49 protein-coding genes, 1 tRNA gene and 1 pseudogene (1 of these 51 running past the window's edge) are annotated in these 57,671 nt (G+C 57.8%); 47 read left to right on the top strand and 4 right to left on the bottom strand.

Features of this window, described 5'->3' with window-relative positions; translation table 11 throughout:
• On the top strand, positions 1–199 hold the 3' portion of the coding sequence (gene bshB1, locus RBT76_12785) for a bacillithiol biosynthesis deacetylase BshB1 (protein ID MDX9858660.1). Its footprint begins 581 nt before the window's first position; the window shows 199 of its 780 coding nt (coding positions 582–780); its start codon lies beyond the left edge, outside the window; it ends in the stop codon at positions 197–199.
• Positions 200–324: 125 nt separating this feature from the next.
• A complete protein-coding gene (locus tag RBT76_12780) occupies positions 325–1,563 on the top strand; it encodes an AAA family ATPase (GenBank protein MDX9858659.1) in 1,239 nt (412 codons plus the stop codon).
• Between the two features lie 114 nt (positions 1,564–1,677).
• Here the strand turns inward: RBT76_12780 and RBT76_12775 are convergent, their stop codons facing one another.
• From RBT76_12775 to RBT76_12765, 3 genes are all read right to left on the bottom strand, one after another.
• Complete coding sequence (locus RBT76_12775; protein ID MDX9858658.1) at positions 1,678–2,457, bottom strand: GNAT family N-acetyltransferase; 780 nt, start codon at positions 2,455–2,457, stop codon at positions 1,678–1,680.
• A 128-nt stretch (positions 2,458–2,585) separates the two neighbouring features.
• Entirely contained in the window at positions 2,586–3,059 is a 474-nt protein-coding gene (locus RBT76_12770; GenBank protein MDX9858657.1) for a YbaK/EbsC family protein, read from the bottom strand.
• Between the two features lie 258 nt (positions 3,060–3,317).
• Positions 3,318–3,414 (bottom strand) — tRNA-Sec (locus tag RBT76_12765).
• A gap of 96 nt (positions 3,415–3,510) precedes the next feature.
• Here RBT76_12765 and recG point away from each other — a divergent pair.
• From recG to tgt, 31 genes are all read left to right on the top strand, one after another.
• Positions 3,511–5,598, top strand: coding sequence for an ATP-dependent DNA helicase RecG (recG, locus tag RBT76_12760; GenBank protein MDX9858656.1), 2,088 nt, complete (start codon positions 3,511–3,513; stop codon positions 5,596–5,598).
• 6 nt (positions 5,599–5,604) lie between these two features.
• Positions 5,605–5,970: a DUF1844 domain-containing protein gene (locus tag RBT76_12755; GenBank protein ID MDX9858655.1), complete on the top strand. Its 366-nt coding sequence runs from the start codon at positions 5,605–5,607 to the stop codon at positions 5,968–5,970.
• 137 nt (positions 5,971–6,107) lie between these two features.
• On the top strand, positions 6,108–7,055 hold the full coding sequence (gene murB / locus RBT76_12750) for a UDP-N-acetylmuramate dehydrogenase (protein MDX9858654.1): 948 nt from the start codon (positions 6,108–6,110) through the stop codon (positions 7,053–7,055).
• A 77-nt stretch (positions 7,056–7,132) separates the two neighbouring features.
• Positions 7,133–13,132: a cell surface protein SprA gene (sprA, locus tag RBT76_12745; GenBank protein MDX9858653.1), complete on the top strand. Its 6,000-nt coding sequence runs from the start codon at positions 7,133–7,135 to the stop codon at positions 13,130–13,132.
• A gap of 44 nt (positions 13,133–13,176) precedes the next feature.
• Entirely contained in the window at positions 13,177–14,112 is a 936-nt protein-coding gene (locus tag RBT76_12740) for a M28 family peptidase (protein MDX9858652.1), read from the top strand.
• Entirely contained in the window at positions 14,085–15,461 is a 1,377-nt protein-coding gene (gene selA, locus RBT76_12735) for an L-seryl-tRNA(Sec) selenium transferase (protein MDX9858651.1), read from the top strand. Before RBT76_12740 ends, selA begins: the two co-directional genes overlap by 28 nt.
• 14 nt (positions 15,462–15,475) lie before the next feature.
• Positions 15,476–17,380: a selenocysteine-specific translation elongation factor gene (gene selB / locus RBT76_12730; GenBank protein MDX9858650.1), complete on the top strand. Its 1,905-nt coding sequence runs from the start codon at positions 15,476–15,478 to the stop codon at positions 17,378–17,380.
• Complete coding sequence (locus RBT76_12725; GenBank protein ID MDX9858649.1) at positions 17,355–18,941, top strand: amidohydrolase; 1,587 nt, start codon at positions 17,355–17,357, stop codon at positions 18,939–18,941. The genes selB and RBT76_12725 overlap by 26 nt, the downstream gene beginning before the upstream one ends.
• 138 nt (positions 18,942–19,079) lie before the next feature.
• Positions 19,080–20,426, top strand: a complete 1,347-nt coding sequence (locus RBT76_12720) for a nodulation protein NfeD (protein ID MDX9858648.1) — start codon at positions 19,080–19,082, stop codon at positions 20,424–20,426.
• A gap of 22 nt (positions 20,427–20,448) precedes the next feature.
• Complete coding sequence (locus tag RBT76_12715; protein MDX9858647.1) at positions 20,449–21,231, top strand: slipin family protein; 783 nt, start codon at positions 20,449–20,451, stop codon at positions 21,229–21,231.
• A gap of 142 nt (positions 21,232–21,373) precedes the next feature.
• A complete protein-coding gene (locus RBT76_12710; GenBank protein ID MDX9858646.1) occupies positions 21,374–21,883 on the top strand; it encodes a dCMP deaminase family protein in 510 nt (169 codons plus the stop codon).
• A 266-nt stretch (positions 21,884–22,149) separates the two neighbouring features.
• Positions 22,150–23,478 (top strand): glutamine synthetase family protein, encoded by a 1,329-nt coding sequence (locus RBT76_12705; protein ID MDX9858645.1) that lies wholly within the window; start codon positions 22,150–22,152, stop codon positions 23,476–23,478.
• A 127-nt stretch (positions 23,479–23,605) separates the two neighbouring features.
• Positions 23,606–25,039 (top strand): Asp-tRNA(Asn)/Glu-tRNA(Gln) amidotransferase subunit GatA, encoded by a 1,434-nt coding sequence (gene gatA / locus RBT76_12700; protein MDX9858644.1) that lies wholly within the window; start codon positions 23,606–23,608, stop codon positions 25,037–25,039.
• Between the two features lie 3 nt (positions 25,040–25,042).
• On the top strand, positions 25,043–25,834 hold the full coding sequence (locus RBT76_12695; GenBank protein MDX9858643.1) for an alpha/beta fold hydrolase: 792 nt from the start codon (positions 25,043–25,045) through the stop codon (positions 25,832–25,834).
• A complete protein-coding gene (locus tag RBT76_12690) occupies positions 25,831–26,406 on the top strand; it encodes a hypothetical protein (GenBank protein MDX9858642.1) in 576 nt (191 codons plus the stop codon). The genes RBT76_12695 and RBT76_12690 overlap by 4 nt, the downstream gene beginning before the upstream one ends.
• A 126-nt stretch (positions 26,407–26,532) precedes the next feature.
• On the top strand, positions 26,533–27,978 hold the full coding sequence (gene gatB, locus RBT76_12685) for an Asp-tRNA(Asn)/Glu-tRNA(Gln) amidotransferase subunit GatB (GenBank protein MDX9858641.1): 1,446 nt from the start codon (positions 26,533–26,535) through the stop codon (positions 27,976–27,978).
• A 4-nt stretch (positions 27,979–27,982) separates the two neighbouring features.
• Positions 27,983–28,597 (top strand): phosphoribosylglycinamide formyltransferase, encoded by a 615-nt coding sequence (gene purN / locus RBT76_12680; protein MDX9858640.1) that lies wholly within the window; start codon positions 27,983–27,985, stop codon positions 28,595–28,597.
• The gene (locus RBT76_12675) at positions 28,590–29,486 is read left to right on the top strand and encodes a phosphoribosylaminoimidazolesuccinocarboxamide synthase (protein MDX9858639.1); all 897 of its coding nucleotides are present in this window, start codon (positions 28,590–28,592) and stop codon (positions 29,484–29,486) included. The genes purN and RBT76_12675 overlap by 8 nt, the downstream gene beginning before the upstream one ends.
• Before the next feature lie 8 nt (positions 29,487–29,494).
• Positions 29,495–31,072: a bifunctional phosphoribosylaminoimidazolecarboxamide formyltransferase/IMP cyclohydrolase gene (gene purH / locus RBT76_12670; protein ID MDX9858638.1), complete on the top strand. Its 1,578-nt coding sequence runs from the start codon at positions 29,495–29,497 to the stop codon at positions 31,070–31,072.
• A 138-nt stretch (positions 31,073–31,210) separates the two neighbouring features.
• Positions 31,211–32,236: a hypothetical protein gene (locus RBT76_12665; GenBank protein MDX9858637.1), complete on the top strand. Its 1,026-nt coding sequence runs from the start codon at positions 31,211–31,213 to the stop codon at positions 32,234–32,236.
• A 48-nt stretch (positions 32,237–32,284) separates the two neighbouring features.
• On the top strand, positions 32,285–33,028 hold the full coding sequence (locus tag RBT76_12660) for a hypothetical protein (protein ID MDX9858636.1): 744 nt from the start codon (positions 32,285–32,287) through the stop codon (positions 33,026–33,028).
• 1 nt (position 33,029) lies between these two features.
• The gene (locus tag RBT76_12655) at positions 33,030–33,686 is read left to right on the top strand and encodes a YceI family protein (GenBank protein ID MDX9858635.1); all 657 of its coding nucleotides are present in this window, start codon (positions 33,030–33,032) and stop codon (positions 33,684–33,686) included.
• Positions 33,687–33,748: 62 nt separating this feature from the next.
• On the top strand, positions 33,749–34,243 hold the full coding sequence (locus RBT76_12650) for a DUF494 family protein (GenBank protein ID MDX9858634.1): 495 nt from the start codon (positions 33,749–33,751) through the stop codon (positions 34,241–34,243).
• 1 nt (position 34,244) lies between these two features.
• Positions 34,245–34,838 (top strand): flavoprotein, encoded by a 594-nt coding sequence (locus RBT76_12645; GenBank protein MDX9858633.1) that lies wholly within the window; start codon positions 34,245–34,247, stop codon positions 34,836–34,838.
• Positions 34,838–35,461 (top strand): phosphopantothenoylcysteine decarboxylase, encoded by a 624-nt coding sequence (locus tag RBT76_12640; protein ID MDX9858632.1) that lies wholly within the window; start codon positions 34,838–34,840, stop codon positions 35,459–35,461. The genes RBT76_12645 and RBT76_12640 overlap by 1 nt, the downstream gene beginning before the upstream one ends.
• 29 nt (positions 35,462–35,490) lie before the next feature.
• Positions 35,491–36,279 (top strand): uracil-DNA glycosylase, encoded by a 789-nt coding sequence (locus RBT76_12635; protein ID MDX9858631.1) that lies wholly within the window; start codon positions 35,491–35,493, stop codon positions 36,277–36,279.
• Positions 36,280–36,293: 14 nt separating this feature from the next.
• Positions 36,294–37,733: a replicative DNA helicase gene (gene dnaB, locus RBT76_12630; GenBank protein ID MDX9858630.1), complete on the top strand. Its 1,440-nt coding sequence runs from the start codon at positions 36,294–36,296 to the stop codon at positions 37,731–37,733.
• Between the two features lie 8 nt (positions 37,734–37,741).
• A complete protein-coding gene (locus RBT76_12625) occupies positions 37,742–38,521 on the top strand; it encodes an ABC transporter permease (protein ID MDX9858629.1) in 780 nt (259 codons plus the stop codon).
• 1 nt (position 38,522) lies between these two features.
• On the top strand, positions 38,523–39,293 hold the full coding sequence (locus RBT76_12620) for an ABC transporter ATP-binding protein (protein MDX9858628.1): 771 nt from the start codon (positions 38,523–38,525) through the stop codon (positions 39,291–39,293).
• On the top strand, positions 39,293–40,657 hold the full coding sequence (radA, locus tag RBT76_12615; protein ID MDX9858627.1) for a DNA repair protein RadA: 1,365 nt from the start codon (positions 39,293–39,295) through the stop codon (positions 40,655–40,657). Before RBT76_12620 ends, radA begins: the two co-directional genes overlap by 1 nt.
• The gene (gene tgt / locus RBT76_12610) at positions 40,650–41,792 is read left to right on the top strand and encodes a tRNA guanosine(34) transglycosylase Tgt (protein ID MDX9858626.1); all 1,143 of its coding nucleotides are present in this window, start codon (positions 40,650–40,652) and stop codon (positions 41,790–41,792) included. Before radA ends, tgt begins: the two co-directional genes overlap by 8 nt.
• Here the strand turns inward: tgt and RBT76_12605 are convergent.
• The gene (locus tag RBT76_12605) at positions 41,768–42,301 is read right to left on the bottom strand and encodes a hypothetical protein (GenBank protein MDX9858625.1); all 534 of its coding nucleotides are present in this window, start codon (positions 42,299–42,301) and stop codon (positions 41,768–41,770) included. The two genes, tgt and RBT76_12605, sit on opposite strands and share 25 nt — an antisense overlap.
• A gap of 419 nt (positions 42,302–42,720) precedes the next feature.
• On the opposite strand from RBT76_12605, the gene RBT76_12600 reads away from it, so the two are divergent.
• The 14 genes and pseudogenes from RBT76_12600 (at position 42,721) to icd (ending at position 57,346) form a co-directional block, all read left to right on the top strand.
• Positions 42,721–44,214, top strand: a complete 1,494-nt coding sequence (locus tag RBT76_12600; GenBank protein ID MDX9858624.1) for an aldehyde dehydrogenase family protein — start codon at positions 42,721–42,723, stop codon at positions 44,212–44,214.
• Between the two features lie 225 nt (positions 44,215–44,439).
• Positions 44,440–45,789: a cyclic 2,3-diphosphoglycerate synthase gene (locus RBT76_12595; GenBank protein ID MDX9858623.1), complete on the top strand. Its 1,350-nt coding sequence runs from the start codon at positions 44,440–44,442 to the stop codon at positions 45,787–45,789.
• A 46-nt stretch (positions 45,790–45,835) separates the two neighbouring features.
• On the top strand, positions 45,836–46,810 hold the full coding sequence (gene arcC / locus RBT76_12590; GenBank protein MDX9858622.1) for a carbamate kinase: 975 nt from the start codon (positions 45,836–45,838) through the stop codon (positions 46,808–46,810).
• A gap of 2 nt (positions 46,811–46,812) precedes the next feature.
• Entirely contained in the window at positions 46,813–48,201 is a 1,389-nt protein-coding gene (locus tag RBT76_12585; GenBank protein ID MDX9858621.1) for an HD domain-containing protein, read from the top strand.
• A complete protein-coding gene (gene sucC / locus RBT76_12580; protein ID MDX9858620.1) occupies positions 48,201–49,340 on the top strand; it encodes an ADP-forming succinate--CoA ligase subunit beta in 1,140 nt (379 codons plus the stop codon). The genes RBT76_12585 and sucC overlap by 1 nt, the downstream gene beginning before the upstream one ends.
• 25 nt (positions 49,341–49,365) lie before the next feature.
• Positions 49,366–50,235 (top strand): annotated as a pseudogene (gene sucD, locus RBT76_12575) (succinate--CoA ligase subunit alpha).
• Positions 50,236–50,500: 265 nt separating this feature from the next.
• Positions 50,501–50,761, top strand: coding sequence for a 4Fe-4S binding protein (locus tag RBT76_12570; GenBank protein ID MDX9858619.1), 261 nt, complete (start codon positions 50,501–50,503; stop codon positions 50,759–50,761).
• 13 nt (positions 50,762–50,774) lie between these two features.
• Complete coding sequence (locus RBT76_12565) at positions 50,775–51,914, top strand: 2-oxoacid:acceptor oxidoreductase subunit alpha (protein ID MDX9858618.1); 1,140 nt, start codon at positions 50,775–50,777, stop codon at positions 51,912–51,914.
• Entirely contained in the window at positions 51,914–52,762 is an 849-nt protein-coding gene (locus RBT76_12560) for a 2-oxoacid:ferredoxin oxidoreductase subunit beta (protein MDX9858617.1), read from the top strand. Before RBT76_12565 ends, RBT76_12560 begins: the two co-directional genes overlap by 1 nt.
• Before the next feature lie 2 nt (positions 52,763–52,764).
• Positions 52,765–53,340 carry a 2-oxoacid:acceptor oxidoreductase family protein gene (locus RBT76_12555; GenBank protein MDX9858616.1) on the top strand — a complete coding sequence of 192 codons (576 nt, stop codon included), beginning with the start codon at positions 52,765–52,767 and terminating at the stop codon, positions 53,338–53,340.
• A 20-nt stretch (positions 53,341–53,360) separates the two neighbouring features.
• Positions 53,361–53,771: a nucleoside-diphosphate kinase gene (ndk, locus tag RBT76_12550; GenBank protein MDX9858615.1), complete on the top strand. Its 411-nt coding sequence runs from the start codon at positions 53,361–53,363 to the stop codon at positions 53,769–53,771.
• A 115-nt stretch (positions 53,772–53,886) separates the two neighbouring features.
• Positions 53,887–55,119, top strand: a complete 1,233-nt coding sequence (locus RBT76_12545) for a lactate racemase domain-containing protein (protein MDX9858614.1) — start codon at positions 53,887–53,889, stop codon at positions 55,117–55,119.
• A gap of 33 nt (positions 55,120–55,152) precedes the next feature.
• Complete coding sequence (gene mdh, locus RBT76_12540; protein ID MDX9858613.1) at positions 55,153–56,079, top strand: malate dehydrogenase; 927 nt, start codon at positions 55,153–55,155, stop codon at positions 56,077–56,079.
• A 19-nt stretch (positions 56,080–56,098) separates the two neighbouring features.
• Positions 56,099–57,346, top strand: coding sequence for an isocitrate dehydrogenase (NADP(+)) (gene icd / locus RBT76_12535; protein ID MDX9858612.1), 1,248 nt, complete (start codon positions 56,099–56,101; stop codon positions 57,344–57,346).
• Positions 57,347–57,671 lie beyond the last annotated feature (325 nt).

Raw genomic sequence — 57,671 nt, 5'->3', positions numbered from 1 at the left:
GGGTGCCGACGAGCTCTACGAACGCTCCGACAGAACCCGGGCGGACATCTTCCACCCCGGCGTTGTCATTTACGACCTCATGTTGACCCGCTCTCGAGCGCTCGGCCAGATGGTCGGTGTACGCTTTGCGGAGGCGTACACGGTCAAGGAGCAGCTCCTCATCGATGATCCACTGACACTTTCCGTTCGGTCTATCTGACCTTGCTCCCCACAGATTCGATCCCTCCCGACGCACGGGCTATGCCGCCCGGTAAACTTTTTTCTGCGCCTGCCGATACCCCTGAGTAGGAGTGTATTGTTTTTAACCAGGGAAGGGGAAGTCTGATGACGGAGCAGACGACCACCAGAACCGATGTGAGTGACACACCGGTTATCGAGCGGGCCGCAAACACCGCGTCCGGCACGCGTGAACATGCCGAGGTGAGCCGCCCGAAATCCACCACAGAGAATCGGCCCCATCGGCTGACCAAGGATGGCGTTATGTACGACGATGAACATGTCACGGCGGCGCCCGACATGACCCGACCACTGCTGGAGGGTCGCCGCGGCAATGGCAGTGAACCGGCGGCTCGCGCCGGCGACCAGCAACGCGGCATCCCCTCGTCCCGATCACACGAAATGAGTTCGCTGATCGGACGAACGATCCGGCTCGAATTGAAGCGCCGACACGAAGTGAGATCGATCGCCTTCCTATCCAACAAAGGCGGCGTAGGCAAGACGCACATTTCGACAAACATGTCGTTTTACCTGGCACGTTCCGGGAAGCAGGCCCTGCTGATAGATCTCGATCTCGGGAACTCCGATGTAACCAACAAGCTCGGATTTTACTGCGACAACACGATCATGGATCTGCTCAACGGACGGCATGAACTCAATCAGTTGGTCTACAGCACGCCGCTGGGCTTTGACCTCATTGGCGGCGAAAGCGGCAACTACCGTCTGGCCAACCTCAACGCCGCCCAGCGCAAGCGCTTCATTCGCGCGCTCAAAGACATCGGCAGTGATTACGACTACGTCCTGTACGACTTGAGCGCCGGCATCCAGCAGACGACAATTGACTTCGCACTGGCACAGGACTTCCAGGTAGTCGTCACGACGCCTCAGGACATCGTGGCCGGTTACTCCTGTCTGAAAGCCATGTTCTATCGATTCCAGCAACTGGAACGAGGAATGAAAGAACGCGATCCGCACTACAAGATGCAGACCACGCTGAGGCCGTTCATCGTGCTGAATCAGGTGCCTGACTTCGACGCCGCCAAGGAGTTGTTTGACAAGGTGAATACCGTTGCCAAGGCCAACATCAGGGGCGACAAGGAATTCAACATGAATGTGCACTTTCTCGGCGTCATCACGCGCGATCCGGATCGCATCCGCGAGTCGGAATTGGAGCACTTCCTGTACAGCAGCAGGTACGGTGCGTCACGGACCGGCCAGTGTTTCAATTTCCTGGTGAAAAACCTGATGCAGTACCGTGAACCCAATGAATTCACGTTCACTCATCGCCTCAGACGTTTTGTGGATATCTTCATGCGCTCGGTGGAAGAGACCAAATACGCCGAGTGACAGGTAAGCACCCGGCGCACTTGATGAGGCCCGGCGGGAGTATTCCCGACCGGGCCTGTTCAATGGATTAGTGGAAAGGAAAGACAACCATCCTTCGCGAGCCCGCTTTGCCTCCTATGTACTCAGGGCCCGCTGGATGGCTTCGCGTATCTTGTTCCGTGGAGCCGCGTATCCCCATCCGATCTCCTCACCGTTTACAAACACTCCGCGCGGCCTTTGATGGTCGTTGAACACCGCCCGGTCATCAGCGCAATACTCGCGTACGACAACTCGCTCTCCGAAGTCTGCGGCGACCTCGCGAACGCGCTGCGCTTCGATATTGGATGTCCCGCAAAAGGTATGCCAGAACAAATCGACGATGACCCTGCCGAGCAGGGGCTTATGCTCATAAGCCGGCTGGAGGAATTGCGGAGGCTCGGCGGTCAAATCACGCGCTTTCCACAGCATTCCCGCCCTCCCGCGGCGGTTGATCGACGTAAATCCTAGTCGCTCAAAAAACGGGGCCGGCATGAACCAGGAATTCTCGTAGTACGCGACTGTCACGAGGCCTTTTTTTCCCTGTCGCTCGACCTCGAGTTCTGCTTCGTTTACGAGCGCGCGTCCGACACCGTGCGACTGCGCGTCGGGCTTGATGAACAGGCAAGGAATCGTCAACAGGTCGCGCCCGAGCGGCCCCCACGGACAGATCTCGATGGGCATGACGTACAAAAGGCCGGCCCGCTGTCCGTTCAGGAGTGACACTTTGACCCGCAATCCCTGCGACGTTTTGTCCGCCAGCCATCTCAGACGGCGACGAGAGCAAGCGGTCAGCTCTCCTTCATCGCCGATGTGCGAGCAGGTGCCGACAAACGCCTCGTCAGTCGATGTCATATCCCGAATTGTCAGAACCGACATACGCGTCCGCCTTCCGGCAAAGATATTTCGCCCGGCCGGCCGCCGAAGCGGCCGGACCGGCGTCGCCCCCACTTCGGGCGAAACCCCGTCGTGCAACAGGGATACACACTGAGATCTCGCGCCTGCTTCTAAAGCGCGAGTAATCGGGAAAAGCGAAGCACACGGGGTCGTACCAGCCGCTCAAAGTCGACATACGATATCTTGAGCAGTTCCCGATGCGTACCGGCGCTGAACGCGATCTCTTCGTCCTCCGTCAGGCGCTCGGCGACAAAGACGTCCATGCCGTACAAATTGCCGAAAGGCGGCATGGCCCCCACATCGCATTCGGGAAACAACGCCCGAAACTCTCGTTCGGAGGCCAGGCGCACCGACTCGGCGCCGATGGCCGCACGAAGCTTTTCAAACTCCACCTTGGTCGAGGCCGGAAGAACCGCCATGGCCATCTTGCCGTCGACTTTCACCATCACCGTTTTTGCCAGTTCGCGGCCCGGTATATGGGCCGATGCCGCCACCTTCTGCGCCGTATAAGCCGGCGGATGGCTTATCGTCACATACTTGATGCCGTGGCGGTCAAGATACTCCTTCAGTAGCCGCACCGGCATAATGACCTCCTTGTGTTGTGGGTCGGTCTGAACTCGTCAAACAGTTCTTCCAGTCAAACCCGCATGCGCGGTATCTTCTGGTTTGGCCAACTCGGCTCCTGCCGCGGCGAAAGAACTCGAACAGTCGGGGTGTCAGTCTTGTTGAGTGAGGGGGGATGCTCGAAGATGTGCTTCTACTTGTAATCAAGCCGAAACGGCAGTTATGTCAAGGGGATTCAGACAGCAGGCAGTCGACGGATTACAACGGGCCCCCATTTATGGCGGAAGGGGTGGGAATCGAACCCACCGAGGACGGGACTTCCGCCCCCCACACGGCTTTGAAGGCCGGGACCGCCACCAGACGGCATCCTCTTCCGATCTCATGATACGTCATCTGAGTACGCTTGTAAAGAGCGCCCCAAAATGTGATTAGTAATTGACGAACGAATTCCCCTCCCCGTTTCTTAACAGCATGTCAGAAATCTCGCTGTCATCGTCTCTGCAATTTCTCAAAGGCGTTGGCCCCCGCAAGGCGGCCGTGCTTCAGACGCACGGCATGGAGACAGTACGCGACCTCTTGTTCTATTTCCCGCGGCGATATCTTGATCGTACCAACGTATCACCCATCAATCGCCTCCAGGTGAACCAGACAACCACCATAATTGGCGAAGTGAAGGCCCATGGCATCCTTCGGGGCCGCAAAACGCGCTACGAGGTCATTCTCCAGGACGACACAGCGGCAGTCAGCCTCACGTTTTTTCAGGGGGTCCGTTACTGGCAGAAGCTGTTCAAGAAGGGCCAGGTATACGCTGCGACAGGGCGAGTGACGTTTTTTCAGGGACTTCAGATGATTCACCCCGATCTCGAGCGTCTCGATAGTGATTCCGATCAGATGGTTCACGCCGGGCGGATCATCCCTGTATACCCCCAGACAAGCGAGTTGTCGAAGGTGGGGTTGTCATCGAAAGGAATCCGCAGCCTCACTACGGCGGTTTTTGGCAAAATGCGTGAACGGCTGCCGGACGCTCTTCCGCCTGATCTGCGGCAGGGAATGTCTCTGATGCCGCTTCACGAGGCTGTCGCCATGACGCACTACCCGTCCGATCGGGAAGTCGTGGAGACCGCACGTCGTCGCCTCGCCTTCGATGAACTGCTGGCGCTTCAGTTCTTTGTCTACCGCAACAGAGGATTGAAAACCTCCGTCACCAAGCCGCACCGGTTTGCGCCGCCGGGCGCCGTGCTGGGTAGCTTCAAGGAGTCTCTACCTTTTTCTTTGACCGATGGACAGAAGTCGGCGGTGAAGGAGATATTCGCTGACTTGCAGAAGGCCCAGCCGATGTCGCGGCTGCTCCAGGGCGATGTCGGCTGCGGGAAAACGGCCGTGGCGGTTGCGGCGTCGGTTTATGCGGCGGAAAACAAGTTGCAGACGGCCTTTATGGCGCCTACCGAAATCCTCGCGGAGCAGCACTTCCGCAATTGGGCTCAACCACTCGCTCGACTCGGGATCACTGTCGACCTGATTACGTCAGCTTTGTCTTCAGCCGAGCGGAAGAAGCGAGCGCAGCGCGCCGCCAGCGGTGAGACCGATATTCTGCTCGGAACCCACGCCCTCATTTATGACTACGTCGCCTTTGAGCGTCTCGGGCTCGTGGTCATCGATGAGCAGCATCGTTTTGGCGTCCGCCAGCGGGGACTGCTCTATGCGAAAGGCAACAATCCCGACCTGTTGGTGATGACCGCGACACCGATTCCCCGAACACTGGCCCTGACGCTGTACGGCGACCTGGATATCTCGACAATCCGTGATTTGCCCCCCGGGCGAAAACCCGTAAGAACGGCCTGGAGGACCGAAAGCGCTCGTCTGAAAGTCATGCAATGGGTACGCGACGAAGTCCTCAAGGGCGGTCAGGCGTATGTCGTGTATCCGCTGATTGAGAAATCCGACCAGCTCGAATTGCGGAACGCGGAGGAGGCCTTTGAGGAATTGCGCGGCACAGTCTTCGCCGGCATTGAAGTCGGGCTGGTTCACGGCAGGGTGAAGCCCCGGGAACGGGACGAAATACTCGCCGCCTTTCGTGACGGCGATGTTCGAATCTTGATGGCCACGACGGTCATCGAAGTAGGCTTGGACAACCCTCGGGCTACCCTCCTGGTGATCGAGCAGGCCGAACGGTTCGGACTTGCCCAACTGCACCAGCTGAGAGGACGGGTCGGACGGGGCGCAGATCCGGCCACGGTCGTGGCGCTCGCTGGCGATGCACTCGGCGACATGGCCCGTCGGCGCCTCGAATACTTCGCCGGCCACGCTGACGGTTTCGAGATTGCCGAAGCGGATCTGGAGCTGCGGGGCCCCGGCGAGCTGTTCGGAACACGCCAGTCCGGCATGCCGGAGCTTCGTGTGGCCGACCTCTCCAAAGACCGTGATCTGCTCGAAGCCGCCAGACGTCTCGTGATGCGTCTGTTTGAGCACTACAATGATCTTGACAGCGACCACCGTGCGCTGTATTCGTTTCTGGAAAAAGCAGCCGGTCGCCGAGAGGTGAACCTGGGTGGAGGTTGATGTCCAATGAGTGATACCGACAACAAGCTGGATCCGCATTTGTACCAGTTGATTCTATCGCTGCACGCGGGGGCGATGCAGCATATGGGCAAGGTTGCATCACCGTTCACCGGCAAAGTCGAGCGCGACCTGAACGCCGCCCGCCATACGATCGACATGCTGGATATGCTGAAACGGAAGACGGACCGAAATCTGACCGCCGACGAACAAAAACTGCTCGACCATGTCCTCTATGAACTTCGGCTGAATTTTGTCGATGAATCGAAAAAGGGAGGCTCGCCCGGCCCGGAGGACGGCCCCGAGGGGGCCTCGGAGTCCGAACCACCCGACCGTAAGCAGGCCGCTGGAACGAACGACGATGAACAGCCGTGAGCGATATTTCGGACTGCGCCGGTTCTTCCCGGTCGTCTCGAGGGTATAATCAGTGGATGGGTCAGGGTGTCCTGTCCGCCTCACCGCCGGGTGAATAATGTTGATTTTGACGGGCATATCTCTATATTGTGCTGGAAATGGTTGATAATCCCACAGTTAAGCCGGCAGTCCGAACCGAGGACCTACGCGCCGCATTTGGCCCCGGTCTTCGGTTTGATTACCCACTGGCGCCGCTGACCAGTTACAAGACGGGCGGCCCCGCCAGGTATTTCATTTCGGCCGGTTCTGCAGATGATATTGTCCATGCTGTGGACGCGGCCCGACGGTTGGGCATCCCCTACTTCCTGATCGGGGGCGGGTCAAACCTTTTGGTCTCCGATAGTGGGTTCGACGGTCTCATCATCAAGGTAGATGTTCTGGGGATCCACCTCATTGGACGCGACGAGATCGATTGCGGCGCCGGTGAGGAGCTGATGGCGCTGGTCAAGTTTGCTGCCGACCATGCACTAACCGGCCTGGAGTTTGCAGCCGGTATCTGGGGATCCGTCGGGGGGGCGCTGTACGGAAACGCGGGAGCATTTGGTGGAGAGATCGGCTCTATCGTCAGAGAGTTGACGCTGGTTGATGTTGCGGGGAAAGTGAAGGTCGTCGGGCCCGAATACTGCCGATTTGCCTACCGCGACTCACTCCTGAAAAAGACGCGCGAGGTCGTGGCGCGAGCCAGATTCTCCCTGCAGTCGGGTGACCAGGCCGCTATACGAGCCAGGGTGAACGAGATACTGCAATTGCGCGACGGCAAACATCCCAACACCGGAATGTCGGCAGGCTGTTTCTTCAAGAATATACCCGACCCGTCACAGCCGTTCGGGAAACTTCCCGCCGGCAGACTGCTCGAAGAAGCAGGAGCCAAACAGCTGCACGTCGGCAAGGCGAAAGTATTTGAAAAACACGCCAACATAATCGTCAATACCGGCGGTGCAACCTCGCGCGAGATTCGCGAACTGGCCGATCTGATGAAGCAGCGCGTGCGCGATAAGTTTCACATCGAACTTGAAGAAGAAGTCATACAAGTCGGTTCCATTTAACCGGTACCCGAGGAGTGCTATCGAACATTAGCTATCGATGTAACGCGTTCACTTGTCACTGCTGAGTACGATTCGTTTTGCGCCGTTTCATTGTTGCAGTTCTTTCGATCGCGGCACTCACCGGGGTGGTGGCGGGCTCGTCGACGCTTGCCCAGATCGGATTTCAGGCCGAGCTGGCCGACTCCTCTCGCGTCGTCTCCTGGTACGACCAGCCCAACTATGCCTTTTCGGTTGCCATGCAACCGAAAAGCTATCTTCCGATTGTTCCCCGCCTCAAGTTTGACCCCCGGGTGATCCGGCAAAGCTTCGAAGACACGACTCTTACGTTTTCGACGCAGATCACCAACGAACTGGAGTTGATCCCGGTTACCGTGGGGGCGCTCGAGTACTATGAATACCGGGCCCGGAAAACCGAACGGGAGCAATTCAACCGGAACGTCCAGTCGTCGCTCCAGAGAGCGAAACAGGGGGAACGGCGCGAAGGGCTCAATATCGGATTCGACCAACTGCCACGGCGCTTCGACAAAATCTTCGGTGAAGGGGGCGCCAATCTCAAAATAACCGGTTACCGCCGAATTACTTTTTCCGGCCGGTCTCAGTGGCAGGACGGTGCTGAATCCGATCTCTTTCGCCAGAGCAAATTCCCGTCGCTCAATATGGAACAGATATCCCGATTCGACATAACCGGGACAATCGGCTCCAAAATTACGGTCTCCGTCTCGCAGGACAACCAGACCGACATTCCGCTGTCGAACCGTCTGCAGATTCGGTACAAAGGCGACGAGGACGATATCCTGAAGAGCATCGAAGCCGGCAATACCAATCTCAGCCTCCCCAACACTCAGTTTGTCGGCTATTCTTCGCGTATTCAGGGGCTGTTCGGGATCAAAGCCGAAGCCCAGGTGGGAAATCTGACCCTGACAGCGATCGCGTCGCAGGAGAAGGGTTCATCGGAAAAAGCGTCGGTTGACGCCGCAGGTGAGGCCAGCGCCGAGTGGCGGCGCGACTACCAGTACGAGACTAACCGGGTCTATGACCTGGGTTATCCCGGAGACTTTGGCCCGTACGACCGCGTCTCACAGCTGTACGTCTACGAAGAGGAGACCAATCAAACGGAGGCGGATTTCCGTTACGGCCGCCTGCTGATCGACCCCGCCGACCCGGGTGCCTATCCCACATTGATCGAGACGCCCCGGATGCGCCAGGTGCCGGAAGACGAGTACCGGTGGTATGACGATCGCGATCGCAATCTCCACTATGTGGTGTTCAACAATCGCCGAAACGACGGCCGAGCCCGCGGCATTTACCTGCAGGTTCAGCGCTTTTCATCGGTCAACCAGGCAACGCCGGATTCGATCAGTACGATCGGCAGCATCACCGGCGATACGCTGGTGCTGAAGCTGATCCACGGCGGACGCGACGGCGTGTACGGTCCGGCCCACCCCGCCTGGGATCTCATGTGGCGAAATCTCTATCAGATACCTCGCGGTGTTACGGTCGACGATATCGACGTCAAAGTATTTAAGGGGCTGCCCGGCCAGGAAGGGAGAAATACCAGTCTTGACTATCAGCTCGATGACGCCGGGCAGTCGGAAGGGTACTACCTGGAAATACTGGGACTCGACCAGTATAACCGGACCGATGCCAACCGCCCCGATAACTTGCTTGATGAGCGACAGGCCGTCTTCCGACCGGATTGGGGGCTTCTCATTTTCCCTTCGCGCACGCCCTTTTTCTCAGATACGACCTTCACCAATGAATTGGGGACGACCGCGCCACTGCGCGAAACGGACTCGCTGCTGTATTATTATACTTCAACGACCCAGCAGGCCAAGGCGAGCAGGTACTACATTCAGTATGTCTCAAAGTCGCGCAGTTCGATCATCCGACTCAACCGCGTAAATATCATCGAAGGCTCCGATGTTGTGAAGGTGAACGGTCGCCAACTGCAGCGTGGCGTCGGATACAACATAGACTATTCATTCGGGTCAATTACCCTGCTCGATGAGGAAGCCATCGACCCCAACGCGCAGGTGACTATCGACTACGAATATGCTCCGTTCTTGTCCATTCAGAAGAAGACACTGCTGGGAATGCGCGCCGAGTACGAGTGGAACAAAGACCTCCGCTTCGGTTCGACTCTCCTGTACAAGTCCGACAAGGCACAGGACCGCAAACCCCGGGTAGGGCAGGAAACAGCCAAAATGATGGTGGTAGACTTCGATATGGATTTCAAGATCTACCCAAACTTCCTGACCAGAGCCGTCGATGCGCTCCCCATTGTGCAGACCGAGCAACCATCGATCATTTCGGTCTCAGCCGAAGTTGCCCAGTCCTTTCCCAACCCCAACGTCGATGACCAGGCGTATATTGATGACTTCGAAGCCGCGCTGGATCAATTGGACCTGGGCCTGAGCCGCACACAGTGGACAAAGTCTTCCCGTCCCGACCCCTTATTGGGCAACTGGCAGCGGGGTAAAATGCTCTGGCATACGCCGGAAGTGCTGCCGCTTCGTGAAGATGTATATGTGGGCGACGTACCACAAGGACAGGGGGAAGTCCGAACGTTACGCCTGATCTACCGACCCGACAACCTTGATATCACCCCGCAGTATCAGTTTGACACCTCACTTGTCGATACTCAGGTGGTTGTCGATACAACCTTTATCGGGGCCGATACATCGTTCGTGCGCTCGTGGGCCGGCGTTATGCGTGCATTCGACGGCCGTGTAGATGCCGAACGCGCGCAGTTGTTTGAGATGCGCGTGCGCGGTACCGGCGGTCGCATCCACTTCGATTTTGGACGGGTCTCCGAGGACGTCAACGGTGACGGCGCGGCCTTTGGCGAAGACGACCGTCCGTTTGGCGATCAATCCGGCACCGTGAGCGAGGAGGAAGACGTGGGGCTTGATGCCCTTCCCGACATCCTCGAGCCCGGGTATAGCGCCGACACGCTGGTCGATCCCAACGGTGACAACTGGTTCTTCCGCAACAAGGGCAAGTGTCCGTTCCCGTCAAACGTCTGCAATAGTCGCACATTCCAGGATCGGATGGAGGATCCCGATGACCCGCTGTATTACGAGTTCTTGAACGGCACCGAGGGTAATCGACGCGATGCCACCACCCAGGGCTTGCCGGACGAAGAGAAACTCACTGGATCCTTTTCCGACATCGACTCGTATTTCTCGTTTGTGATCGACCTTGACCAGTACCCCGACTCATTCAAGGTCGAAGGTTCGGAACGCAACGGATGGGTAACCTACCGGATACCGATCCGGGACAGTCTCGCGGTCGATACCATCATCGGTTCGACCCCCCCGGCGTGGGATCAGATCCAGCACATTCGCGTCTGGTTCGAATCCAATGAGCTGGATGCCGGCGAGGATACGCTGGAGATCGTCGACTGGTATTTCGTCCAGTCCAACTGGCAGGACACGCTGATCCTGAAACCGGGAGCCGGCGACGACATCCGGTTTGTCGTCGCCTCGGTTTCCACGGACGATGGCACGTTCATTCCCCCTCCGAATGTCGAGGCTTACAGGGATCCGACCCAGAATATCGAGGAAGCGCAACGCGGATTGGCGCTGAATTACGAGAATCTCAGGCCGGGCGACACCGCGATTGCCAGCCGCGTGCTGATTCAGTCTGAAGCCTACTCGGGTTATAAGACGCTCGAAATGTACGTCTGGGGCGACTCATTGACCAACATCCTGACGGACTCCGTGACCTTTTTCATGCGGCTCGGCACCGACTCCGCCAATTTCTATGAGTTCCACTCGACCCAGCCGGTATACCCGCGGTGGGATGAGCGGAACTACGTGCTGATCGATTTTGCCGAAATCACGGGCTTGAAGGACGAGGCGATCCGCAACCTCGAGACGGGGGAGAAGGTCGACATCACGCGCGGCCAGTATCGCGTCAAGGGATTGCCCAATATCAATCAGGTGAAATTCTTCGCCTTCGGCATAACCAATTCGTCGAGCGATTCGCTCTCGGAGGTTTCCGGCGAGGTGTGGGTGGACGAGCTTCGCGTGACATCGGTCCGTCGTGACGTTGGCACGGCCGCTCGCGTATCCGTCGCCGGTAACGCCGCCGATCTGCTCACATACAGCTTCTCCTATCAAAGCAAGGACCCGTATTTCCGCGGAATCTCCTCAGCCACCCGGGGCGGCTCCTCGAATAACCTCGGCAGTGGCCAGACGGAAAAGAACTTCGTGTGGAACAGCTCCTTGAATCTGGACAAGTTCCTGCCTCGATCGTGGGGCGCCCGCATGCCGGTCAGTTTTGGCTACAATCGCACGACCCAACTGCCGTTGTTGCGCAACAACTCCGATATCGTGCTTCCGGATGAAATCCGCGAACAGGAGAGGTCGACTTCAGACTCGCGCTCCTTCCGAATTTCAGAGTCGTTCAGCAGGAGGGGCCGGAATCCGCTGTTTACGGTCTTGCTGAATCGCCAGTCATTCAGTTTCTCGTATCAGCGATCGCGACAAACATCGGTCAACCGTCCGTACTACCTGGGTGAGAACTACACCGTCCAGGGGTCATATGATGCCGGTATCCCGAAAGCGCCGACAATTCCTATCTTCTTCTGGTCTAAATACTTACCAATCCTGAGGAAGACGTCTAAGAGTCGCCTCGGCATATACCCGACTACGTGGCGGTTTTCCGGATCCTTGACACGAGGACTCTCTATCTCCGATGACTCCGACTTTCGCCGCGTCACGTCGCTGCGAAAGGACTTCGATGCGACCATGGACTTGACCTATCAGGTTTTCGAAAATCTACGGACGACTTTCCGATTCAACACTAAACGCGACCTCACCGACCCAGACCTGGTCAACATCACGTCGAATGTGAAGAAGTTCCGCCTGGGGCTGGAGACGTCCTTCAATCAGAGTTTCACCGCCGATTACGATCCCAAGCTGGTTGGTTTCCTGAGCAACAAGTGGAATTACAGCGCCAGCTACCGCGATTCATGGGAGCGATCGAATGAATCACGCAAGGCCGATCTCTCACGCAGCTGGAGCGTGAGCGGTCAGTTTAAGCACGTCGAGTTGCTCAGTTTTGGTTCTAAGGGGAGTGCCGGCCGTGGCCGTACGGTTGAACGTCCGTTCTACGATCCGCCGTTCGCCGTTCTCCGCTTCCTCACCGGGTGGATCGAACCAATCTCGTACAAGTACGGTCAGAGCTACAACAACTCGCTGCCCGGGCTGGTTGAACGACCATCGCTACGCTTCCGCTTCGGCATCGACGAAACCACCGATGTGGAGACGATCACCGAGAGCCGAACGCCGTTCTCGAACGAAGGGGAGAGCTACGATCTTTCCTCCGGCTTCAAGTTGTTCGGTGGACTTGATACCGACGTACGGTACTCGGTCAGCGGCACTCGGGATCTGGTCAAAACCGGCACCCGGTACGAAAACAAGTCCATTAAGTGGCCGGACCTGCAGATTCGCATCTCCCAGTTTTCGACGTTTCCGCTTATCAAGGGGCTGATCAACAAGTTCATCTCCGTATTTCAGCCCCGTACGGGGTTTACCCGCGACAGCAAGGAGACCTGGGACCTCGACGGCGACTTCATGCTGGATAAGTCAATCACTACCGCCTTCAACCCGTTGCTGTCGGTCAATTTCCGCGTCTTCCGGTCACTCTCGCTCTCGGGTTCGTACACGGTGACGGAAGTGATCACCGAGCGGTATAACCGGCAGGACGGTCGGCTGGAAAATGAAACACAGTCCACCCGGAGCGGGATCGCGTTCTCGTCGCGCTACTCCTTCACCGCTCCCGGCGGTATAGGAATTCCCCTTTTCGGCAAGGTGAAATTCAATTCAACTGTCTCGATTGACTTGAACATCCGCTATAACTCTGAGTTGACGGAGAACTCGCAGGACGGACGGCCCTTTGTCGTGACCGCGGACAAGTCAGATCTGACCGTTGCGCCGGTCATCTCCTACACTTTTTCGCAGCAGATCAAAGGCGGCCTGTCGGCCCGCTGGCAGGATACGAACGACTCCAAGATCAACCGCAAGAGCCACGTCCGCGAGTTGCAGATCTGGGCAGAGATTCGATTCTGATCTTTTGAGTTGACTTGCCTCATGGGTGGCTCAACATTATCAGTATGAGGAATCGTCTGTTCGTATTTGCTCTGTCTCTCGCAGTATCGGGCTGCTCCTCCGCCCCTGTGATCCCCCCGGTGTTTGACGGCGCGAGAGCCTACGGCTATCTGACCGCACAGGTGGATTTCGGACCCCGCGTTCCCGGCACCGACGCGTGGCGCCAGTGCCGCTCATATTACTACGCGCACTTTGCGTCACTTGGGCTCGAGGTAGATTCTCAGGCCTTTGCCTTCTATGATCCGTACTCACACGCCGACGTTCCCCTGGTCAATGTGATCGCTCGATTCCGAGGCGGTTCGGAGAACGAACCTGCCCTGCTTATCGGCGCTCACTGGGACACGCGGCCGCGGACCGACTTTCACTCCGATACCAGCCGAACAGGAGAACCGATCCAGGGGGCCAACGACGGTGCGTCTGGCGTGGCGGTGCTCATGGAATTGGCGAATATCCTGGCGCAGCGTTCACCGGGTATCAACATCGACCTGGTGTTGTTTGACGGCGAAGACTGGGGAGAGGCCGGCGATCTGGATTATTATATGCTGGGTTCGAAACACTTTGCCAGACAGAAGATACGCGGCCGGTACCGTTTCGGAATCGTTATCGACCTCATCGGCGACCGCGATCAACAGATATACCGGGAAGCACACTCGGAGCAGTTTTACAGACCTCTTAACGATATGCTCTGGCGAGAGGCCGCAGCGCTCGGCCTTGCTACTTTTCGTGACAGCGTGAAATATAGCGTAATGGACGACCATTTGCCACTCTCGACCGGTGGCGTGCCGACAGTGCTGCTTATAGACTTCGACTACCCCGCGTGGCACACTGCACATGACACGCCCGACAAGTGCTCCCCGGAGTCTCTGGCGAATGTCGGTCGGTTGCTCGCCCACGTGATCTATAACAGGGAATTATGGCCGAAGAATCCATCACAGCTCTGAGGGACTTCCCGTCGGTCGAGGAACTGGTCCAGTCGGAGGGGCTGGCCGATGTGATTGCACTCGTGCCCCGGCCGGTGGCCGTGCAAACCATTCGTGAGGTAATCTCCGACAGCAAGGCCAGATTCGTCTCAGATGGCAAGCCGCAATCGAGGGCATCACTGGAGTCGGCCATCCGCCGCGCGTTGCACGCCGCGATGCGTCTCGAGATCAGCAAGGTGATCAACGCGACCGGGATCGTGGTCCACACTAACCTCGGGCGAGCGCCACTTTCTGATTCGATTTTTGAAGCAATCAAGCAAACCGTAACGGGCTACGGTAATATCGAATTCGACCTTGCCGGCGGCTCCCGCGGTCGGCGCGGTGCGGCATGCGAACGCTACCTGGCCCAGCTCGCCAACGCCGAAGCAGGCACCGTGGTCAATAACTGCGCCGCCGCGCTGTTTCTGACTCTGAATACGTTCGCGCTTCGCAAAGGTGTGGTAATCTCGAGGGGAGAGCTGGTGCAGATCGGCGGCGGCTTCCGTATTCCCGATATCCTTCGTCGCTCGGGAGCCAGACTGCGCGAGGTCGGGAGTACGAACATCACTGCGCTTGCCGACTACGAACAGGCCATCGACAGCAATACCGGTATGATTCTCAAGGTGCACAAGAGCAACTTCACACAATCAGGGTTCACCGAGGAAGTCCCGCTGAAAGACCTTGTGGAGCTGGGTAGACGCTGCGGTATTCCGGTATTCAATGATCTGGGCAGTGGAGTGTTCATCAACACGCGGGATCTGCTTGGGTATGCAGAACCAACCGTTCAGCAGTCGGTTGCCGCAGGGGCCGACCTGACCAGTTTCTCCGGCGACAAAATGCTGGGTGGCTCACAAGCCGGACTGATTGTCGGTCGTGCGGAGCTGATCGACAGACTGAAAAAGAACCCGATCTTCCGAACTGTCCGGGTAGACAAGATCACGTTCTCGATTGTCGAAAAGATGCTCACGTGCTACATGAACAACACGCATCACACCGAGATTGCGCTCTGGCGATTGTTATCGGTACCGGAATCAGTCCTGTATCAGCGTGGCAAATCGATCCTCGCCGCGCTCGGCAATCCTGCCGGGCTGGTCATAGAAGCTACCCGCGTTTACATCGGCGGCGGGGCTCTTCCACAGTCCGACATCCCGTCGGTCGGCATCGTGTTCTCAGGCGACTATAAACCCAACCGACTGCTTCGCCTATTTCGGGAGTGTACGCCCCCGATCATTGGCCGCATAGAAGACGATCGGTTCATTCTTGACCTCAAGGCGGTCGAAGAGAGCGACCTTCCGGTACTCGTCGCCGCCATTCGAGCTTTAATCACCTGACAGAATCGCGCCGTATGATTGTCGTTGGAACTGCCGGACATATCGATCACGGAAAGTCGTCTCTCGTGCGTCGGTTGACAGGCTCCGATCCCGACCGCCTCCCGGAGGAGAAAGAACGGGGGATGACGATCGATCTGGGATTCGCTTTCCACACGACCTCGGCCGGCGACACGATTGCGTTTGTCGATGTCCCGGGTCATGAGCGATTTGTCAAGAACATGATCGCAGGAGCCGGCGGTATCGATGCGGTTGTGCTGGTTGTTGCGGCCGACGACGGGTGGATGCCGCAAACCCAGGAACACTTCCAGATTGTGCGGTTGCTTGGTGTGCGCCACGGCCTGATAGTGGTAAACAAGGCGGACCTCGCGCAGCCCGACTGGATCGATCTACTCGAAGCCGACATCGCCGAGCGGGTTGCCGGCTCCTTTCTTGACGGTGCGCCGATCGTTCGCGTCTCGGCCGTCACGGGGGATGGGCTCGATCGATTGTTGTCGGAACTGGAGTCGATGGCTGCACGGATCGCGGCTCGCAAATCAATCGGCAAAGCACGCCTGTATATCGATCGATCCTTTATCCGTCCCGGAATCGGCGGGGTCGTGACCGGTACGCTTCGCGGTGGTACGCTCTCCGTTGGGCAGACCGTCGCCGTCTGGCCGTCGCGCCAGGTCGGTCGCATCCGAACGCTCCAATCCCAGAACCGTGACTGGCAGGAGGTCCGGCCGGGTCAGCGAACTGCCGTGTCGTTCACCGGGATCGAAAAAGACAATCTGGTCCGGGGAGGTTGCATTACGGATCGTGCCGATCTGTCCTTTTTCGCCGACCACCCGGTGCTGGTTATTGCCGCTGAAATGCTGGCCGAAGCGCCCGTGCCGCTGGAAGACGGACGTCGTGTGGTGCTCTTGCTGGGTACGTCTGAGACTGAGGGGGACGTGCGGATATTCGATGTGGACTCCCTGCGTCCCGGCAGCTCGGGACTGGCCTTCATTAAACCGCAGGACCCCATTTATGGTCTGGTTGGTGATACATGCATATTGCGGCTGCCGACACCGATGGTGACGCTTGGTGGCGGCCGCCTGATCGATCACCTGGCGCGGTTCCCGCGGCGCAAAGACCTCGCTCAGCTCGCGTATCTGCAGAAGCGAACATCCGGAGACCTTCGGTCCCTGGTTGTGTCGGAACTCGAAAAACTCATACTTGCTCCGGTAGACTCCTTCCTCGTGAACTCGGACTTTGCGGCGTCGGAGATTTCAGAGGCGGTGGACAGTCTGGTACGCAGTGGTGCCGCGGGTGTTTTTGCGGCCCGCGTGTATCTCAACGAGGTTCTGCAACGAACGGCCCATCAGTGCCGAAGCCGGCTGGAAGAACATCTGCATCGCCATTCTCATGTAAAGGGGTTGCTTGCTGAGGAACTGCTGGCTCTACTGCCAATCGAACGGTCTACGGCGACGATCCTGATTGAGTACATGGTCGACCAGAAAATCCTGGGCCGCGACGGCGAGTACTTCAACGTGGCGGGTCGAACCGCGACTCTCAAAGGTGTCATTAAACAGGCTCACGACGAGATCCTGACTGCCCTGGAGACGGATCCGTATGCTCCCCCGACACTTGCCACTTTCACCGCCAGGGGGAAGATCTATCAGCAGGCTATAAAGTTCATGCTGGACTCTCGCGAGGCTCACAAATGCGGGGCCGAGTTTCTATTCCTGCGGCGAATCTGGGACGAAATCGTGGGCTATATCGTGGAAAGCCTCCAGACTGAGGGTCAACTGCCAGTCACCACCCTGCGTGACCGGTTTGGCTTCACCCGCAAATACGTCATTCCAATCCTGGAAGAAACGGATCGCCTCGGTATTACAAAACGAGCAGGCGACAACCGCGTAAAGGGAGACCGATTTGAAAACGCGCATGCTGATTTGTAACGCCCGTATCTACACACAGGCCGACAGGTTGGTCGCCGATTCAATGGCTGTCCGCGGCAATCGTATTGTAGCCGTAGGACGAAATCTGCGCCACGACCCGGATCTCAGAGGCTACCCTGTGGTCGATCTCGGTGGAAAGACCGTCGTTCCCGGATTCGTGGACGCACACACGCACTTCGCCTATTTCGCGGTTACGCTCGGTCAGGTGAACCTCCATGGTCTTGACAGCATTGAAGCCTGTCTATCCACGGTCAAAACCTTCGCCGCGAAGCTGGCGAAGAATGAATGGGTCGTCGGTGAGGGATATGCGCCGGATCGATGGACCAGGCGAGTTGAACCAACTGCAGCGATGCTGGATCAAGTCACGGGCGGTCGTCCGGCTTTCTTGTACTCCAAGGACCAGCACTCCTGCTGGGTGAATTCACGCGCGTTGGAAATGGCCGGTATCACCGCTCGGACGGCTGATCCCGGCGGAGGACGAATCGAGCGTGACAGCGAAGGGAACCCTACGGGACTTCTCCGCGAAGGACCCGCCACAAAACTGGTGTTTGAACGCGTACCCATGCCCCTCGGCAAGGAAATGGATCGACGGTACGCGCGTGCCCTTCAGCACGCCTATCGGATGGGTGTCACCGGCGTGCATTCCTTCGATGGTCCGGAAGCTATGCGGTACTTCATGGATCTTGCCGAGCGTAATCGAGTCGGACTTCGTGTTGTGTACTACCCATCAGCCGACCTGTTGCCGCATCTGCTGAAAGAAAAGATCTATTTCGGGACCGGAACCGAGTTTTTCCGAATCGCGGGGGTAAAGGTATTCGCCGATGGTTCGCTCGGTTCCCAGACTGCCCTGTGTTTCAGGCGGTATCGGGGATCGAAATCCAATTACGGTATCGAAGTTCGGACGGTCGCGGATATGCGCCGCATCATAAAGCAGGCGGCAAAGCTCAACTTGCCGGTCGCAATCCACGCTATCGGTGACAGGGCGGTGTCCAACGTGCTCGATGCGTTTAAGACAGCTCCGCCTCTCGACTTCGGAGCGCGTCACCGTATCGAACACCTCCAGCTCACAAGACGCTCCGATATCGTCCGGGTCAAACGGCTCGGAATAACGGCGTCGATGCAGCCGTCGCACTGTCCCTCAGACATCGATATGATACACCGGTATTGGGGATCACGTGGCGCCAATGCGTTTGTATTCCGCACCCTGATCGACCGCGGTATCCCGCTTGCATTTGGTTCGGACTGCCCGATCGAGCCACTGGACCCGATCGCCGGCATTGCCGCCGCGGTCAGGCGGGCTGGGCCCGGAAAACGTGACGTGTTCTACCCCGAACAGCGAGTTACGGCCGCCGAGGCGGTGCACAACTTCACCGTCGGACCGGCTCGAGCTGCCGGCCTGGAACACTGTCGCGGCTATCTGCTCCCCGGGTATCCGGCGGACTTCGTGGTGCTGAGCCAGGATATTACGAAGGTTGCCGCGTCGCGGATTGACGCCACCCGCGTGCTCGCCACCGTAATCGACGGAAAGGTCGTTTTCGCCGACGAATCTTTTTCGTTTTAAGTGGTAAGTAGTCTGACCTATCGGCATCCTGTATGTCGATAATGTGAACCGAATTCATAGCGAATGCTGTTATGCTAATACATTGACAGCCCGTCGATCGTCGGACATATTACAAGCGGAGCAAGGGGTGTAGTCACTATGAAACACAAGATTCTTCTTTTCCTTATCGGCTTTCTGCTGCTCTCACCCGGATTCACTTACACGCTTCGCCTCGTTGCCGATGACAGCGTGACCGCCGATTCCGTCCCGCTCACCAGCCAGAAGGCTGACAAGGCTCCGGCCATCGTCTACGTCATGCAGGTGGACGGGGCGATTGGTATTGTAACCGAGGAGCGGATTGAGGAAGCCATTGCGATGGCCACCGAGAGCGGCGCCGAGCTCATCGTGATAGAGATGGACACGCCGGGTGGCTTCATGGACGCGACCCAGGGAATCACAAAGATGCTGCTGAACAGCGAGGTGCCGGTCTGTACCTATGTAGCCCCGTCGGGTTCACGCGCCGGTTCAGCGGGAGTCTACATCGCCTACGCTTCCCACTTTGCCGCAATGGCGCCGTCAACCAACATCGGCGCCGCCCACCCGGTTGGCGGACAGGGGCAGCAGATAGACTCCGTCATGAATGAAAAGGTGACCAATGACGCGGTTGCACAGATTCGCGCTGCGGCCGAGCGTCGCGGAAGAAATGTCGAGTGGGCCGAAAAGGCCGTACGCGAATCCGTCTCCATTACGGATCGTGAAGCGCTCGAAATGAACGTGATCGACGTACGGGCCAAGTCGCTCAACGATTTGCTGAATCAGCTGAACGGCCGGACCACTAAGATGGCTGATGATTCGGAGAAAGTCATGCGCCTTGACGACTACGTCGTGCGCACGATTGAGATGAGCTTCAAAGACCAGCTACTCAGTATCTTGTCGTCACCAACCGTGGCGTTCGCACTCCTGTCGATCGGCGGCCTCGGCGTAATACTGGAACTGTACAACCCGGGCGCGATCCTGCCCGGTGTGGTCGGCGGCATCAGCCTCTTACTGGGGGCCTACTCGCTGAACTTGTTGCCCATCAACTACGCCGGTGTCCTGCTGATCTTTCTTGCCATTATCATGTTTGTGGCCGAATTCAAAATAGCCAGCGCCGGGTTGCTCACTATCGGCGGCATCATCGCACTCTTTTTCGGAGGGTTGTTACTCGTGGACTCCGTAGACCCTGCCATGCAGGTTTCGCGCACCGCACTGATCACTATCGTCGTGCTCGTAGGCCTGTCGTTCGCCATCATCACACGCCTGGTGGTACGAGCGCAGCGGAGCAGGCCCTTTACCGGTGATTCGGCGCTGGTGGGCCGGACCGCAACGGTGCGAAAACCCGGTTTTGTATACATTGAGGGCGCGTTGTGGCGTATCGCTCCCGCCGACGGGTTTGATACCGGCGACAAGGTCGAGATTACGGCTGTCGACGGCCTCACCTTGAGAGTGAAAAAAGTTGACTCTTAGACACCTGATAAAGGAATAACGTATGTCACCATTCCCGACCGTGTTAGCCGTCATCATAATCTTCGGGCTGCTGCTTCTGTTCAACATGATCAAGGTGCTCAAGGAATATGAACGCGGCGTGATCTTCCGGCTCGGACGCCTCATCGGCGCCAAGGGACCCGGGCTGATAATCCTTATCCCGATCGTCGATAAGATGGTTCGAGTCGACCTGCGTGTCATCACCTACGATATCCCGGCGCAGGATGTCATCACCCGCGACAACGTTTCTGTCAAAGTGAATGCGGTAGTCTATTTCCAGATCACCGATGCAAACAAGGCGATTGTCTCGGTAGCCAACTTCTTCGAGGCAACCTCGCAGATCGCCCAGACGACCCTCCGTTCGGTCCTGGGACAGCAGGAACTGGACAACCTCTTGGCCGACCGGGAGACAATAAATGCCGAGTTGCAGCGGATCATTGACGACCAGACCGAACCGTGGGGCGTCAAAGTCTCGGTGGTCGAGGTCAAAAACGTGGACCTGCCACCCGAAATGCAGCGCGCGATTGCCCGACAGGCCGAAGCCGAACGTGAGCGCCGCGCCAAGGTTATTCATGCCGAAGGAGAACTGCAGGCCTCAGAAAAACTGGCCGAGGCGGCCCGGGTCATCGGCCGGGCTCCCAATGCCATGCAGCTTCGCTTCCTGCAAACGCTGGTTGAGGTCTCAGCCGAGAAAAACTCCACCACTATTTTCCCGGTTCCGATCGACCTGCTCAACCTGCTGGGCGACTATATGAAGGCAAAAACCGGCGAAGCCGCCAGGTCATAATCGCTCTCGATATCGCTAGCCAGGCAAAGGGCCGCATCGTGCGGCCCTTTTTCGTGAGGTCCGCCGGTCCACAGGACCTTATTCTGAGGGATCGAACAAGAAAGCTCTTTACCGCAATTCGCTGACTTCATATACTCCGCCCATGTCCCAGAAACGCATGCATTACTTGAGCTGGGATGACTACTTCATGGCGGTCGCCGAACTATCAGCCCAGCGGTCCAAGGACCCGAGTACCCAGGTTGGCGCCTGTATTGTCAATGTCAAACGCCGTATAATCGGCATCGGTTATAACGGCTTTCCAAGGGGCCTCTCCGATGATGTCGCGCCGTGGTCGCGGGAAGGCGACTTCCTCGACACCAAGTACCCGTATGTTTGCCATGCCGAGATGAACGCCATTACCAACTCCTCCAACAAAGCTGATCTGGAAGGCGCCGCTATTTACGTGTCGCTGTTCCCCTGCAATGAATGCGCCAAGCTGATCGTACAGGTAGGCATCAAAGAAGTAGTCTACTTGTCGGACAAGTATCGGGAACAGGACGTCTTTAAGGCCTCACGACGGATCCTGGAGGCGGCCGGTGTCGTCTGCCGCCGACTCCAGCCGCAAACCCATCGAATTGAACTGACGCTTGAAGCAAACGACGAAAGTGCCTGACTGATTGGAGCCGCCGGGTGCCCGCTCAGGGGCCGGGCGGCCACGCTGGCTGTCGGGAGAGCTCGCGACGCCGGCGGCCGGCGTCACAAATTGGACTTTGCCACACCATTTTTCTCCTTTCTACCGGTTCGGAGCGAACAAAACCGTCCCCGGCCCGTTACACTAGCTTTCCTGGATCGATTTTGTGAGTTTTTTCGTTGCACGAGGAACTCAGGCAACGCTATTTAGGGCTTTCAAACCAACAAACACCCCAAACTTTCGCAGGAGTGCCAGCCGTGACCAGAACACGCGAGGACGTCCTCAGATTAATTGATGAGGCGGAGGTCCGCTACATTCGCCTTTGTTTCACCGACATTCTCGGACGTATCAAAGGGATGACCATTACCCGGGCGGAAATCGAGCAGGTGCTCGAAGAGGGCCAGGGCTTTGACGGCTCATCAATCGAAGGCTTCGCGCGTATCGATGAATCCGACCTCATGGCGATGCCGGATCCCGTCACGTTTCGCATTATCCCGTGGGAAATCGCGGGGGAACGCGTCGCGCAGTTGTTCTGCGATATCACCAATCCCGACGGTTCGCCGTACGACGGCGACCCGCGCTGGGTGCTGCGCCGCACTCTCTCCCGCTTGGAGAAGAAGAAATGGACCTTCTACGTCGGTCCGGAGTGCGAGTACTTCTACTTTGAAAACGGACAGGAACCGAATATCCTCGACCAGACGGGGTATTTCGACTACGGCTCGGTCGATATCGGCACCCAGCTTCGAAAAAAGACGGTCAATGCCCTCGAGTTGCTCGACATTCCCGTCGAATGCGCACACCATGAGGTTGCCCCAAGCCAGCACGAAATAGACCTCAAGTATCAGGAAGCGCTCGTCATGGCCGATTTCGTGCAGGTCTACAAGTTTGTAGTGAAGGAAATCGCGAGCGAAAACGACATGTACGCCACCTTCATGCCCAAGCCGCTGTACGGCGAAAACGGCTCGGGAATGCATGTGCATATGTCGATTTTCGAAGGCGACAAAAACCTGTTCTTCGACGCCAAAGGAGAGTACAATCTCTCCGCCATGGCACGCCACTTCGTGGCCGGAGTGCTGAGGCACATCCGTGAGATCACGCTTGTAAACAACCAGTGGATCAATTCGTACAAGCGGCTGGTGCCGGGCTACGAAGCGCCCGTCTATGTCAGCTGGGGTCGGCGCAACCGGTCGTCGCTCGTGCGGGTGCCCATGTACCGGGTAGGCAAAGAGCGCGCCACACGCATCGAACTGCGCTCTCCCGACCCCTCCGCCAACCCTTACCTCGCGTTTGCCTGCATCCTGGCAGCAGGATTAAAGGGGGTTGAGGAGAAATACGAATTGGAAAAGCCGACCGAACGCAACATTTTTGGCATGACCGAGGATGAGCGCATGAAGTTCGTGACATTGCCCGGCTCGCTCGACGACGCCACACGCGAGGCCGAGCAATCGGAGCTGCTGCGCGAAACACTTGGCGAACACGTTTTCGACAAGCTGATTGCGAACAAGAAAATCGAGTGGGACCAGTACCGCACCCATGTGTCTGAGTTCGAGATCCAGAAGTACCTCTCGATGTTGTAGACGCTGAATTTGGGCTGCTGACTGCTGCAAGGCGCCGGAACTCCGGCGCTTTGTCTTTTCTGTTGAGTACCGCCCCGCGCAAACTGATTACTTGGCGCGATACGACGCTTTCCCTATATTGGCTGCCATGATTGACTATACGGCCATGTCGGCCAACGAAATCGCCGAGAGCGTGCGGACTGATGCGCTCTCGGCTGTCGGTGTCACCACTGAAGCGCTTCGACGCGCGAACACGATCGGCAAAGACCTCAATGCGTTCATAACTCTCTGCGAGGAGAAGGCACTTGCGCAGGCAGGGGCCGTTGATCGCATGAAGGCCGACAGGAAGTCTCGGTTGCCGCTTGCCGGTGTGCCGGTCGCCATCAAAGATAACATCAGCTACACCGGCTATCCTATGACCTGCGGATCGCGTATTCTGCAGGGCTACGTTCCCCCGTACGACGCAACCGTTGTCTCGCGCCTGATTGACGCAGGCGCCGTGATAATAGGAAAGACCAACCTCGATGAGTTCGCCATGGGGTCCTCAAACGAAAACTCCTACTACGGCCCGGTCAAGAACCCGGTCGACCACACCCGCGCCCCGGGAGGATCCTCGGGCGGTTCGGCGGCGGCCGTCGCCTCAGGCATCGTTCCGCTGGCCTTTGGCTCGGAGACGGGTGGTTCAGTCCGGCAGCCGGCGTCGTTTTGCGGACTTCTCGGTCTAAAGCCAACCTACGGTGCAATTTCTCGCTACGGCTTGACGGCTTTCGCGTCATCGACGGACCAGATCTCGCCGTTCGCCCGCACGGTCGAAGACCTGGCGTTGATCTTCTCCATTGTGGCCGGCCGCGACGAGAACGACTCGACCTCAGTCGCCTTCCGACATCCCGACTACCGTTCCCGCCTCGCGCTCGATCGTTCGCTGGTCATTGGTCTGCCGAAAGAATACATGGGACAAGGACTCGACCCGGACGTGGAACGCGCGATCGGTAATGCCCGCGATACGTTGGAAAAACTGGGTCACCGCTGCGTCGACATCTCGTTGCCCATGACCGACAAGGCCATTCCGACATATTACGTAATCGCGTCAGCCGAGGCCTCGGCCAATCTGGCCCGCTTCGATGGGGTTCGCTACGGCTTGCGGGAAAGCGGTGACCGCGCTCTTGAACAGATGTATTCCGACACGAGGGCGAAGGGATTCGGGGCCGAGGTAAAACGTAGAATCATGCTTGGGACGTACGCGCTGTCAGCCGGCTACTATGACGCTTACTATACCAAAGCGGCTCAGGTGCGAGAACTTATGCGTCGTGAATTCGACGAAAGCTTTAAGTCGGTCAACCTGATTCTCTCGCCGACCGCTCCGACTCCCGCGTTTCGGCTGGGGGAGAAGATTACCGACCCACTCGCCATGTATCTGTCCGATGTATACACCGCGCCGGCGTCACTCACCGGCAATCCAGCCCTCTCTGTTCCGTTCGCAAAATCGCGCGATGGCTTGCCTATCGGTATCCAATTTATCGCGCCGCACTTCGACGAACAGACTCTATTCCAGGTTGCGGGGACAATCCTCCGAGCTCAGTAGCACATGCCGTACGCCGATCTTGGTGATTTCAAGCTCTATTATGAGGAACACGGAGTCGGGGAGCCACTCATCTTCCTGCATGGTTTCTCTCTGGATCGCCGTATGTGGACCCCTCAGATCCCTTACTTCAAGACCAGCTATCGCGTAATACTTCCTGACGCCAAGGGACATGGCGAATCCGACGCTCCTCCAACGGCTTACAGCCGCGCCGACCGGGTGAATGACCTGCTCCAGCTTGCCGATATCTTAGAAATAGAGCGGTTTCATCTGGTGGGTTTGTCTATGGGCGGGTCCACCGCCCTCGGATTCGCGCTCGCTCACCAGCATCGCCTTCGGTCCTTGACCCTGGTCAGCACGGGCGCGGCCGGGTACAGCGCGGGCCGAAGATTCACTCGGCTCGACGAAGTAGGTCGTGCTGAAGGAGCTGAGGCCGCCAAAGAGCAATGGATGCAGTGGTCGCTCGCGTGGTATAGGGAGAGCGCGCGGGCACACATTCGACCGCTGATTGAAGAGATGATGCGAGGATACTCCGGGGCGGTATGGAAGGACAAGATGCGTGGCAAGTACGACAAAGAGCAGGATCTCGAGCGCGTCCATACGATCGATACCCCAACATTCATACTTGCCGGTGCGCTCGATCGGATCTTTCTTCCGCTGGCACGCTTGCTGCACGCGAAGATTGCGGGTAGTCAGCTCTCCGTCTACGAACAGACCGGACATATGATCAACCTCGAACAGCCGGATCGCTTCAACCGCGACCTGAGTGCATTCCTCGCAGCGAGGGCCGTCTCATGATGACGTATTTTGAAGTTCGACGGCGCTTGGGCAATCTGGAGCAGTTCCGAACCCTGTATCGCGAATACGCGGCTTTCACGAATCGCGAGACCAATGTGCCCGCGCAAGCCGTGCTCGCGAAGATGGAACCGCTCGCAGCCCTGACAGTCGACTCTTTGCGGAGGGTCGGACTGGGTTCGCTGATTACGCGCGACGCGCAAACGCGCGGAGGCAAAAAAGTCCGAATCAACCTGATCAAGGCCATCTTCCGCGACCATATTGTTCGGAGTTTCGACCTTCGCGACGACGATGTGCGCGCGTTACTCGACCGTGGTATTGTCAAATACCAGACCAGGCTCTGGCGCCAGCAAGTCAATCTTTTCAACCCGCTGTTCTGGCTGTATCAAATCGGCGTCTTTCTGGCGGACCTGCCGTTTCTGATCTTTCGTGCTGCCGGATACGACACGGATCAGGCCGAGCGGCGAAGTACGGCACGACTGTTCCGGCTCCTGGTTCAACTGGCTTTTTTCTTTGCCGTGTTCAAGTTGTCCGGGCTGCTCAGCCTGATAAGGTTTGACATTCTCGCCCTGTAGCCGTTATTTCCCGCACATAGACTGACGTACGATGCGATCGGCGTGCATTCTGCTGTTTCGACAAACACCCGCACGCCGTTACTTGTTTGACCCGAAAACCAGTTCTGCGGAGGCAGAGAGCCTGCAGTGTCAACGTATCGCGGCTTCGAGCCCGTAATCGGACTCGAAGTACATGCCCAGCTTCAGACCGACAGCAAGATCTTCTGCGGGTGTCGAGTGCAGTACGGCGCAGAGCCCAACAGCTTGACGTGTCCCGTCTGTCTGGGACTACCCGGCGCACTCCCCGTTCTCAACCGACAGGCCGTCGAATATGCGATGCGTGCGATCCTTGCGGTCGGCGGCACAGTCTGCAACCGCTCGGTCTTTGCGCGGAAGAATTACTTCTATCCGGACCTCCCCAAAGGCTACCAGATTTCTCAATTTGACAAACCCATAGGGGAGGGAGGGCAGATCGCCTTCGAAGTAGACAATGAAGCAAAGACGGTCGGCCTGTTGCGGATCCACCTCGAAGAGGACGCAGGCAAATCGCTTCACCCGGAATCCGGGGAACCGTACTCGCAGGTTGACCTCAACCGCTGCGGGACGCCGCTGATCGAGATAGTCTCCTGCCCTGATATTCGATCCCCTGCAGAGGCTTATGCTTATCTGGTCAAGCTTAAACAAATACTTCAATACTTGCAGGTGTGCACCGGAGACATGGAAAAAGGGCATCTTCGGTGCGATGCAAACGTGTCGGTGCGTCCCGAGGGTTCTGCCGGCTTCGGTACGCGCACCGAACTGAAGAATCTCAATTCGTTCAAGCATGTCGAGAAGGCGCTTGAGTTCGAGATTGGGCGTCAGGTGGAGTTGATAATGAAAGGCGGAAAGGTAGAGCAGACGACCCTGCTGTGGAACGAGCGCTCCCAGACCGCTGAGCCGATGCGTTCCAAAGAGGAATCACATGACTACCGCTATTTCCCGGAGCCCGATCTGGTGACGCTGCAGATCGACAACGACTGGATTGATCGGGTCCGTGCATCGCTTCCGGAGCTGGCCGATGAGCGTGCAAGGCGGTTTGTGGCTCAATATGGTGTCCGAGTGTACGACGCAGCTGTCCTCACCGACTCCCGGTCGCTGGCCGACTATTTCGAAGCCGTCATGACCGAATTTGACGATGGTCAGATGGCCGCGAATTGGATCGGGACAGAGCTGCTCGCGGCGGTCAAAGAGGCGGACTGCGATATCGCGGACTACCATATCCGGCCGAACAACATCGCAGAGTTGCTCCGCCGAATCAGCTCCGAGTCGATCTCCGGCAAGATGGCCAAAGAGGTCTTTGCCGACATGGTTGCAACCGGAGAGCCGCCGGGCCAGATCATCCGCAAAAAGGGGCTGGAACAGATAAGCGACCCGTCCGTTCTTGAGCCTATAGTCGACTCGCTGTTGGAATCGAACCCCGCAAACGTCGAAAAGTACCGGTCGGGCAAGACAAACGTGTTTGGTTTTTTTGTCGGACAAGTGATGAAACAGACTCGCGGACAGGCGAATCCGCAAATCGTGAACGATTTGCTGAAAAAGAAACTCGATGGGTAGTGACATGGATACCGGTAAAGCACGCGTCGCGGTATTCATTTCGGGTTCGGGTACCGATCTGCAGTCACTTATCGACGCCGAACGCGGCGGACGATTGGCAGGTCACATCGCCTGGGTGGTGGCGTCGACTCGAAAAGCCTACGGCTTGGTGCGGGCCGCCGATGCTGGTATTGAGACGTGGGTCTTTCGCACGTCCAACTATGAAAGCGAACACTCGGCTGGGGAAGACTTGCTGATGCGACTGAGGGAGAGGGATATCAGTTACATTGCGCTGGCCGGCTACCTCAAGTTGATGCCGCCGGTGGTCGTTCGGGAGTATCGAGGGCGCATGGTAAACATACACCCGGCTCTGCTTCCCAGGTACGGCGGTCGGGGGATGTACGGACGCCACGTGCATGAGGCGGTGTTGGCGTCAGGCGACCGTGAGTCAGGTCCCACTGTCCATCTGGTCGATGAGATTTACGACAATGGTACGATACTCGAGCAATTGAAAGTGCCGGTTCTCGAAGGCGACACGCCTGAAACATTGGCGGCGCGTGTACTCGATGCGGAACATCTGTTGTATCCGAAAGTGCTGGACAAGCTCATCAAAGGAGAATACACTCAGACCCATGGATAATGTCGTCTACCAAACCGATATCAGCGAGTTCCCGCTCGTCCGTCGCGGCAAGGTTCGTGACATCTACGATCTGGGTGACAGCCTTTTGTTCGTCGCGTCCGATCGCATCTCCGCTTTCGACGTGGTCATGCCGAACGCCATTCCCGGCAAGGGCAAGGTACTGACGCAGACTTCGCTGTTCTGGTTCGATTTCTTGAAAGATGTTGTGGAGAACCATCTCGTCACCGCCGATGTCGACCAGTACCCGAAGGCGCTGCGTGCCTACCGCGACCAACTCGACGGTCGCTCCATGATTGTCACGAAAGCGGAACGAATCGACGCAGAATGTATCGTCCGTGGGTACATCTCTGGTTCTATGTGGAAGGAACTGAAATCGGCCCGGGCAACTGGTTCAAACACCGTTCACGGTTTTGAGTTTCCGTCCGACCTTCGTGAATCCGACAAGCTGCCGCATCCGCTGTTTACGCCGTCTTCGAAGAACGACGACGGCCACGATGAAAACATCAGCTTTCAACAGATGATCGATCTCGTTGGCAAAGACACCGCCGAGAAATGCCGCGAAGCGTCTCTCGCCATTTATCTAAAGGCATCCGATTACGCGCGAACCAGGGGCATCATCATTGCCGATACGAAGTTTGAATTCGGATTCAAGGACGGGCGGTTCATCTTGATCGATGAAGTGCTCTCTCCCGACTCCAGCCGGTTTTGGCCGGTCGATTCTTACGAGCCGGGTCGCGGACAGCCATCGTTCGACAAACAGCCGCTTCGCGACTGGTTGGATAGTCTCAGCTGGGACAAGAAACCGCCGGCGCCGGTACTGCCCGACGACGTGGTCGAAGCGACAGCGCGCCGCTACCGTGAAGCCCAGAAACGTTTAACAGGCAAGTAACTACTGCGATGAACGAAGCGAAAATCAAGCGGGCGCTGGTGTCGGTCTCCGACAAGTCCGGCGTTACAGCTTTGGCTAAAGCGCTGCATGAGCGTGGGATCGAAATTATCTCGACCGGCGGCACTCTTGAAAAAATGAAGGAAGCCGGCATCCCGGCCGTATCGGTCAGGAGTTTTACCGGCTCGCCGGAAGTCATGGACGGCCGGGTTAAAACCCTGCACCCCAAGATCCACGCCGGCATTCTCTTCCGAAGAGACAACGAAGAGGACTGTGAACAGCTGGCTCAATTAGAAAGTAAGGGCATCGACCTCGTCGTCGTCAATCTCTATCCTTTTGAGAAGACCGTCGCGCGGCCCGATGTCACGGAGAGCGACGCTATTGAGAATATTGACATCGGCGGGCCTTCAATGCTTCGCTCGGCCGCCAAGAACTTCAATCATGTGACCGTCGTCGTCGACCCGGCGGATTACGATACCCTCTTGCAGGAAATCGAAGAACACGACGGGATGACCTCTCTGGAGTTCCGGCGCCGTTGTGCGACCAAGGCGTTCAGTCTTACCGCCAGATACGACACCGCCATCTCGACCTACTTCAATTCCTCCGGAACGGAAACCTCCGCAACTGGGAGCCGATTTCCGGCTGTACTCGCTCAGACCTGGCAGTTTCGATCAAGTCTTCGCTATGGCGAGAACCCCCATCAGGACGCAGCCGTGTTTGTCCAGGCCGGGTACACCGGTCCAACCTTGCTTGATGCGGAGATCCTGAGCGGTAAGGAGTTGTCGTTTAACAACTACAACGACCTCAACGCGTGTCTGGATTTGCTTCTCGAGTTTACGGAACCGTTTGCCTGCGTGCTCAAACACGCCAACCCGTGTGGCGCGGCCGTCTCAAAGAACATCGCCGAGGCATACAAGGCCGCATACGAGTCGGATCCGCTTTCGGCTTTCGGTTCCATTATTGGTGTGAACAAGACCGTCGATTTGGATTGCGCCAACCATCTCCATGAAACGCATTTCGTGGAGTGTATTATCGCCCCTGATTTCGCTCCCGATGCTCTTAAGCTGCTTCAGAAGAAAAAGACGCGGCGACTGCTCCGTTTGCCCGCTATCGCGCGCGGCCGTCTGAAAGGAGACACCGCCTTCAAGCACATTCTCGGCGGTCTGCTCGTTCAGTCGGCCGACGACGCCGAGATTTCCGTCAACGACCTCAAAGTCGTCACAAAGCGCGCTCCGACACAGCGCGAGATCAACGATATGTTGTTTGCCTGGAAAGTCGTCAAGCATACCAAATCCAATGCGATCGTGCTGGCCAAAAACGGCGCCACGGTCGGCATCGGCATGGGACAGACGTCGCGCGTTGACGCCGGATTCCTCGCGGTCAAACGCGCCGGTGAACGCGCTAAAGGGTCCGTCATGGCTTCCGACGCCTTTTACCCGATGCCCGATGGAGTGGAAGTCGGGACCGACGCCGGGGTGACTGCAATCATCCAACCCGGTGGTTCCAAGGGCGACGATGATGCCGTCGCCGCCGCCGATAAGGCCGGGGCTGCCATGGTGTTCACCGGTATCAGGCATTTTAAACACTAATCTTCACTTTTCCCTGCACGGAACGCGGACTCGCGATCTCCATAAATATACCGGACGGATCAGCCCCGGCGGCTGGTCCCTCCGACGTTTCAGGACAAGCTCGTGTTGCAACACGGAATGTTCGAGGAGATCGCTGGTATGCGCAGAGTTCTTGCAACCGTCCTTCCCATCGTGGCGCTGGCCGCCACAGCCGCCTCCTTGCCGCGGCTGGCAGTGGAATACGCGACATCGTGCACGAGTTGCCACGTCAATCCATCCGGCGGCGGAATGCGGACGGAATTCGGCAATCACTCGGTCGCGTTTCAGGAACTGACGCTCCAGGCGACCAAATCCCTCCTGGCCGACCGGTACCGGCCGCCGCGCATTGCCGAGGCCGTTACTATTGGGTTCGATACTCGACATCTCGTGTTCGACGACGGATCCGTATTCCGGATGCAGACCGACGCTTTTGCTGCTGTTGAGCCGATCCAAAACCTCGTGTACCAATTTCGTGTGGGCGAGAGCGGTATTTCCGAGAATTTCGCGCTGTTGAGTTTCGGCGATCTCGAATATTATGTGAAGGCCGGTCGATTTTCTCCCGCGTTTGGCCTCCACCCGGAGGACCACACGGCCTTCGTCCGACAACGCACCGGGAATCCTCCGCTGCTTTACCTGGATGGAATCTCGGTCGGCGCGGCGATACATCCGGTACACGCATCGCTTGAAGCCCATGACCGTTCAGGGCAGGGAGTCTACGGCGTGCACCTCTTCAGCCCTCTCGCGCTCCCGTCCTTCAGTATCATGATTGGCGCTTCCATCCGCATAACCGAGGACCTTCCCGCCATGGGCGATGCCCTGCCGCACGCCAAAGCGCTTTTTGGAGGGATTTCCTGGAGCCGATTTACCCTCATGGGCGAGGCCGATGTGGTCGGCAAGGGAAATGATACGATCGTGACCTACGCAAACCTGACTACCCGCCTGATGTACGGTGTCTATCTAATCGGCGAATACAATTTCTTTGATGGCGACAAAGAGCTGACCTCGGGTGTGGAGGAGTTCGTCCGCGTTTCGGTAGAATTATATCCAGTCCCGTTCGTGCAGGTACGACCCACCTACACCCGTTACACAGAAGGGCCACTCAGGGATGAAGATGACCTGTTTGTTCTTTTTCACGTCGGCTATTGACGACGTAACTCAGGCAATTTCAAACAACCAGCACGTGAGGTTTCTTCCATGAAAACAGCAATGTGGTTGCCTTTTTGCACCCTTCTTCTGATCCTGGCGGTTGGATGTTCCGACAGCGGCGACGACAATCCGACAGGCTCCGGAGGCGGGGGTGGAGGGTCTCTGCCTTCGTTGACGGTAGCCGACGCGGACGCCGATGAAGGTGCCACGATGTCATTTACCGTCACTGCCAGCGCCCAATCCGCCACCGACATCACCTTCTCCGTTACGCTTACCGCATTGAGCGCCGGCGCCGTTGACTATACGTTAGGTTCAGCTCTCGGCACGATCCCGGCCGGGAATACTACTACGACTGTCGATGTGACTATCGTCGATGACGGGAATTCTGAATCTTCAGAGGTGTTTCGACTCTCACTCAGCAGTCCCTCGGGTGCTACGATCGTCGACGGCGATGCGATCGGCCGCATTACGCCGAGTGACGGGGGCGCCGACGTCAGCTTCTCGGCCACGGTCGGACCGCTGCTGTCAACCTGGTGTGGCGCATGTCATATCAGCACGACCAACGGTGGCATGAACATGGGCGCGGGACCAACCGCCGCGAGCGTTCGATCAGCCGCCGGCAGCAATGGTCCAATCGTGCGAATCGGGCAGGCGTTATCCAGCAACATTTACTTGAAAACGACCGACACTCCGCCGTTCGGAAACCGCATGCCGAATGGCGGACCGTACCTGTCAGCTGCTCAGCAGAACCAGATCCGCGATTGGATCAACCAGGGAGCACAGGATAACTGAGATGCAGCGTTTTCCCCTTGCAGCCCCCCTCCTGACTGCTTGCGTGCTGGCGGTCGGGCTGGCCGCGCCTTCGGGCGCGGCCAGGTTCAGTATCGATCTGTCGGAACACGCCGATTCCGTCTTCTTTCGCTCGACAGCGAGTCTCGAGTTCATCGAAGGGAAAACTGCTGCCATTGAAGGATGGTTCGACTTTGATCCGGAACAGCCGACAGCCGGTGCTGCCGGTCTGTTACGCGTCGATTTGCGTACCCTGAAAACCGGCATTGATCTTCGCGACGAGCACATGCGGGACCGCCACCTGGAAACCGAGACATATCCAAATGCATTTTTCCAGTTTGTCAGCCTGGACGGTCTTGACGGGCCCGTCGAATCGGGCCGGGCTGTCGCCGGACGGGCGAATGGATGGTTCTTTATACATGGAGTCAAACGTCAGCTCGAGGCAGACGTCGAGTTCACCTATCGTTGCCACGCGTCCGATGAATCCACTATTGATGCCACGGTCCGTTTCACAATCCGCCTCGACGACTATAAGATTAAGCGACCCAAAGCGTTATTTCTGAAGCTGGCGGAAACGATCGAGGTCGAAGTAGTGTTTCATGCTCAAACGAATCGCGAGCCCGCAAGCTTCGATTTGCCCGAGTGGCCTGAGACGGATTGATATGCGTGAATCTTTTCGTTTCATCCTTGCATCGCGATTCAACCAAGGGTATTATAAGCCATATGGAAGAGCGCGAGGCACGATACGTGGAAAGCAAGATTCTCGAGATCGTGGTCTATTTGATAGACCATATCCGGGAGAACCAGGGACGTTTGTCCAACATGGACGATGTGTCCTCGGATCTTCGGAGTATGGGCTATACCGACAACGAAATCTCGTCTGCATATTGTTGGGTAATGGATCGTTACGGCAGTGGCGATTCGGTCTATTACTCCGATTTCCCCGACGAACATTATTCGTCGCGGATTCTGACTCATGCCGAGCGCTTTCAGTTCTCTACCGAGGCCCACGGGTTTATGTTGAAACTTCTTAACCTCGGGCTTATCGACGACGAGCAGCTTGAGATGATACTTGACCGAGGCGCTATGATCGGCCCCAAACCGGTTACGCTCGACCAGGTCAAATTGGTAGCGACATCGTTTGTGTTCGGCGATTCCGCGGATGTGGACAATCTGACGTGGATCGATACGGACGAGTCTCCACTCCAGGTCCACTGATATGTCGTTGGCCGGTAAGAAAGTGCTGGTCGGCTTGACCGGCGGCATTGCCTGCTACAAGATCCCCTATCTCGTCCGCTTTCTCCGTAAGGATTCCGCTGAGGTGCAAGTAGTGATGACCGCCGCCGCGACCAGGTTCATTACGCCCCTCACGCTCGAATCGGTGGCAAATCGCCCCGTTGCGGTCGAGCTGTTTCCCGAAGGTCAATACGTGGCCACCCGACATATCGATCTGGCCGAATGGCCGGATCTTGTTGTTGTTGCCCCGGCGACCGCGAATGTTGTGGGCAAAATTGCCTCCGGCATCTCCGATGACCTGCTCACGACAGTCATCTGCGCGACACCGCGACCGGTTATGCTGGCTCCTGCCATGAACCCCCAGATGTGGGGAAACCCGGTGACACAAAGAAATATCGCCCTGCTGAAGGAACTGGGCTATCGCTTGATAGACCCGGAGGAGGGGGAGATGGCATGTGATCACGTCGGTGTCGGGAGAATGGCCGAACCGCAGGAGATTTATGAACTGGTGAAGCAGTTCTTCTCTTCCGGATCTGAAAAAAAAAAGCCCATCGCCCGCTCGCGGGCAAAAAAGTAATCGTTACCGCCGGTCCCTGCCGCGAGACAATTGACCCCGTCCGGTTCATCTCAAATCGCTCGTCCGGTAAAATGGGCTATGCTTTGGCACGGTCCGCCGTGGAGTCCGGCGCGGAAGTCGTTCTGATTTCCGGCCCAACCAGCCTGCCGGCTCCAAGCGGTCTCACCTTCCACACGGTGGAAACTACTCAGCAGATGTACGAGGCGGTCTCGCGCGAATTCGAATCCTGCGACTGCCTGATCATGGCGGCGGCGCCGGCAGACTATAGACCGGCGCGGCCTTCGGATACCAAACTCAAGAAGCGCGCTGACGCCCTGGCGCTCGAGCTTGTGCCGACCGTCGACATTCTGCGCGAAATGGGACTGCGAAAGCGCCCGGGGCAGGTTCTGGTCGGTTTTGCACTGGAAACCGACCACGGCCTCGTGAACGCCCGTGAGAAACTCAGGGCCAAGAACCTCGACATGGTCGTCCTGAACAGCCCATCCGATCCGCATTCGGCATTTGATCACGACACCAACCAGGTGACCATTATCGTTCCCGGAGCAAAGCCGCGCAGCCTCGACCTTATGCCCAAATCGGAATTGGCAATAGTTCTGCTTGATGCAATTGCCCGCATGTTGTAAGCTACCGGTTGTCATGTCACGAGGGGATCATGAGCGAATATCGCAACAGTCTGTACGTGCTGCTTCGGCAGGCGCTGGCCGCCCAGATGGACCTGGGGATCAGTGAACTGGTCATCGGTTCCAACTCGGCCGCAGGCATGTCGCCTGATAAACTGGCCGAAGCGGTCGCCGTCCGACAAGTGTCGGTCGCCGAAGCGCTGGCAGCCGGACAGAAACAAAACCACGTTGAACAGGCGTCATTGGGCATTATGTCTCAGCCAACGTATGACTCACTTGCAGCGCATGAAGCGGCCATATGCACATGCCAGTTGTGCCCGCTCGGCAAAACCCGTGACAAATTCGTTTACGGAGTGGGCAACCCCAAGGCGGATGTAATGTTCATCGGAGAGGGGCCGGGGGCCGAGGAGGACCGCAGGGGCGAGCCGTTCGTGGGCCGTGCCGGCCAGCTGCTGGACAAGATCCTGGCCGCGATGCAACTTGACCGAACCAAGGTGTATATCGCCAACGTCGTCAAATGTCGACCGCCCGACAATCGTGACCCTCTTCCCGAAGAAATGAGTCAGTGCCTGCCGTACCTGAGAGAGCAGATCCGTCTGATTCGTCCGAAGATGATTTGTGCGCTGGGCCGTATCGCCGCGCAAGCCCTGCTTAACACCTCCACTCCATTGGGCAAGCTCCGCGGCTCCTGGCACCAGTTCGAGTCGATACCCCTGCTGGTGACATATCATCCTGCCGCGTTGCTTCGGTTTCCTCAGTACAAGAAAGACACATGGGCGGATATGCAGTTGATCCTGGCCCGTTTGAACAAGGCCGTCTGAAAAGGATAGTACCTATGGCCACGCGCGCGCACGCCGAAAAAGACATCAGCCGTCTGCAGCCGCCACAGTCGCTCGATGCTGAGCAAGCGGTACTGGGTGCCGTTCTCAAGGACGCCGGGGCCATAAACCGGGCTATCGAACTGCTCGACAACTCGTCATATTTCTACTCTCCGAGGCATCAGATCATCTATCAGGCGGTTCTTGAACTGTACAACCGCAACGAACCCTGCGACATCACCACGGTCTCGAATGAACTGGCCCGTCAGGCGCAGCTCGACAAGGTCGGGGGCCGCGTGTATCTCGTGGAGCTGGTCGAGGGAGTGGTATCGGTGGCCAATGTCGAGTCGCATGCCACCATTGTCCTCGAGAAGTCGGTCCTCCGACGCCTTATTCAAACCTCGAGCGATATCGTGCAACAGTGCTACGATGGCGCGCAGGCCGTTGATGATCTGCTTGACCAGGCGGAAGCGCACATCTTTACGATCTCGGAAAGCAGGTTACGCCAGGGATTCGTGCCGATCGAGGGTCCGGTACATCAGGTGTGGCGCGAAGTGGAGAATCCGGAATTGGCCCGATCGGCGCTGTCGACAGGCTATCACGAGATCGACCGGCTCACTGACGGGCTTCGAAACGGCGATCTGATCGTGATTGCCGGCAGACCCTCGATGGGCAAGACGGCATTCGCCCTGAATATCGTTGAGTCCGTGGCGATTGAAAACAAGAAGGGTGTCGGCATATTCTCGATCGAAATGTCGCGTGAGCAGCTGGTTACTCGTATGCTGTGCGGACGAGCGGGTGTCAATCAGCAGCGCGTGCGCTCCCAGCGAATCAACGAGCCTGAGAAGCGCAAGCTAGCGATGACTGCCGCCAAGCTCTCGGAGTCGCCCATTTTTATCGATGATTCTCCGCTGCTGTCAGCACTTGAAATGCGAGCGAAAGCCCGAAGGCTTAAGTCCCAGCACGATGTCGGACTCATTATTGTCGACTATATCCAGATGATGCACGCCTCGGGAAGACTGGAAAATCGTCAACAGGAAATCGCGCAAATCTCCCGCTCGATGAAATCACTGGCAAAAGAACTGAATGTACCTGTCATCGCAATCTCCCAGCTTTCCCGTATGGTTGAACAGCGGGGAGGAGACAAACGGCCGCAGCTCGCTGATCTTCGTGAATCGGGCGCGATCGAGCAGGATGCCGATGTTGTGATGTTCGTCTACCGACCTGAGTTCTATCTTTCCCATCTGGAAAAGACCGACCCGAAGTATATGGAAGTTGAAGGAAAGGCCGAGATAATCGTCGCCAAACAGCGGAATGGCCCGACCGGCGTGGCGCAACTGTCTTTCCGAAAAGAACTGGCGCGATTCGGAAATCTCGAACGGGGCCATCGGGAGCTGCCCCCCGGGGCCATCCCCGTTGACCGCGGCGATCCCGATCCCGGCGACATCCCGTTTTAGGAGGTGCCTTGCTGCGACCGATAAGTGCCCTTGGCCGACGCGGCATCCACATGGTGAACCGCGCCGGCGGCATGTCAATCATGCTGGGCGAGTTCCTGTATACGTTGCGTAGCCTGCCCCGGTCACTGCCGCTGTTGGTCGACCAGTTGTATCAGGTGGGCGTTCGTTCGCTGCCGCTCATCATCATAATATCAGTATTCGTGGGCGCCGTCTCGGCGTGGCAGGCTGCTTATCAGTTCAAGTTCATTGGCGCACCACTTCGCTTTCTCGGGCAGGCGGTCGGCAAAGCTACCGTCATCGAGCTCGCCCCCGTGTTGTCGGCTCTGGTGTTTGCGGGACGTGTGGGAGCGGGGATTACCGCGGAACTCGGAACGATGAAAGTGACCGAGCAAATCGACGCGTTGGAATCCCTCGGCATCAATCCTGTCAGGTATCTCGTGATGCCGAGAATCCTCGCGTGCGTCGTTATGGTTCCGCTGTTGGTGACCTTCGCCAATTTTATCTCGATCATGGGTGGTCTGGTCGTCTCCGTGATTGGCGTCAATGTGTCATCGGAGACCTTCTTGTTCGGCTTTCGCGATTCGTTCAAAATCACGGACTTCCTGGGCGGGCTTACCAAAGCCGCTGTGTTCGGGTTGTTGATCGGTTTGGTAGGCTGTTATGAGGGTTTTCGCACGCGTGGCGGCGCCCAGGGCGTGGGGCTGGCAACCACAACGTCGGTAGTGACTTCCTCCGTGCTCATTCTTGTGTTCAATTTCATCTTTGCAATGATTCTGTTTCGGTTGTGACATGAGTACCCCGGCCGGCCATAGCTTGATTTCAATTCGCGGACTGTGCAGGCGATTCGGAGAACAGGTCGTTCTGGATCATCTGGACCTGGATATTGATGCCGGGGAGTCAGTGGTCATTATCGGGCAATCCGGCACCGGCAAGTCCGTCCTGCTGAAACACATCATTCGCCTGCTCAGCCCGGATTCCGGACAGGTTCTTATTGACGGTCAGGATATCACCGACCTGTCCTTCGAAGAACTGGTGCCGATCCGTCGGAAGTTCGGCATGCTGTTCCAATCCGCGGCGCTGTTTGACTCGCTGACAGTTGCGGAAAACGTGGGGCTCGGTCTCAAGGAAGCGCGCCATCATCACCCCGGGGACATCAAGCGAATCGTACAGGAAAAACTGGACATGGTGGGCCTCGCCTCCGCTGCCGACAAGTATCCGAGCGAGTTGTCGGGGGGAATGCGCAAACGCGTCGGAATGGCGCGTGCGATCGCCGCCGACCCTGAGATACTGCTGTACGATGAACCCACGACCGGGCTTGATCCCATAACGGCCGATGTCATCAACGACTTGATCGTCGCCTTAAATCAGCGGCTGCACGTAACATCGATTGCCGTCACCCACGACATGACCTCGGCATTCAAAATCGCCGACCGCATCGTCATGTTGTACCAAGGGAGGGTTGAGTTTACGGGGACTCCCGACGAGGTTCGTTCGGCGGCAAATCCGGTAGTGCAGCAGTTCATCCACGGTCGTGCCGCCGGGCCGATTCAGGTACGCTGATGTCAACTCGCCGAAAAATCAAGACAGCTTACTTCTGCTCGCAGTGCGGCGCCGAACACCCGAAATGGCAGGGCCAGTGCCGCGAGTGCGGCGCATGGAACAGCCTGATCGAGGAACGCGCACCCGTACGAAAAGCCGCGCCCTCAAGACCTTCCGCCGGCCGTCCCACCAGAATCGTGGATATCCAGCCGGAGTCCCGAGAGGGCTACGTGAGCGGAATCCCCGAGCTCGATCGTGTTCTTGGCGGCCGCATCCTGCCCGGCATGACCGTGCTGCTGGGAGGAGAGCCCGGAATCGGCAAGTCGACCCTCTTGCTGCAGGCCGCTGACGCATACTCGCGGGCAGGACTGCCGGTTCTCTATGTCACCGGAGAAGAATCGCTCCCTCAAGTGAAGATCCGCGCTCAGCGGCTCGAACTGACGGGTGAAAACGTTACCGTCGTAAACTGCACTGAGGTAGCCGAGATTTTGTCGATGATTGCCGCCGGAGAATTCGCCGTCGTATTGATCGATTCAATTCAGACGGTGGCGTCCGAGCAGTTCGATTCCCCTCCGGGGACGGTCGGGCAGATCCGGGAGTGTGCCGGGCAGCTGATCCGTGCGGCCAAAACGGAAGGATGCGCGTTGTATCTGGTCGGTCATATCACCAAGGAAGGAATGATTGCCGGACCCAAAGTGCTCGAACACATGGTTGATACGGTCGTCTATTTCGAAGGCGACTCCGCCCACCTCTATCGAATCCTCCGGGTCACCAAAAACCGGTTCGGCTCGGTCTCGGAAATCGGACTATTCCAGATGACCTCTCGCGGCTTGATGGATGTCGCCAACCCGTCCTCGTTTTTCCTCACGGAGAACGACCAACCTGCGCGCACCGGCGCCGCCGTGACCGGCATCTGCGAGGGAAACCGCCCGCTTCTTGTCGAGGTCCAGGCGCTGGTGTCGTCGGCCGCCTATGGCAACCCCCAGCGTGTTGCAGGCGGAATCGACGGCAAGCGTCTCTCGTTGCTGCTCGCGATCCTCGAAAAACGGTGCGGCTACCCTATGGGTACGCACGATGTTTTCGTCTCTGTCGCGGGAGGCCTGAAGCTCACGGAACCGTCGATCGATCTCGCCGTGATGGCAGCCATTGTCTCGTCGCTGCAGAATCGATCCATCGCATCGGGAACCCTTGTAGTTGGTGAAGTCGGGCTGTCGGGGGAGGTGCGGGGAATCACGATGGTTGATCGACGAATCGCCGAGGCCACAAAACTCGGGTACACCACAGCCGTCATACCAAAAGGCAACATGTCGCAGGTAGGGGAGACCACCATTGAAATCATCGGTGTCTCCGATCTGCAGGGTGCATTGGAAAAAGTCATTGGCTGACAAACCTATCTACACCCTCAAGACCACCGACGGCGCTGCCCGCCGTGGCGAAGTGAGCACCGGGCACGGCACGTTCCAGACCCCGGCTTTCATGCCCGTGGGCACAGCCGGGTCGGTGAAAGCGATGACCGCCGAAGATGTGGAATCTTCGGGTACGGAGATCATGCTCGCCAACACGTACCATCTGTATCTCCGTCCCGGTCACGAAACGGTCGCGGCTATGGGCGGGCTCGCGAAGTTTAACGGATGGAATCGTCCCACGTTAACCGATTCCGGCGGCTATCAGGTGTTTTCGCTTCGTGAACGGGCGCGACTGTCGGACGACGGCGTGGATTTCGCCTCGCACATCGACGGTTCCCGGCACCTGTTCACGCCGGAACGAGTGATGGAAATACAGCACGCGCTCGGCGCGGACATTATCATGGCCTTCGATCACTGTGTCGCGTATCCGGCCGTCGAAGGAGTCGCCGCCGACGCAGTACGCCGCACCTATGACTGGGCAAAACGGTCACTCGATCGGCACCTCGAATTGTGCGCTGATGAGACTGACTATCGCCGTTTGCTGTTTGGCATCGTACAGGGCTCCACGTTTAACGGCCTCCGCACGATTTCCGCAGAGCAGATCGTCTCGCTCGACTTTCCCGGCAATGCAATCGGCGGTCTGTCGGTCGGTGAGTCGAAGGAAGAAATGGAAGAAACCCTCGCCCACACCGTCACCCTGCTTCCCGGCGATCGCCCGCGATATCTTATGGGTGTCGGGTATCCCGAAGACATCCTCATGGCCGTGTCGTATGGCGTCGACATGTTCGACTGTGTTTTGCCAACTCGCAATGCTCGAACCGGTCAGGTATTTACCTCAACCGGTCCTCTGGTTTACCGCAATGCCGAGTTCGCCCGTGACGACCGTCCGCTTGACATCCACTGCGACTGCCGGGTGTGCCGCCGCTATAGTCGGTCCTACCTCCGCCACCTGTACAACCAGTCCGAGATCACGGGGCTGGTGTTGGCGACGTACCATTCCGTCTACTTCTATCAACGGTTGATGAGAGGGATCAGGGAAGCTATTGAAAGCGGCGAATTCGATCGGTTCCGCCGCGAGTTTCTCGCACGCTACTTCAGCAACGTAAACACGTAGCCGAGTGATAATCGGAACGAGTTGTTCCGAAACGTGTCTGTGAACACCTCATCGCGGCCGTTGGGCAGCGATCGGTGATAAACAAATCCCGGTTTCAGCTCGGTAATGGCCACTTCAAGGGACAATTTCTCCCGAAATCGCAGCCCCAGCGTGATGCGGTAGCCGAGGTCGGTATTGACGTCGATGTCGGTCGTGTAGTCTTGCCGGTACAACGCATCAAGTTCGCCCGACGTCGGCACAAAGTGCCCAAACCCCCATGCCATCCCGAGGCCGAGATAGCCGGTGAGCCGGTTTGTGCCCCTGTAATAGATAGCTTCGAGGATCAGGATCCCCTGGTAAAACTCACCATCCGGGTACACAATTGACCGAATCTCTCCGAACCGCCCGTCAATTCCGCCCCTGAATACCACGGGGTGGTGGGCGAGCATTTCGAATTTGGCGGTGATATCCGGGCCCGTTCCGACTATGCCGTTGGATGTATTTGCGCCCGCCGTGATATGGAGAGCCATATTGTCAAGGGTATCTTGGACAACGGGGTTCAAAGGGGCGATGGGCAAGCTAAGCCACCCTGCGAGCAGCAATCCGTACATAAACTCTCCTATAAGGATTTGGAATATAAACGATTATCCCGGTCAAGCGGGGAAAAAATAAACGACGGACGAGAGCAGATTTACATCAATAGTCCTGGTCGGCAGCTGACGGACGTGAATTTTGTAACAAACCACAATCGCATCAATTCATTGCTGTCACGCCGTAAATTGTTGTCCGGTATACCGAAAATGCCCCGAAACGGTGGGGAAACCGGTTGACAAACCAACTGGAAAATCTATATTAACCGCTTATTGTGCCCGATGCGGGTTCCTCTATTATAGCCGCGTCGGCAATATACAGGTGAGGCGATAAATATCTCTTTGCGATGGAGTCAATTATGGCGACCCCGACTGTCTACAAGAACTTCATAAATGGCGAGTGGGTAGCGTCTCGATCTGGCGAGACATTTGAGAACCGCAACCCTGCCAACACCGACGAAGTAGTCGGTCTCTTTCAGAAATCGACGGCTGAAGATGTCAACGATGCGATCACCGCTGCGGCCGACGCTTACCGCAAGTGGCGTCTCGTTCCGGCGCCCAAGCGTGGCGAAATCCTTTATCGGGTTGCCGCCCGTCTGCTCGCCGAAAAGGAGAGACTTTCCAGGGACATGACCCGCGAAATGGGCAAAATCCTGGCCGAGACCCGTGGCGATACGCAGGAAGCGATCGACATGACGTTTTACATGGCCGGTGAAGGACGCCGTCAGTTCGGATTCACGACACCGTCGGAGATGATGAACAAATTCAATATGGCGGTACGCCAGCCGCTCGGTGTCTGCGGATTCATCACACCCTGGAATTTCCCCATGGCCATCCCGTCATGGAAGATGATGCCGGCGCTTATCTGCGGCAACACCGTTGTGATTAAGCCCGCCACCGATACGCCCCTCTCGGTCGTCAACCTGGTCCAGGTGTGTCACGAAGAGGGTATCCCCGCAGGCGTGGTAAACATGGTAACCGGCGCGGGCAGCAAGGTCGGACAGCCCCTGATCCACGATCATCGCGTGCGCGTGGTGTCGTTTACCGGTTCGACCGAGGTCGGTCGAAAGGTGTCGGAGGCGTGCGCTCCGAAGTTCAAGCACTCCTGCCTCGAGATGGGCGGCAAGAACCCTCAGATCGTGATGGACGATGCCAATCTCGAACTGGCCGTAGAGGGCGCGCTGTGGGGTGCGTTCGGTACGACCGGACAGCGGTGCACGGCGACCAGCCGCCTCATCGTCCACAAGGACGTTTACAGCAAGACGGTTGACATGATAGTCAAGCGGGCCAATGCGCTCAAGGTAGGCAACGGCCTGGACTCGTCTGTCCAAATGGGGCCATGCGTCAACCAGGCGCAGCTCGATACCGTCCTCAGCTACATAGAAATCGGCAAAAAGGAAGGTGCCCGTCTCGTTGCAGGCGGGGAACGTCTCGCGGGCGGGGACTTCGACAAGGGATTCTTCGTGCGGCCGACCATCTTCGCGGACGTCACGCAGAAGATGAGGCTGTGGAAGGAAGAAATATTCGGCCCGGTGCTGTCAATCGCCGTGTTCGATACGTTCGATCAGGCGATCGAAATGGCAAACGATACGGAGTATGGCCTGTCAGCCTCCATCTATACCCAGGATATTAATAAGGCCTACGTCGCCATGCGTGATGTCTACACCGGTATCTTCTACGTGAATGCGCCGACTATCGGCGCCGAAACTCACCTGCCGTTCGGCGGCACGAAGAATACCGGCAACGGCCATCGTGAGGCGGCCGCGGCGACGCTCGAAGTGTACAGCGAATGGAAGTCAGTCTATGTCGATTTCTCGGGACGCATTCAACGTGCCCAGATCGACAACCAATAGTCCGGATACGCCGATGGGAGAGTGGGTCAGCGGTATGGCGCAGTGTAAGTTCATAGTGGGACGGACGGGCGAGTCTGGCGATCCGCATCGCGCCTGTCGCCTGGTCTATCTGGTTTCGTTCATGTGGATGGCATCATCGATATAAGGATCTGGTGGATGCATCCCTTCGATGCACCGAAAGTCGGGTGAACGAACACGCAGAACAAACGAGAAAGGATCAGATAGATGGCAGCCAGGAAAAAAATCATCATCATGGGAGCCGCCGGACGCGATTTCCACAACTTCAACGTGCTCTATCGTGACAACGCCGATGTCGACGTCGTGGCCTTTACGGCTACGCAGATTCCCGATATCGAAGGACGCAAGTACCCGGCATCGCTGGCCGGAAAGCTGTATCCGAAAGGCATTCCCATACACGCCGAGTCCGAACTGCTCGATCTGATCAAAAAACATGGCGTCGATGAAGTCGTCTTCTCCTATTCCGATGTTCCCTACCAGTACGTGATGGAGAAGGCGGCCCACGTCATGGCGGCCGGCGCGCGCTTTGCCGTTGAGGGCGGTTTGCCGACCATGATCAAGTCCACCAAGCCGGTGGTGGCCGTTTGCGCCATTCGGACAGGCTGCGGCAAGTCGCAGACGACCCGTCGCGTCGCCGAAGCGCTGCAGGCTATGGGCAAGACGGTTGTCGCCATTCGCCATCCCATGCCCTACGGTGACCTGGAAAAACAGCGTGTCCAGCGCTTTGCCAAGCTCAGCGATCTCGACAAACACAAATGTACGATCGAAGAGCGCGAGGAGTACGAGCCGCACATCATGCACGGCGTGACAGTCTTCGCCGGAGTCGACTACGAGGCGATTGTCCGCGAGGCGGAGAAAGAGGCCGATGTCATTTTGTGGGACGGCGGCAACAACGATATGTCCTTCTACAAACCGGACCTGCAAATCACCGTCGTCGATCCGCACCGGCCGGGCCACGAACTGAGCTACTATCCGGGGCAGAATAACCTGTTGTTGGCCGACGTGATCGTGATCAATAAAATCGACTCGGCCGATCCGGATGACGTCGCCGAGGTCCGCGCGAACATCGCCGAATATAATCCCGGGGCGATCGTGGTCGACGCAGCCTCTCCGCTCGATGTGGATCACCACGAGTTGATCCGCGGCAAGCGGGTGCTGGTTGTTGAGGACGGCCCCACCCTGACACACGGCGAGATGGAATACGGTGCCGGTGTCGTGGCCGCTGTCAAGTATGGTGCTTCCGACCTCGTCGATCCGCGACCATACACCGTCAAGTCGATTACCGAGACTTTCCGGAAATACCCCGGAATCGGGACGCTGTTGCCGGCCATGGGGTACGGTGACAAACAGGTCAAGGACCTCGAGACGACCATCAACAAGACCGACTGCGACGCGGTGGTGATTGCCACGCCGATCGACCTCACCCGGATCATCAAGATCAACAAACCGACGGTACGGGTGCATTACAGCCTGCAGGAGATCGGTACACCGACGCTGGCTTCCATACTTGAGGCCAGGTTCTCGACAAAAAAGGTGGCAACGAAAAAGCAGAAATAGGACCGGTACACGGGGTGAGCGCCGCGGCGCTCGCCCCGAACCACAAATGAACGTACTCAGGATGACAGGCGCGGACAAAAAAAAGACGGCGGTGGTGGCCCTCGGCGGGAATGCAATCACACTCCCCGGCCAGGAAGACAACATCACCAATCAGTTTGCCAATACGCGCAATTCGCTGGGCGGGATAATCGAGCTTGCCCGCAACGGCTATAAGCTGGTGGTGACGCACGGCAACGGTCCGCAAGTCGGCAACGCGCTGCTGCGAGTGGAACTCGCGCGCGGACGCGCTCCCGAACTCCCGCTCGGTGTGCTGGTCGCTGACACGGAGGGCGGTATGGGGTACATGATCGAGCAGTCCCTGCAAAATCGCCTGCGCGTCGAAGGTATCGATCGACCGGTCGTGACGATTATCACGCAGATGCTCGTTAACCGCGATGACCCGGCGATCCTCAACCCGACAAAGTACGTCGGCCAGTTCTACAATGAAGTCGAAGCGACCGTCTTTTCGGAGACTCGGGGCTGGCAGATGAAGCAGGATGCCAACCGGGGATGGCGGCGAGTCGTGCCTTCACCGGTCCCCTATAAGGCAGTCGAGGGCGACACCATCAAACGGCTGGTAGCCGACGGAACGATTGTCATCGCAGGTGGCGGCGGTGGCATTCCCGTCTATGTCGACGACAAAGGCAATTACGAAGGGATCGATGCCGTGATCGACAAGGATCTCGCCTCCGCGGTCCTTGGCAACGAAATCGGAGCCGGAATCCTGTCAATCCTGACTTCAGTAGACAAGGTTAGTCTCAACTTCGGCCGGCCCGATCAGGTCGATCTCGACGAACTGACAGTGTCGGAACTGAAAGAATATCTTAGGGCCGGGCAGTTTCCGCCCGGATCGATGGGTCCCAAAATCCAGGCAGCAATTGCCTTTATCGAGAACGGAGGCGACCTGGTGACCATCACGTCATTTGCGAACGCGGCGCAGGCCGTGTTCGGAAAGGCCGGGACAAGGATTATTCCGGGATAGGTATGTGTCAATTGTCGAAGGAAGTGGTTGAACAAATACTGGCGAAGGGTCGGATATACGAAGTCGGCGGTGCCGTACGCGACCGTTTCCTCGGTCATCGCCCGATTAAGGATCGCGACTACCTCGTGACCGGTATCCCGTACGACGCACTCACCGGTATTTTGCGCCGCTTTGGCCGCGTGGATCTGGTGGGGCGTTCGTTCGGTGTGATCAAGTTCACCCAGTATCACGATTCTACACCCCGCACGTTTGACATATCTCTGCCGCGGCGGGAGTACTCCACCGGCACCGGCCACAGGGATTTCGACGTCGAATTCGATCCGAATCTTCCCGTCGAGGCCGACCTCGTCCGTCGCGATTTCACCATCAACGCCATGGCGATTGCGCTGCCCGGAGGGGAGTTGATCGACCCGCTGGAAGGTATGGTCGATCTGAAGAATCGATGCCTGCGCATGACTTCGCCGACGTCATTCCCCGAAGATCCGCTGCGCATGCTGCGAGCGGTCCAGTTCTCTGCACGTTTCGGCTTCGAAATCGAGCCGTCCACTCTGGCGGCTATGACGCAACACCATGCCCTGATTCACTCGGTTTCGGCGGAGCGCATCGCAGAAGAGCTGAACAAGTTGCTTGAAAAAGCCGAAAACCCGTCGCACGGATTTCGCCTGATGCAGAAAACCGGATTGCTTGCCGCAATCCTTCCTGAACTGGATGCGTGTGTCGGCGTGGAACAGCCGGGCGGTTATCACCGCTACGACGTCTTTGAACATACACTCCACGTGCTCGATGCCTGCCCGATGAATCTCAGGCTGCGCATGGCGGCGTTGTTCCACGATATCAACAAACCGCAGCATCGACGTCTGACCGATACCGGCGCGACCTTCTACGGCCACGAGACCTCCGGTGCGCACACTGCGCTGGCGGTGCTGAAGCGGCTTCGCTATCCCAGGGACTTTGCGCACGACGTTGCCGTCCTCGTCGAAAGACACATGTTCACGACGGCGGTCACGGACAAAGGTATGCGCCGGCTCGTTCGCAGGGTGGGGCAGGAGCTCATCTTCGACCTGCTTGATCTCCGCCGCGCGGATGTTGTCGGACAGGGGATGGGAGGAACCACCGAAGATGTGGACGAATTCGAACGAAACATCCGCGAGGAGCTGGAACGAAAACCCCCGTTCGGTTTGAACGACCTGGCCATCAACGGTATTGATGTCATGACCATCCTCGCATTGAAGCCGTCCAGGCAGGTGGGCGACGTGCTGAATTACTTGCTGGAAAAAGTCCTCGACAATCCGGAAGACAACACGCGGCAACGCCTCATCGAACTTGCCCGCGACTATCACGAGAGCGGATCTGACATCAACGATAGCGATAAAAACGAAGGAACGAACTGATGAACGTGCACGAGTATCAGGCGAAGCAGCTGTTTGCACAGGCCGGAATACCGGTCCCTCCGGGTGATGTCGCGACAACGCCCTCCGAAGCCTTCGCACTCGCCGAGCAGTACAACAAGCCGGTGATGGTCAAGGCGCAGGTACATGTCGGCGGTCGCGGCAAGGCCGGCGGCGTGAAGTATGCGGAAAACGCCGAGGCTGCGCGCGTGTTGGCAACCAAGATCATCGGAATGGATATCAAGGGCTTCGAAGTCAAAAAAGTGCTCGTTACGGTGGCGGAGGAGATTCTCTCGGAAGCCTACGTCGGCATTGTCCTCGACCGCGCAAGTCAGCGGCCGGTTATCATGGTTTCGCCCGCGGGTGGCATTGATATCGAGGAAGTCGCCGCCAAAACGCCTGAGAAGATTTTCAAGCTCGCGGTCGATCCGGTGGTCGGACTCAAGCCTTTCCAGGCGCGAGAACTCGCATACAGACTCTACCGCGACATAAATCAAGTCCGACAGGCCGCCGACATCATCATGAAACTGTACAACGTGTATTGGCAGAACGACGCATCGCTCGTCGAGATCAATCCGCTGGTTACCGTTCCCGGCGGCGCCGTCATAGCTCTTGACGCGAAAGTGAATATCGATGACAATGCGCTGTACCGCCAGCCCGCAATTGCCGCAATGCGCGATCTCGATGCGGAGCAGCCGTCGGAAGTGAAGGCCCGGGAAGCTGACCTGTCATTCGTCAAGCTCGACGGCAATATCGGCTGCATCGTCAACGGCGCCGGACTGGCCATGACGACCATGGACCTGGTCAAGCGATACGGAGGCGAACCTGCCAACTTCCTTGATATCGGCGGAAGTTCCAACCCGCAGAAAGTCGTCGCCGCTATGTCGATCATTCTGTCCGATTCCAACGTCAAGGCTATCCTCATCAACATATTCGGCGGCATCACTCGCTGCGATGACGTAGCCAACGGTATCGTGGAAGCATACAAAGAGCTGAGCCCCTCGGTGCCTGTCGTCGTGCGGCTCACCGGGACCAACGAAAAGGAAGCCGAAAGAATTCTGGCCTCGATGAATCTTCCGACCGCAGACACACTGGACAATGTCGTTAAAAAGGCCATCAAGCTGGCCGAGGCCACTGCCTAACCGGAGCGCGAAAAGGAAAAGACGCATGTCGATTTTCATAGACAAGAAAACAAGACTGTTGGTGCAGGGGATCACCGGACGCGACGGTTCGTTCCATGCCGCGCAAATGAAGAAATACGGCACCAACGTTGTGGGAGGGGTGACCCCGGGTAAGGGCGGCACCACGATCGCCGGCATCCCCGTGTTTAACACCGTATCCGAAGCCGTAGAAGCTACCAATGCCAACACGTCGGTTATATACGTCCCGCCGGCATTCGCGGCGGATGCCATTTACGAGGCTGCCGATGCAGGGATCAAGGTGATTGTTTGCATCACCGAGGGTGTTCCGGCGAACGATATGATGAAAGCCGTGCCGTTTGTGAAATCACGCGGCGCTCGGTTGATCGGTCCGAATTGCCCCGGGCTAATTTCCCCCGATCAGGCCAAAGTCGGGATTCTGCCCGGCACCATCGTGAAGAAGGGCAACGTGGGTGTGATCTCGCGCTCCGGCACGCTGACGTATGAGGCGATCTGGGCGCTGACCCTCGCCGGTATGGGACAAACCACCTGCATCGGTATCGGAGGAGATCAGGTCATCGGTACGAGTTTTATCGATGTCCTTGACGCGTTCGAAAAAGACCCGGCGACAAAAGCCGTCGTGATGATCGGCGAAATCGGTGGCAGTGACGAGGAAAAGGCCGCTGAGTTCATCAAGAAACACATGACCAAACCCGTCGTGGCGTTTATCGCCGGTCAGACTGCTCCCCCCGGAAAACGGATGGGACATGCCGGTGCTATCATATCCGGTGGCAGTGGGACCGCCGCTGATAAGATCGCTGCTCTCAACAAGGCGGGTATCCCCGTCGCGGGATCCCCGACCGAACTTCCGGCGATGCTTAAGGAACACATGGCGAAACAAAAAGCAAAGCCGGCTGGGAAACCTGCACCGAAGCAACCAGCGAAAAAGTCAACCAAGAAACCGGCAGCCGGCGGCGTAAAAAAGAGTAAGGCCAAACCGTCGAAAAAGACCGCCGGAAAGGTCGCGAAGAAGACGGCGTCAAAAACGAAGAAGATGACCTCGAAGAAAAAAGCAACGAAGAAGAGCAGATAGGTTACGTACAGGTGTGGAGAAGACCGCGAGAGTATAGCAGAAGCTGGGAGAAGCTTCGCAGGGAGCTATCATGAGCGACACAAACAGCACCGAGCAGGCCCGCCGGAAACCGCCGCAGACGAAATATGACTACTCCGTCGGGCCGCCGCCGGTAACGATCAATTTGTCCTGGTGCAAGGCATGCAATATCTGCATCGCCCTGTGCCCGACCCAGGTATTCGAACCGGATCGAGACGGCAAGCCGGTGCTTGCTCGCCCCGAATACTGCACGCAGTGCACCCTGTGCTGGATACACTGCCCGGACCTGGCCATAACCTCGAACTACAAGTAGGAACACGCGGGCAATGTCAGAAAGAGAACGTAAACTGCTGCAGGGCAACCAGGCCTGTCTGGTTGGCGCGATCTATGCCGGCATGCGATTCTATGCCGGATATCCGATTACGCCGTCGACCGAGGTGGCCGAGGGTTGTGCACGCGAACTGCCCAGGATTGGCGGGCGGTTCATTCAGATGGAAGACGAAATCGCTTCGATGGCTGCGATTATTGGAGCGTCGGTCTCCGGTCTCAAAGCGATGACAGCGACCTCCGGTCCGGGCTATTCGCTCATGGTTGAAAATATTGGCTATGCGTTCATGACCGAGACGCCGGTCGTCATCGTGAATGTTCAGCGCGGCGGACCGTCGACAGGACTGCCGACCAAGGTCAGCCAGTCGGATACGATGCAGGCTCGCTGGGGGACGCACGGCGACTATGTCGCGATTGCGGTAGCGCCGTCCACGGTGGCCGATACGGTAACCGAGACTATCCGCGCTTTCAATCTTGCAGAAAGGTTCCGCACTCCCGTGACCGTTCTGCTTGACGAGGTAATCGCGCACTCGCGCTCGATGGTGGAAATCCCTCAGGAGGGCGATTACGAGATCTACGAGCGTGTCCGACCGACCGAACCGCCCGGCAAGACATTCGAACCGTTCGCGTTGACCGAGAATATGGTTTCACCCATGGCGTCGTACGGCCAGGGCTATCGATTCATCATTACCGGCCTGACACACGACACCCACGGCTTTACGACCAATCGCGCCGACGAGACGAAAATCAAGCTCGACAAGCTTCGCTACAAGATAACCAACTTCGAGGAAGAGATCTACAAGCAGGAAGCGCACTGGACCGCAGATGCCGAAATCATCCTGATTGCCTACGGATCCGCCGCACGCGCCTCGCTTCAGGCGGCACAGATTGCCCGTGAAGCGGGCGCCAAAATCGGAGTCGTCCAGTTGTACACGATCTGGCCGTTCCCCGACCGACCCCTCAGGGATCTGTGCGGTCACGCGAAGAAAGTCGTCGTCGCTGAACTGAACATGGGGCAGATCGTGCACGAAGTGCGTCGAGCCCTCCCCGATGAGATCGAAGTTCACGCCGTGCAGCGATACGATGGAGAAATCCTGACGCCGCTTCAGGTGCTGGAGAAAGTGGACGAGGTGATGTGATGGCTACCGCTGCGAAACAGAAATCCGACGTTGTGCTGCAGTACCTCCGGCCGGGAAAGAAGTTTCCGTCGGTCTGGTGTCCGGGCTGCGGAAACGGCACCGTCATGAGCGCGATCATTCGCGCCGTTGATAAGCTTGGCTACAACAGGGATGAAGTTGTAATGGTTTCCGGTATCGGCTGCTCGAGCCGCATGCCCATCTATCTCGACTTCATGGCTCTCCACACCACGCACGGGCGCGCGCTGGCATTCGCCACCGGCGTAAAATTTGCCCAGCCCCACATGAAGGTGATCGTGGTGACAGGCGACGGTGACGCCCTGGCTATCGGCGGCAACCACTTCATCCATGCCTGCCGCCGCAATATTGACCTCACCGCGGTATTGATAAACAACAACATATACGGTATGACCGGCGGTCAGGGCTCGCCGACAACCCCCGATGCGGCATTTTCGACCACGACGCCCTACGGCAACGTCGAGAAGCACTTCGACGTCTGTGAACTGGCCACGGCCGCCGGTGCGACCTACGTGGGGCGCTCCACGGTGTATCACGCACCCCAGCTGGAGAAACAGATTTCTCAGGCCCTGGAGCACCGCGGTTTCTCGCTCGTCGAAGCGATCGCCAATTGCCACACGTACTTCGGACGCCTCAATAAGCAGGGCGATGCCGTGGCCATGTTGAACATGTTCAAGGACCGCTCGGTAACGACACAGAAGGCGAGCGAAATGTCGCCGGAAGAACTCAAGGACAAATGGATAATCGGAACGCTCTATGAAGACCGGGAACGGACCGAATACTGCGACGAGTACGAGAAGCTGGTCAACCGCGTGCAACAGGGAAGGAGATAAAAATGGGCTCTCTGCTTGAAAAAATCTCCGTACCTCAGGATCGCTTCGAGATCCGCTTGTCCGGTTCGGGCGGCCAGGGAATGATCCTCGGTGCGGTGATTCTCTCTGAAGCCATCGGCGCCGACGGTACCAAGAATGTTTCTCAGACGCAGTCCTATGGCCCCGAGGCCCGTGGCGGTGCGTCGAAGTCCGACGTCGTCGTTTCTAAGAACCAGATCTTCTACCCCAAGGCGATGAAGCTCGATCTCCTGCTTGCCATGACGCAGGAGTCGATGGATTCGTATTACAAGGACTTGAAAGAGGGCGGGACGCTGGTTATCGACAACGTTCTGGTGACCGACGTGCCAACCGACCACTACTACGGTCTGCCGTTCACACGCCTCGCTCGCGAGGAAGCCGGACACGTGATGGTGGCAAATGTCATCGCGCTCGGCGCAATCGCCGAACTCACCGGCGTTGTTGACAAAGAGAAGCTCCTTAAGGCCGTACTGGCACGCGCTCCGCGAGGCACCGAGGACAAAAACCGCAAGGCGGTGGAGATCGGCTTCCGCGAGGCAGCCAAACTCAAAAAGACCTGATGAAAAGGATGTTGTCGTTCATGAGCAAGACACTACTGATTATCAAGCCCGATGCGACCGAACGCAATCTCATCGGCCACGTCATCAACCGACTCGAAAAAGCCCGGTTCACCGTCGCCGATATCCGCATGGTACATCTGACTGAACAACAGGCCCGCCGGTTCTACGCGGTGCACGAAGGGAAGCCTTTCCTGAATTCCCTCGTGGCGTTTATGACGTCGGGCCGGGTGGTGCCGATGCTCCTGGAGAAGGACAATGCGGTTGATGACCTTCGCGAACTGATCGGTGCGACGGATCCTGCAAAAGCCGCCTGCGGGACCATTCGCGACGAGATTGGGCGCGATATAGAGAAGAACTCCGTACATGCGTCCGATTCCGATGACAACGCGGCCAAAGAAATCGCGTTCTTCTTCGGCCCGAACGCCATTTGATATCTGACGTCATTACCGGCGTTTGCGCCGGCGTCTGACCGAGCGCTTCGAGCCGCCGGTACGGGGACGAACCTGCGGCGCTCCAGGAGGGTGCGGGAGAAATGGCTCCCGGTGCATGGACATTACGCTTGCATATGGGAAGGCAACGCTGACTGTGACGGTACCCGACGGCGTACATGTGGATACCTTCGGTTCCCGCCGCAGCGGCGGGAGCTTGACACGCGACGTCTTTTTGCATCGGTTCCGGCAGTCCGGCGCCGATCGCGTCATGCGTTCGTCATCGCCGTTGATCATCGTCAATGACGGCTACCGCCATACGCCGACCGCCCTGATTCTCACATGGCTCGATAGCGACTTCCCCGGTCTCCTGGACCGCGCTTCGTACCTCGTCGCCACCGGCGCACACGGTGCTCCGACAGACGACCACTTCCGCAGCATCTTTGGCAAGCTCTATGGACGCCTGCTCGGACGAGTGACGGTGCACGATTGTCGAGATCGGAACTCGATGATGCCGGTGGGCCGCGATCGATTCGGGTGCGACGTGCTCTTGAACAGAACCGTACTGGAGCATGACGACGTGCTTGTGATCGGATCGGTCGAACCACACTACTTCGCGGGTTTTACCGGCGGACGTAAGTCGCTGTTCCCGGGACTCTGTGATTTGGACACCATCGAACGTAATCACAACCTCGCCAATTCGCTCGAAGCACGTCCCCTCCGCCTGAGCGGAAATCCGGTTGCCGAGCATTTTGACGAATTGGTGAGTATGCTCGCCGACCGCACCATCTATGCGGTTCAGGTAGTGGCGGACGCCGATCGCGTGATTCATGACGTCTCGTGCGGCGAGATTCGCGACGCTTTCGCACGAGCTGTCGCGGCCGCTCGCGCGGTATACGCCTGCGAGGTTGGCGCGCCGTACGACGCCGTCCTGTGCGAGATGCGCCCGCCCCTCGACAGCAATTTGTACCAGGTGCAGAAGGGACTGGAAAACTGTCAGGCTGCGGTGCGGTCCGGCGGCGCAGCCATCCTGGCGTCGGTTTGCGCTGAGGGTGTCGGATCCGAGCACTTCTTCCGGCAGGCGCTCACATGGGACCGCATTCGCAATTGCCCGCACGATGGAGTGCTTCGTTTCGGATCGCACAAGCTTTCGAGGGTAATCGCGATGTCGCAAAGGATCGATATTCGCCTTCTCTCGCAGCTTCCTCAGCAGGATGTTCGACAAGTTTTTTACGAGCCTATAGACGACCTGAACACTTATCTGACGGAGAGGAGAGCCTCGTATGATCTGGATAGGCTGGCGGTAGTGTATGACGCCGGCCATACGGTATTGACCGTGAAGGACAACTGAACCCACTAATGCCATAACATCCGGGAGGAGGCAATGAACAAGAAAATTGCCGTAATCGGGGCTGGAAACGTCGGTGCAACATGCGCTATGTACTTGGCCGAGGCCAATCTTGCCGACATCGTATTGATCGACATTCTGGAGGGCATTCCGCAGGGGAAGGCGCTGGATCTCACTCAGGCCGGGCCGGTGCGCGGCTACAACTGCATGCTGACCGGCAGCAACAACATGAAGGACATCAAGGGTGCCGACGTCGTTATAATGACCGCCGGTCTGCCGCGTAAACCCGGCATGACCCGCGAAGATCTCCTGACCAAAAACGCCGACATCGTCGGCTCGGTCGCCCGCGAGATCAAGAAGCACGCTCCCAGGGCGTACGTGATCGTGGTGTCTAATCCGCTCGACCTGATGACCTATCACATGCAGAAGGAGACCGGCTTTGAGAGCAGCCGCGTCCTCGGTCAGGCCGGTGTGCTCGACTCGACGCGCTTGCGCGCATTTGTCGCCATGGAGCTAAAGGTCGCCATGACCGATGTCCAGGCGATGGTACTCGGCGGTCACGGAGACACGATGGTGCCGCTGCCGCGGTACACCACGGTGGCCGGCATTCCGATCGGCGAACTGATCGACAAGGACCGGATCAAGGCTATTTCCCAGCGCACCGCGGAAGGCGGCGGCGAGATCGTCAAGCTGCTCAAGACCGGCTCAGCTTATTACGCACCGGCGGCGGCTTCGGTCGATATGTGCCGCTCGATCTTCTGCGACGAGAAGAAGGTCCTGCCGGCATCGGCTTATCTCACCGGCCAGTACGGCATCAAGGACATCTACATCGGCGTCCCCGTCGTACTCGGCGCCGGCGGTGTCGAGAAGATCCTCGAGCTGAAGCTGAGCAAGGCCGAGCTGGCGTCGCTGCAGAAGTCGGCGGCCACCTACAAAGAGCACCTCAAGATCATGGGCTACTAAGAGCACGCAGAGGAGAATCATGGCTCGTTACAAGCATATCGTTATTCCGGCGGACGGCGCTCCGATCAAGGTCCAGAATAAGAAGATCGTTGTTCCGGACAACCCGATCATCCCGGTGATCGAAGGCGACGGTATCGGTCGCGACATCATGAAGGCGACACGCCGGGTGGTCGACGCCGCGGTCGAGAAGGCCTACAAGGGCAAGAAGAAAATCGCGTGGATGGACGTCTACGCGGGCGAGAACGCCAACCGACTGTACAAGGAGTGGCTGCCCCAGGAGACGTTCGACGCGATCAAGAAGTACATCGTCGCCCTGAAGGGTCCGTTGACGACTCCGATCGGCGGCGGCTTCCGTTCGCTTAACGTGACGCTGCGACAGGTGCTCAACCTGTACGCGTGCGTTCGTCCGGTGCGCTATTTCGAAGGCGTCGGGTCGCCGGTCGTGGCTCCCGACAAACTCAATGTCATCATCTACCGCGAGAACACCGAAGACGTCTACGCCGGCATCGAGTGGAAGAAAGGCAGTGCGGACGCGAAGAAGGTGATCGCCTGGTTGAACAAGACGATGAAGACCGGCATCCGCACCGACTCCGGCATCGGCGTGAAGCCGATTTCGGCGACCGGCACCAAGCGGCTCGTGCGCAAGGCCATCCTGCACGCGATAACCAAGAAGCTCCCGTCGGTGACCCTGGTTCACAAGGGCAACATCATGAAATACACCGAAGGGTTCTTCCGCGATATCGGCTATCAGGTTGCGACCAAGGAGTTCCGCGCCCAGATCGTCACCGAGGACGAACTCTGGAGCAAGCACAACGGTAAGGCGCCGGCCGGCAAGATCGTCATCAAGGATCGTATCGCCGACTCGATGTTCCAGCAGATCCTGACCCGGCCTGATGAGTACAGCGTCCTCGCGACGCCGAACCTCAACGGTGACTACCTGTCCGACGCCTGCGCCGCACAGGTCGGCGGTCTGGGCATGGCGCCCGGCGCCAATATCGGCGACTATGTCGGTCTGTTCGAGGCGACACACGGCACTGCGCCGAAGTACACCGACAAGGACATGGTCAATCCCGGCTCCCTGATTCTCTCCGCCGTGATGATGCTCGACTATCTCGGCTGGAGCGAAGCGGCCGTGATGATCGAGAAGGCAATCGAGACCACCATCCGCAAGAAGACGGTTACGTACGATCTGGAGCGGCAGATGAAGGGTGCGACGAAAGTGAGCACCTCGGAGTATGCCACGCAGATCATCAAAAACATGCAGTGATCGTCGATCCATTGACTGCTGCAAGCCCCGGCGCGGCCACTCGCCCGGGGCTTTTTGTTTTGGCGTCCGTCGGGTGCCAGATTGCCCGTCGCGGCGGGAGGACGACATGTGACGCCGGAGGACACATCGAAGATGTGTCAGTCTTGTAGGTCAGCTCCGTGTGCAGATGCAGAAACAGAAACGATTCAATGCCGAGTATACACGCACACGGTGCTGACATCGGATAGGCGGCGACAATGTCAGCACCGGTCGCTCGGCAGTCCAGTGCAGTTTGACCGGTGCGTCAATCGCGACCGGAGCTGACCTACAAGCCCGGCACTCGACG

Source organism: Candidatus Zixiibacteriota bacterium (assembly GCA_034003725.1).
Lineage (GTDB): Bacteria > Zixibacteria > MSB-5A5 > GN15 > FEB-12 > WJMS01.
This window is presented reverse-complemented; position numbering and strand designations above follow the sequence as displayed.

Excerpts from the sequence above, each read along its gene's own strand:
- arcC (MDX9858622.1), top strand. The coding sequence starts at position 45,836 with ATGAACGTACTCAGGATGACAGGCGCGGACAAAAAAAAGACGGCGGTG.
- mdh (MDX9858613.1), top strand. The coding sequence starts at position 55,153 with ATGAACAAGAAAATTGCCGTAATCGGGGCTGGAAACGTCGGTGCAACA.
- RBT76_12690 (MDX9858642.1), top strand. The coding sequence starts at position 25,831 with ATGATGACGTATTTTGAAGTTCGACGGCGCTTGGGCAATCTGGAGCAG.
- RBT76_12585 (MDX9858621.1), top strand. The coding sequence starts at position 46,813 with ATGTGTCAATTGTCGAAGGAAGTGGTTGAACAAATACTGGCGAAGGGT.
- purN (MDX9858640.1), top strand. The coding sequence starts at position 27,983 with ATGGATACCGGTAAAGCACGCGTCGCGGTATTCATTTCGGGTTCGGGT.
- RBT76_12780 (MDX9858659.1), top strand. The coding sequence starts at position 325 with ATGACGGAGCAGACGACCACCAGAACCGATGTGAGTGACACACCGGTT.
- RBT76_12710 (MDX9858646.1), top strand. The coding sequence starts at position 21,374 with ATGTCCCAGAAACGCATGCATTACTTGAGCTGGGATGACTACTTCATG.
- radA (MDX9858627.1), top strand. The coding sequence starts at position 39,293 with ATGTCAACTCGCCGAAAAATCAAGACAGCTTACTTCTGCTCGCAGTGC.
- RBT76_12755 (MDX9858655.1), top strand. The coding sequence starts at position 5,605 with ATGAGTGATACCGACAACAAGCTGGATCCGCATTTGTACCAGTTGATT.
- RBT76_12555 (MDX9858616.1), top strand. The coding sequence starts at position 52,765 with ATGGGCTCTCTGCTTGAAAAAATCTCCGTACCTCAGGATCGCTTCGAG.
- RBT76_12645 (MDX9858633.1), top strand. The coding sequence starts at position 34,245 with ATGTCGTTGGCCGGTAAGAAAGTGCTGGTCGGCTTGACCGGCGGCATT.
- RBT76_12545 (MDX9858614.1), top strand. The coding sequence starts at position 53,887 with ATGGACATTACGCTTGCATATGGGAAGGCAACGCTGACTGTGACGGTA.
- RBT76_12570 (MDX9858619.1), top strand. The coding sequence starts at position 50,501 with ATGAGCGACACAAACAGCACCGAGCAGGCCCGCCGGAAACCGCCGCAG.
- gatA (MDX9858644.1), top strand. The coding sequence starts at position 23,606 with ATGATTGACTATACGGCCATGTCGGCCAACGAAATCGCCGAGAGCGTG.
- RBT76_12660 (MDX9858636.1), top strand. The coding sequence starts at position 32,285 with ATGAAAACAGCAATGTGGTTGCCTTTTTGCACCCTTCTTCTGATCCTG.
- RBT76_12740 (MDX9858652.1), top strand. The coding sequence starts at position 13,177 with ATGAGGAATCGTCTGTTCGTATTTGCTCTGTCTCTCGCAGTATCGGGC.
- RBT76_12605 (MDX9858625.1), bottom strand. The coding sequence starts at position 42,301 with ATGGCTCTCCATATCACGGCGGGCGCAAATACATCCAACGGCATAGTC.
- RBT76_12595 (MDX9858623.1), top strand. The coding sequence starts at position 44,440 with ATGGCAGCCAGGAAAAAAATCATCATCATGGGAGCCGCCGGACGCGAT.
- icd (MDX9858612.1), top strand. The coding sequence starts at position 56,099 with ATGGCTCGTTACAAGCATATCGTTATTCCGGCGGACGGCGCTCCGATC.
- RBT76_12650 (MDX9858634.1), top strand. The coding sequence starts at position 33,749 with ATGGAAGAGCGCGAGGCACGATACGTGGAAAGCAAGATTCTCGAGATC.
- RBT76_12635 (MDX9858631.1), top strand. The coding sequence starts at position 35,491 with ATGAGCGAATATCGCAACAGTCTGTACGTGCTGCTTCGGCAGGCGCTG.
- RBT76_12675 (MDX9858639.1), top strand. The coding sequence starts at position 28,590 with ATGGATAATGTCGTCTACCAAACCGATATCAGCGAGTTCCCGCTCGTC.
- RBT76_12720 (MDX9858648.1), top strand. The coding sequence starts at position 19,080 with ATGAAACACAAGATTCTTCTTTTCCTTATCGGCTTTCTGCTGCTCTCA.
- RBT76_12655 (MDX9858635.1), top strand. The coding sequence starts at position 33,030 with ATGCAGCGTTTTCCCCTTGCAGCCCCCCTCCTGACTGCTTGCGTGCTG.
- ndk (MDX9858615.1), top strand. The coding sequence starts at position 53,361 with ATGAGCAAGACACTACTGATTATCAAGCCCGATGCGACCGAACGCAAT.
- RBT76_12565 (MDX9858618.1), top strand. The coding sequence starts at position 50,775 with ATGTCAGAAAGAGAACGTAAACTGCTGCAGGGCAACCAGGCCTGTCTG.
- RBT76_12560 (MDX9858617.1), top strand. The coding sequence starts at position 51,914 with ATGGCTACCGCTGCGAAACAGAAATCCGACGTTGTGCTGCAGTACCTC.
- purH (MDX9858638.1), top strand. The coding sequence starts at position 29,495 with ATGAACGAAGCGAAAATCAAGCGGGCGCTGGTGTCGGTCTCCGACAAG.
- sucC (MDX9858620.1), top strand. The coding sequence starts at position 48,201 with ATGAACGTGCACGAGTATCAGGCGAAGCAGCTGTTTGCACAGGCCGGA.
- RBT76_12620 (MDX9858628.1), top strand. The coding sequence starts at position 38,523 with ATGAGTACCCCGGCCGGCCATAGCTTGATTTCAATTCGCGGACTGTGC.
- RBT76_12695 (MDX9858643.1), top strand. The coding sequence starts at position 25,043 with ATGCCGTACGCCGATCTTGGTGATTTCAAGCTCTATTATGAGGAACAC.
- murB (MDX9858654.1), top strand. The coding sequence starts at position 6,108 with ATGGTTGATAATCCCACAGTTAAGCCGGCAGTCCGAACCGAGGACCTA.
- selA (MDX9858651.1), top strand. The coding sequence starts at position 14,085 with ATGGCCGAAGAATCCATCACAGCTCTGAGGGACTTCCCGTCGGTCGAG.
- RBT76_12770 (MDX9858657.1), bottom strand. The coding sequence starts at position 3,059 with ATGCCGGTGCGGCTACTGAAGGAGTATCTTGACCGCCACGGCATCAAG.
- RBT76_12715 (MDX9858647.1), top strand. The coding sequence starts at position 20,449 with ATGTCACCATTCCCGACCGTGTTAGCCGTCATCATAATCTTCGGGCTG.
- selB (MDX9858650.1), top strand. The coding sequence starts at position 15,476 with ATGATTGTCGTTGGAACTGCCGGACATATCGATCACGGAAAGTCGTCT.
- RBT76_12600 (MDX9858624.1), top strand. The coding sequence starts at position 42,721 with ATGGCGACCCCGACTGTCTACAAGAACTTCATAAATGGCGAGTGGGTA.
- RBT76_12775 (MDX9858658.1), bottom strand. The coding sequence starts at position 2,457 with ATGTCGGTTCTGACAATTCGGGATATGACATCGACTGACGAGGCGTTT.
- recG (MDX9858656.1), top strand. The coding sequence starts at position 3,511 with ATGTCAGAAATCTCGCTGTCATCGTCTCTGCAATTTCTCAAAGGCGTT.
- dnaB (MDX9858630.1), top strand. The coding sequence starts at position 36,294 with ATGGCCACGCGCGCGCACGCCGAAAAAGACATCAGCCGTCTGCAGCCG.
- RBT76_12665 (MDX9858637.1), top strand. The coding sequence starts at position 31,211 with ATGCGCAGAGTTCTTGCAACCGTCCTTCCCATCGTGGCGCTGGCCGCC.